Source organism: Thiohalocapsa sp. (genome assembly GCF_022340605.1).
Taxonomy (GTDB): domain Bacteria; phylum Pseudomonadota; class Gammaproteobacteria; order Chromatiales; family Chromatiaceae; genus Thiohalocapsa.
Genome location: NZ_JAJDNQ010000074.1, coordinates 1 through 47,914, shown reverse-complemented (window position 1 = coordinate 47,914; position 47,914 = coordinate 1). Strand labels below are relative to the sequence as shown.

The 47,914-nt window shown below is 65.8% G+C and carries 42 protein-coding genes, 2 tRNA genes and 1 pseudogene; 18 read left to right on the top strand and 27 right to left on the bottom strand.

Annotation, left to right across the window (positions count from 1 at the left end; genetic code table 11):
- Nucleotides 1–390, bottom strand: a 390-nt coding sequence (locus LJE69_RS09525; protein ID WP_296924268.1) for a DUF6538 domain-containing protein, incomplete at its 3' end; no start/stop codon positions are given.
- Nucleotides 391–755: 365 nt separating this feature from the next.
- The gene (locus LJE69_RS09520) at nt 756–2,321 is read right to left on the bottom strand and encodes a hydantoinase B/oxoprolinase family protein (protein WP_296924266.1); all 1,566 of its coding nucleotides are present in this window, start codon (nt 2,319–2,321) and stop codon (nt 756–758) included.
- Nucleotides 2,322–2,595: 274 nt separating this feature from the next.
- Here LJE69_RS09520 and LJE69_RS09515 point away from each other — a divergent pair, with 274 nt between their 5' ends.
- The 5 genes and pseudogenes from LJE69_RS09515 (at nt 2,596) to LJE69_RS09500 (ending at nt 4,664) form a co-directional block, all read left to right on the top strand.
- Nucleotides 2,596–3,177: a Fe-Mn family superoxide dismutase gene (locus LJE69_RS09515; protein WP_296924265.1), complete on the top strand. Its 582-nt coding sequence runs from the start codon at nt 2,596–2,598 to the stop codon at nt 3,175–3,177.
- Nucleotides 3,178–3,282: 105 nt separating this feature from the next.
- Nucleotides 3,283–3,645, top strand: a complete 363-nt coding sequence (locus LJE69_RS09510; protein WP_296924263.1) for a hypothetical protein — start codon at nt 3,283–3,285, stop codon at nt 3,643–3,645.
- Between the two features lie 333 nt (nt 3,646–3,978).
- A pseudogene (locus LJE69_RS20975) lies at nt 3,979–4,172 on the top strand (type I restriction-modification system subunit M N-terminal domain-containing protein); the annotation flags it as partial.
- Nucleotides 4,173–4,188: 16 nt separating this feature from the next.
- Nucleotides 4,189–4,323: a hypothetical protein gene (locus LJE69_RS09505; protein ID WP_296924260.1), complete on the top strand. Its 135-nt coding sequence runs from the start codon at nt 4,189–4,191 to the stop codon at nt 4,321–4,323.
- Between the two features lie 23 nt (nt 4,324–4,346).
- Nucleotides 4,347–4,664, top strand: a complete 318-nt coding sequence (locus tag LJE69_RS09500; RefSeq protein ID WP_296924258.1) for a hypothetical protein — start codon at nt 4,347–4,349, stop codon at nt 4,662–4,664.
- 84 nt (nt 4,665–4,748) lie between these two features.
- On the opposite strand, the gene LJE69_RS09495 is transcribed toward LJE69_RS09500, so the two are convergent.
- Together LJE69_RS09495 and LJE69_RS09490 are read right to left on the bottom strand one after the other, a co-directional pair.
- A tRNA-Glu gene (locus LJE69_RS09495) sits at nt 4,749–4,824 on the bottom strand.
- Nucleotides 4,825–4,923: 99 nt separating this feature from the next.
- A tRNA-Ala gene (locus LJE69_RS09490) sits at nt 4,924–4,999 on the bottom strand.
- A gap of 178 nt (nt 5,000–5,177) precedes the next feature.
- Here LJE69_RS09490 and htpX point away from each other — a divergent pair.
- From htpX to uvrA, 3 genes are all read left to right on the top strand, one after another.
- Nucleotides 5,178–6,050 (top strand): protease HtpX, encoded by an 873-nt coding sequence (htpX, locus tag LJE69_RS09485; RefSeq protein ID WP_296924256.1) that lies wholly within the window; start codon nt 5,178–5,180, stop codon nt 6,048–6,050.
- 385 nt (nt 6,051–6,435) lie between these two features.
- Nucleotides 6,436–9,210, top strand: a complete 2,775-nt coding sequence (gene prsT, locus LJE69_RS09480; protein WP_296924254.1) for an XrtA/PEP-CTERM system TPR-repeat protein PrsT — start codon at nt 6,436–6,438, stop codon at nt 9,208–9,210.
- Between the two features lie 17 nt (nt 9,211–9,227).
- On the top strand, nt 9,228–12,065 hold the full coding sequence (gene uvrA, locus LJE69_RS09475; RefSeq protein ID WP_296924252.1) for an excinuclease ABC subunit UvrA: 2,838 nt from the start codon (nt 9,228–9,230) through the stop codon (nt 12,063–12,065).
- Nucleotides 12,066–12,661: 596 nt separating this feature from the next.
- Here the strand turns inward: uvrA and cowN are convergent.
- From cowN to LJE69_RS09455, 4 genes are all read right to left on the bottom strand, one after another.
- Entirely contained in the window at nt 12,662–12,958 is a 297-nt protein-coding gene (gene cowN / locus LJE69_RS09470; protein ID WP_296924250.1) for a N(2)-fixation sustaining protein CowN, read from the bottom strand.
- Nucleotides 12,959–13,184: 226 nt separating this feature from the next.
- The gene (locus LJE69_RS09465) at nt 13,185–14,135 is read right to left on the bottom strand and encodes a metallophosphoesterase (RefSeq protein WP_296924248.1); all 951 of its coding nucleotides are present in this window, start codon (nt 14,133–14,135) and stop codon (nt 13,185–13,187) included.
- Between the two features lie 156 nt (nt 14,136–14,291).
- The gene (locus LJE69_RS09460; protein WP_296924246.1) at nt 14,292–14,771 is read right to left on the bottom strand and encodes a hypothetical protein; all 480 of its coding nucleotides are present in this window, start codon (nt 14,769–14,771) and stop codon (nt 14,292–14,294) included.
- Between the two features lie 331 nt (nt 14,772–15,102).
- Nucleotides 15,103–15,864, bottom strand: coding sequence for a hypothetical protein (locus LJE69_RS09455; RefSeq protein WP_296924244.1), 762 nt, complete (start codon nt 15,862–15,864; stop codon nt 15,103–15,105).
- A 282-nt stretch (nt 15,865–16,146) separates the two neighbouring features.
- Between LJE69_RS09455 and cysZ the strand changes: the two genes are divergently transcribed.
- Both cysZ and LJE69_RS09445 read left to right on the top strand, forming a co-directional pair.
- Complete coding sequence (gene cysZ, locus LJE69_RS09450) at nt 16,147–16,887, top strand: sulfate transporter CysZ (protein WP_296924242.1); 741 nt, start codon at nt 16,147–16,149, stop codon at nt 16,885–16,887.
- Nucleotides 16,888–17,174: 287 nt separating this feature from the next.
- The gene (locus LJE69_RS09445; RefSeq protein ID WP_296924240.1) at nt 17,175–17,738 is read left to right on the top strand and encodes a hypothetical protein; all 564 of its coding nucleotides are present in this window, start codon (nt 17,175–17,177) and stop codon (nt 17,736–17,738) included.
- Nucleotides 17,739–17,945: 207 nt separating this feature from the next.
- Here the strand turns inward: LJE69_RS09445 and LJE69_RS09440 are convergent, their stop codons facing one another.
- The 3 genes from LJE69_RS09440 to pta form a co-directional block, all read right to left on the bottom strand.
- Nucleotides 17,946–18,305: a tetratricopeptide repeat protein gene (locus tag LJE69_RS09440; RefSeq protein ID WP_296924238.1), complete on the bottom strand. Its 360-nt coding sequence runs from the start codon at nt 18,303–18,305 to the stop codon at nt 17,946–17,948.
- A gap of 466 nt (nt 18,306–18,771) precedes the next feature.
- The gene (locus LJE69_RS09435; RefSeq protein WP_296924236.1) at nt 18,772–19,995 is read right to left on the bottom strand and encodes an acetate/propionate family kinase; all 1,224 of its coding nucleotides are present in this window, start codon (nt 19,993–19,995) and stop codon (nt 18,772–18,774) included.
- Between the two features lie 38 nt (nt 19,996–20,033).
- The gene (gene pta / locus LJE69_RS09430) at nt 20,034–22,127 is read right to left on the bottom strand and encodes a phosphate acetyltransferase (RefSeq protein WP_296924234.1); all 2,094 of its coding nucleotides are present in this window, start codon (nt 22,125–22,127) and stop codon (nt 20,034–20,036) included.
- 314 nt (nt 22,128–22,441) lie between these two features.
- Here pta and LJE69_RS09425 point away from each other — a divergent pair, with 314 nt between their 5' ends.
- Nucleotides 22,442–22,807, top strand: a complete 366-nt coding sequence (locus LJE69_RS09425) for a DUF4124 domain-containing protein (RefSeq protein WP_296924232.1) — start codon at nt 22,442–22,444, stop codon at nt 22,805–22,807.
- 42 nt (nt 22,808–22,849) lie between these two features.
- On the opposite strand, the gene LJE69_RS09420 is transcribed toward LJE69_RS09425, so the two are convergent.
- Nucleotides 22,850–23,371: a zinc ribbon domain-containing protein gene (locus LJE69_RS09420; RefSeq protein WP_296924230.1), complete on the bottom strand. Its 522-nt coding sequence runs from the start codon at nt 23,369–23,371 to the stop codon at nt 22,850–22,852.
- A 343-nt stretch (nt 23,372–23,714) separates the two neighbouring features.
- Here LJE69_RS09420 and LJE69_RS09415 point away from each other — a divergent pair, with 343 nt between their 5' ends.
- The 3 genes from LJE69_RS09415 (at nt 23,715) to LJE69_RS09405 (ending at nt 27,284) form a co-directional block, all read left to right on the top strand.
- Nucleotides 23,715–25,613: an asparagine synthase-related protein gene (locus LJE69_RS09415; protein WP_296924228.1), complete on the top strand. Its 1,899-nt coding sequence runs from the start codon at nt 23,715–23,717 to the stop codon at nt 25,611–25,613.
- A 53-nt stretch (nt 25,614–25,666) separates the two neighbouring features.
- The gene (locus LJE69_RS09410) at nt 25,667–26,848 is read left to right on the top strand and encodes a sugar-transfer associated ATP-grasp domain-containing protein (protein WP_296924226.1); all 1,182 of its coding nucleotides are present in this window, start codon (nt 25,667–25,669) and stop codon (nt 26,846–26,848) included.
- A gap of 250 nt (nt 26,849–27,098) precedes the next feature.
- Nucleotides 27,099–27,284: a hypothetical protein gene (locus LJE69_RS09405; protein ID WP_296924224.1), complete on the top strand. Its 186-nt coding sequence runs from the start codon at nt 27,099–27,101 to the stop codon at nt 27,282–27,284.
- A 224-nt stretch (nt 27,285–27,508) separates the two neighbouring features.
- Here the strand turns inward: LJE69_RS09405 and LJE69_RS09400 are convergent, their stop codons facing one another.
- From LJE69_RS09400 to LJE69_RS09380, 5 genes are all read right to left on the bottom strand, one after another.
- Complete coding sequence (locus LJE69_RS09400) at nt 27,509–28,630, bottom strand: hypothetical protein (RefSeq protein ID WP_296924221.1); 1,122 nt, start codon at nt 28,628–28,630, stop codon at nt 27,509–27,511.
- A 25-nt stretch (nt 28,631–28,655) separates the two neighbouring features.
- Nucleotides 28,656–29,183 carry a lasso peptide biosynthesis B2 protein gene (locus tag LJE69_RS09395; RefSeq protein ID WP_296924219.1) on the bottom strand — a complete coding sequence of 176 codons (528 nt, stop codon included), beginning with the start codon at nt 29,181–29,183 and terminating at the stop codon, nt 28,656–28,658.
- The gene (locus LJE69_RS09390; RefSeq protein ID WP_296924217.1) at nt 29,180–30,988 is read right to left on the bottom strand and encodes an ABC transporter ATP-binding protein; all 1,809 of its coding nucleotides are present in this window, start codon (nt 30,986–30,988) and stop codon (nt 29,180–29,182) included. Before LJE69_RS09390 ends, LJE69_RS09395 begins: the two co-directional genes overlap by 4 nt.
- Nucleotides 30,981–32,264, bottom strand: coding sequence for a nucleotidyltransferase family protein (locus LJE69_RS09385; RefSeq protein ID WP_296924216.1), 1,284 nt, complete (start codon nt 32,262–32,264; stop codon nt 30,981–30,983). The genes LJE69_RS09390 and LJE69_RS09385 overlap by 8 nt, the downstream gene beginning before the upstream one ends.
- 83 nt (nt 32,265–32,347) lie before the next feature.
- On the bottom strand, nt 32,348–32,686 hold the full coding sequence (locus LJE69_RS09380; protein WP_296924214.1) for a PqqD family peptide modification chaperone: 339 nt from the start codon (nt 32,684–32,686) through the stop codon (nt 32,348–32,350).
- A 126-nt stretch (nt 32,687–32,812) separates the two neighbouring features.
- Here LJE69_RS09380 and LJE69_RS09375 point away from each other — a divergent pair, with 126 nt between their 5' ends.
- On the top strand, nt 32,813–33,715 hold the full coding sequence (locus LJE69_RS09375; RefSeq protein WP_296924212.1) for a hypothetical protein: 903 nt from the start codon (nt 32,813–32,815) through the stop codon (nt 33,713–33,715).
- Nucleotides 33,716–34,121: 406 nt separating this feature from the next.
- Here the strand turns inward: LJE69_RS09375 and LJE69_RS09370 are convergent, their stop codons facing one another.
- Nucleotides 34,122–34,493, bottom strand: a complete 372-nt coding sequence (locus tag LJE69_RS09370) for a hypothetical protein (RefSeq protein ID WP_296924210.1) — start codon at nt 34,491–34,493, stop codon at nt 34,122–34,124.
- A gap of 408 nt (nt 34,494–34,901) precedes the next feature.
- Between LJE69_RS09370 and LJE69_RS09365 the strand changes: the two genes are divergently transcribed.
- Complete coding sequence (locus tag LJE69_RS09365; RefSeq protein WP_296924207.1) at nt 34,902–35,054, top strand: hypothetical protein; 153 nt, start codon at nt 34,902–34,904, stop codon at nt 35,052–35,054.
- A 623-nt stretch (nt 35,055–35,677) separates the two neighbouring features.
- On the opposite strand, the gene cobD is transcribed toward LJE69_RS09365, so the two are convergent.
- Nucleotides 35,678–36,862 carry a threonine-phosphate decarboxylase CobD gene (gene cobD / locus LJE69_RS09360; RefSeq protein WP_296924205.1) on the bottom strand — a complete coding sequence of 395 codons (1,185 nt, stop codon included), beginning with the start codon at nt 36,860–36,862 and terminating at the stop codon, nt 35,678–35,680.
- Between the two features lie 240 nt (nt 36,863–37,102).
- Between cobD and hemP the strand changes: the two genes are divergently transcribed.
- The gene (gene hemP, locus LJE69_RS09355; protein WP_296924203.1) at nt 37,103–37,273 is read left to right on the top strand and encodes a hemin uptake protein HemP; all 171 of its coding nucleotides are present in this window, start codon (nt 37,103–37,105) and stop codon (nt 37,271–37,273) included.
- Nucleotides 37,274–37,333: 60 nt separating this feature from the next.
- Here hemP and LJE69_RS09350 read toward each other — a convergent pair whose 3' ends face one another.
- The 8 genes from LJE69_RS09350 to LJE69_RS09315 all read right to left on the bottom strand — a co-directional run bounded on the left by LJE69_RS09350 (nt 37,334) and on the right by LJE69_RS09315 (nt 47,063).
- Nucleotides 37,334–39,070 carry a hypothetical protein gene (locus LJE69_RS09350; RefSeq protein WP_296924202.1) on the bottom strand — a complete coding sequence of 579 codons (1,737 nt, stop codon included), beginning with the start codon at nt 39,068–39,070 and terminating at the stop codon, nt 37,334–37,336.
- 8 nt (nt 39,071–39,078) lie between these two features.
- The gene (locus LJE69_RS09345) at nt 39,079–39,813 is read right to left on the bottom strand and encodes a polyprenol monophosphomannose synthase (RefSeq protein ID WP_296924200.1); all 735 of its coding nucleotides are present in this window, start codon (nt 39,811–39,813) and stop codon (nt 39,079–39,081) included.
- 19 nt (nt 39,814–39,832) lie between these two features.
- Nucleotides 39,833–40,855, bottom strand: a complete 1,023-nt coding sequence (locus LJE69_RS09340) for a lysylphosphatidylglycerol synthase transmembrane domain-containing protein (protein ID WP_296924198.1) — start codon at nt 40,853–40,855, stop codon at nt 39,833–39,835.
- A gap of 95 nt (nt 40,856–40,950) precedes the next feature.
- The gene (locus LJE69_RS09335; protein ID WP_296924196.1) at nt 40,951–41,901 is read right to left on the bottom strand and encodes an NAD-dependent epimerase/dehydratase family protein; all 951 of its coding nucleotides are present in this window, start codon (nt 41,899–41,901) and stop codon (nt 40,951–40,953) included.
- A complete protein-coding gene (locus tag LJE69_RS09330) occupies nt 41,898–42,989 on the bottom strand; it encodes a DegT/DnrJ/EryC1/StrS aminotransferase family protein (protein WP_296924194.1) in 1,092 nt (363 codons plus the stop codon). The genes LJE69_RS09335 and LJE69_RS09330 overlap by 4 nt, the downstream gene beginning before the upstream one ends.
- 94 nt (nt 42,990–43,083) lie before the next feature.
- Complete coding sequence (locus LJE69_RS09325) at nt 43,084–44,091, bottom strand: glycosyltransferase family 2 protein (protein ID WP_296924192.1); 1,008 nt, start codon at nt 44,089–44,091, stop codon at nt 43,084–43,086.
- 297 nt (nt 44,092–44,388) lie between these two features.
- Entirely contained in the window at nt 44,389–45,321 is a 933-nt protein-coding gene (locus tag LJE69_RS09320; protein ID WP_296924190.1) for a hypothetical protein, read from the bottom strand.
- 1,253 nt (nt 45,322–46,574) lie between these two features.
- Nucleotides 46,575–47,063, bottom strand: coding sequence for a hypothetical protein (locus LJE69_RS09315; RefSeq protein WP_296924188.1), 489 nt, complete (start codon nt 47,061–47,063; stop codon nt 46,575–46,577).
- 308 nt (nt 47,064–47,371) lie between these two features.
- On the opposite strand from LJE69_RS09315, the gene LJE69_RS09310 reads away from it, so the two are divergent.
- Nucleotides 47,372–47,668: a hypothetical protein gene (locus tag LJE69_RS09310; protein ID WP_296924186.1), complete on the top strand. Its 297-nt coding sequence runs from the start codon at nt 47,372–47,374 to the stop codon at nt 47,666–47,668.
- Nucleotides 47,669–47,914 lie beyond the last annotated feature (246 nt).

Below are 47,914 nucleotides of genomic sequence, written 5' to 3'. Positions count from 1 at the left end.
GGCCTCGGCAAGGGCCGGCTCGTCGACCTGCATGGGCGTCGGCTGGTGGGCGGCGACGCGGGCGGCTTCCTGCTCGAAGGTCTCGGCAGCCTCCCCGGGAGCGTGCAGCCGGACATAGCTCGCCGTCATGGTCAGGCCGCGCGGGCTCCAGCTCTCGACCTGGGGGGCGAGGGAGGCCAGCATCGACTCGAATTCCCGATTGAGCAGGTCGCGACGTTGCCGGGCGATCTTGAGATCACTGGTGCCGAGGGAGCGCGAGAACAGCTTGGTGCCGAGGGCCGCTTGGTGCTCGCGAGGGATGCCGCGCTGGAAATACCAGAGGTTGCGGCGGCGGACGATGTGGCGGGTGTCGGTCCCGCCAGTGGGATTGCTACGATTGCGCTTAGCCACTGCTGATGCTCCTGACATCGGTGGTGGTTAGGTCGCCGTCGGGAGTACCAGTCCCGCCGGCGGCTGCCCTGCGTTCAGGGCCAGGCGCAACCATAGCACTGCGCCGGTCCGTTATGCACGGTATTTATGCACGCAACAGCCCTCTAGACTGAGTGTTCATTAGAATCAGCCACCTGGCGCGCAAAACCGTCGCGGCTCGATGCCGCATCGGTGGCGTCTGCGACACGCGGGTACGAGGCTCAATGCTCGGCAGCGTCGGCAGACGGCGTACAGCGCCCGCCGCGGGCATCGAGCCCGCGGCGGGCGCGGCCGACTGAAAGTCGGTGGCCCCGGGATTACGCCGGCATGCCCACCGTTGTGCGCGGCTATGGCTTGCGGCCGTAACCGCCGCCGCCCGCGCTCTCGATGCGCAGCCGATCGCCCGGCGCCAGGTTCAGCGCGACCTTGCCGGGGAGCGGTTGGTCATTGCGCCACTGGCCGCCCGGCTGGCCGTCGCCACCACCGGCAAGCCCCCAGGGGGCGTAGCGGCGGCGCTCGCCAATGAGGGTGACGTGGGCCGGGGCCAGGCATTGAATCTCGCGGATCAGACCGTCGCCGCCGCACCTGGCCCCGGCGCCGCCGGAGCCGCGGCGAATGGCGTAGCGGATGACCCGCAGCGGAAAGCGCGACTCGATGACCTCGACGGGCGTGTTGAGCGTGTTGGTCATGTGCGTCTGCACGGCGCTGAGCCCGCCGCCGGTTGCCCCTGCACCCATGCCGCCGCCGATGGTCTCGTAGTAATCCCAGGGCTGGCCGTTCAACTCGCCGCCGATGGCGAGGTTGTTCATGCTGCCGTGACTCGCCGCGGGAATATGGCCGTGCCACGTGGCGTTCTCGGCCTGAGCCAGGGCACCGAGCACCACGTCGACGATGCGGGTGCTGGTCTCTACGTTGCCCGCCGCCACCGCGGCCGGCCGCCGGGCGTTGACCAGGCAGCCCGGTGGTGCCGCGAGCGCGATGGGCCGCAGCGCGCCGGCGCAGGCTGGCGTCTCCGCCGGCATCAGGCAGCGGAAGCAGTAGAACACCGCTGCGGCGGCGACGGCGAGCGGGCAGTTGACGTTGCCGGACACCTGCGCCGCGGTCCCGGCAAAGTCGCAATGCGCGCGGTCGCCATCGATGGTCAGCGTGGCGCGGATCGGGATGTCCTCGAGGCCCCTGCCGTCGTCGTCCAGCACATCCTGAAAAGCGTAGCGCCCGTCCGGAATGGCGCCGATGGCGCCGCGGGCGAGCCGCTCGCCGTAATCGTTCATGGCCGCAAGCCCGACGCGGAAGGCGACAAGCCCACTGCTGGCGATAAGCTCGGCCACGCGGGCGGCGCCGGCGCGGTTAGCCGCCATCTGGGCGAAGAAATCGCCGCGGGCATGATCCGGGTTGCGGGTGGCGCCGGTGATCTCTGCCAGCGCTGCCTCGTCGAGGCTGCCCGCGCGCAACAGGAGCCGCGGCGGGATCACGACGCCCTCCTCGTCCAGCCGCGCCGAGATGGGCATGGAGCCCGGGGTGCTGGCGCCGATGTCGGCGTGATGGGCGCGGTTGGCGACGAAGCCGGCCAAAGCCCGCTCACCCGCGCCGCCATCGCTGAACACGGGCGCGATCAGCGTCACGTCCGGCAGGTGGGTGCCGCCGAGGAAGGGGTCATTGACGATGACCATGTCGCCGTCGGCCCAGTCGAAGCGGGCCACCAGGTCCGCCATCGCGAAGGCCATGCTGCCGAGGTGCACCGGGATGTGCGCGGCCTGGGCGCACAGCGCGCCGCCGGCGTCGAACACGGCGCAGGAGAAGTCGAGCCGGTCGCGGATGTTGGGCGACAGCGCGGCGTTGCGCAGCACCGCCGCCATCTCGTCGCAAACGGCCGTCAGACGGCTGACGAAGAGGCTGAGCTGGATGGCGTCCACTGTGCAGGCAAGCGGTTGCGGCTGGATAGAAACCGTATCGTCACACGCCGCCGGAGGCCCCGCAAAGTGAGACGCGACGGGCAGCATGCTAAGGGCATATCGGGGTGAGATGGGGCTTGAGGGTCACCGATTTCACCCCCGGCAGGCACGCTCCGCCGCGGCCGGCATTTGCCTTGAGATACCCCGGGGCGGGCACAAGATTGCCGCAGCGAGACGTTCCAACGGCCAAGCAGCCGCTCCTCCAACCACAATCAAGCCAATCGGGAGACACCACATGGTCCATGAGCTACCCCCTCTGCCCTACGAGAAAAATGCGCTGGAGCCCGTGATCTCCGCCGAGACCATCGAATACCACTACGGCAAGCACCACCAGGCCTACGTCAACAACCTGAACAATCTGATTCCAGGCACCGAGTTCGAGAACATGTCCCTGGAAGACATCATCAAGAACGCCTCCGGCGGCATCTTCAACAACGCCGCACAGGTCTGGAACCACACCTTCTACTGGAACTGCCTGAGCCCGAACGGCGGTGGCGAGCCCGGCGGCGCGCTGGCCGATGCCATCAGCGCCAAGTTCGGCTCTTTCGACGAATTCAAGAAGGCCTTCAGCCAATCCGCCGCCACCAACTTCGGCTCCGGCTGGACCTGGCTGGTGAAAGCCACCGACGGCAGCGTGGACATCGTCAACACCTCCAACGCCGCCACCCCGCTCACCGATGGCCTCACGCCCCTGCTGACCATCGACGTCTGGGAGCACGCCTACTACATCGACTACCGCAACGCCCGCCCGAAGTACCTCGAATCGATCTGGGAGAAGATCAACTGGGACTTCGTCGCCGGCAACTTCAGCGGCTGATCCGACCTCGCGCGTCGGCGGCGGAGCCCGCCGGCGCGGACCACGGCAGCGGACATGCCCTAGCGCACTCATGCGGAAGTATCGAGACCACTCTCAAGGCCGCCCATGCCGCTGATCCGTGTCGACCTGGAGGCCGACACTCCGGACGCGGGTCGCGATGGCCGGAATGTCGCCCTCCAGGGCGAAACTCGCTCGCGCCAAACAGCGAAAGGTATCGACAATTCCAAGGGCGTGCACCAGTCCGACGCCGACGAATCCGTGATTAACGTCAAGCGCCCAATCGCGCCTAACGAATTCGGCGCGACGGTCCCCGACCAAGACCTCAGCGACTGTGGCTTGTGCCTTACCAACGCCCCAGCGACCCGCCAGCAACCGGCCCTAGGCCGCAGGCGCGGCATAGCGGCCGCAACTGTGGCCCAGACAATGATCGCTGAGGCTGCTGCTGCAACTGCCGGCCGCTTCCGCTGACACCGCTGCGTGCCGATGCTCCAGCCGTCTCCTGAAGATCCTGGTGCGCGGGGGCGGACCGCTACGCCCGACATCACCATCCCGGACACCATCCCCCGATGCCCGCGGATGGGGGCGCACCTGTGACGGATGCGTGCGTGCGCGTGCAGCCAAGGCTGGCCCCAGGGGACTAGCTCAATTCAGTGACACTTTGCGGTTTCGGGACATCCCCTATGCTGGCCCATACGCTCGTTATCGGGATAGGTCCCAGACGGTCTCAGGTTGCTCGCTGACGCTGACACTGACGCAGAAACGATACCAGCCGAGACACCAAGCAGAAGGAACCGTGTACGGATGAACATGCAGCTCCATGAGCAGCTCAAGGGGCACATCTGGGACATCGCCAACCGACTGCGTGGACCGTACCGGCCGCCGCAGTACCGCCTGGTCATGCTGCCGATGGTGGTGCTGGCCGGCTCGACTGCGTGCTGGCGCCCACCAAGGACCAGGTCTTGGGCGAGTACGAGCGGCTCCAAGCAATGGGGATAACCGCACGAGTACAGTATGCGCCAGGCCATCGAGGAGGGCTTCATCCTCGACGTGCTCGCCAACTACACCACCTACAAGCGCTTCTTCGGCCTGATCAAGCAGGTGGAGCATGACCCACAGGTACCGCGAAGCAGGCGGGGAAGGCGCTGACCCGCTACCTGGAGCTGCATCCGGTGAACATCGAGCAGGTGGTGTCGGTGATCATCGAGCACCTCCGGATGACCGTCATGCACGAGCTTGGCGGACGCGCCAAGGCGATGGTCGTCACCGGCTCCCGGCTCGCCGCGGTGCGGTACAAGCTGGCCTTCGACCACTACCTGGACAACTTCTCTTCTTTCCTGGAGAGGATGCTCGATGAGCTGTTCATCGAGCGCATGGAGGGGAATGAGGAAATCTTTTCGCGGGTTATGTCAGATCCAGCTTTCAGGACCGAAACGCAGCAGCACTTGGCGCTGGAGATCTTCGGACGGGTCCGAACGCTGGATGAGTAGGTGTGCTGGGACCCAACTGGGATCCAAGTGGGACCCAAGAAAAAAAGGGGTTGCCCCAGAATCGGCGCAACCCCTTGATCGTATTGGCGTCCCCACGGGGATTCGAACCCCGGTTGCCGCCGTGAAAGGGCGGTGTCCTAGGCCTCTAGACGATGGGGACCTAGATGGTTGCCGGCCCGGACTCTTGGCCCCAAAAGCCGACCGGCCGCGGTTGCGGCCGGCCGAGTCCAAGGAGCCTTGCGGGCGCGTGCTTATGTTTTGGTGGAGCCAGGCGGGATCGAACCGCCGACCTCAACACTGCCAGTGTTGCGCTCTCCCAGCTGAGCTATGGCCCCAGTAAGCCGCGCAGTATAGTGCCCGCGGATCGGCCTGTCCAGCCCCAGATGCATCGCCGGGCGCGATCCGGCTTCTGGCACCGCTGCCAACGACTTGCGGACGCCGCGACCGGCATCCACTTATGCAGCGCGGAAATCCCATGCCCGAACCGAATCATTCACTGGGAGATAACCAACAATGTTGAGAGTGTTGCTGTTCGTCGCGACCAACTTCGCGATCGTTACCGTGCTGTGGGTCGTGCTGAGCCTCCTGGGCCTGTCGGCCCAGACCGGCCCCGGCCTCGTGATCATGGCGCTGGTGTTCGGCTTCGGCGGCTCGATCATCTCGCTGTTCCTGTCCAAATGGATGGCGAAGCGCTCCATGGGGGTACAGATCATCGAGCAACCGCAAACGCCCTTCGAGCAGTGGCTGTTCGAGGTGGTGCGCCGCCAGTCTGAGCAGCGCGGCATCCGCATGCCCGAGGTCGGTATCTTCGACCAACCGGACCCCAACGCCTTCGCCACCGGCTGGAACCGCAACGACGCCCTGGTGGCCGTCAGCACCGGCCTGCTTCAGCACATGAACCGCGACGAAGTGGAGGCCGTCGTCGGCCACGAGATCAGCCACGTGGCCAATGGCGACATGGTGACCCTGACTTTGATCCAGGGCGTGCTGAACACCTTCGTCATCATCCTCGCCCGCGTTATCGGCGGCATCGTGGACTCGGCGCTGCGCGGCAACAACGACAGCGGCGGCGTCGGCATCGGCTACTTCGTCGTGTCCATCCTCGCGGAGATCGTGCTGGGCTTCCTCGCCTCCATCATCGTCATGTGGTTCTCACGCTTCCGCGAGTTCCGCGCCGACGCTGGCGGCGCCCGACTCGCCGGCCGCGAGAACATGATCGCCGCCCTGCGCGCCCTGCAGCGGGTGCACGAGCCGCAGGACCTGCCGGCGAGCGAGTTCGCCGCCTTCGGCATTTCGGGCGGCATCGGCGATGGTCTGAAGAAGCTCTTCGCGAGCCACCCGCCGCTCGAGGAGCGTATCGCGGCCCTGCAGAACGCCCGCGGCTAAGCGTCGTTGCGCGCCCCGGCTGCGTGCACGCCTCGGCACCTCCGCGGCCGTGGCGCCGTCGCACACGCGGGACGCGTGCGGCGGCGGCGCCGAGCTCGGGCCGGACCAGGCCGAGGTTTGCCGTTCCCGTTGAGGCAGTGCACCTGGTCTTGATCGTAACTCCGTCCAGAGCCATGGCCCCGTGGGAGCGGCGTCCCCGCCGCTATGGGACACCCGTCGCGCCGAGGACGGAGCTCCCACGGCGGCGGACGAGCTCATGATTAACGGACTGTGCCGTTGCGCGTGGCGGAACCGACAGATCTCCCCGGGGTTCCGCGCCAGCTTCCTGAAGCGGCCCATTGGTATCATTGGGCGTCTGCCTACAAGCCAAGCCGGAAGTCCCCTGATGCTCGAGAGCTCCGCCCATCGCACCCCACGCCGACGCATCCTGGCCTTCGTGCTCCTGATTGCAATACCGTTGTCGGCCCTGGCATCGCTCGAGGACGCGCGGCAGGACTGGCAGCAGGGCAAGATCCAGAGCGCCCTCGTCCGCCTCAAGAACATTCTGCAACAGAAGCCGGACGACGCCGGCGCACGGCTTCTGCTCGGCCAGATCTACCTGCAATCCGGGCAGCCAGGGGCGGCGGAGCAGCAATTGACGCATGCGCGCGATGCCGGTGCCAGCGACGCCGACACCCGCGCCGGGCTGATCGAGGCGCTGCTGCTCCAGGGCGAGGCCGCGCGTGCGCTGGAATGGGCCGAACCGCCGGCTGATGCGACGCCGGCACAGCAAGCCGAGATCCTGGCCCTGCGTGGCAGCGTGTTGCTGACGCTGGGCCGGGAGAAGGACGCCGAGCAGGCCTTCAGGGCCGCCATGGATGCCGACCCGCAGGCGCTGCGCGCGATGCTGGGCACGGCCACGCTCGACATTCGCCGTGGCGACGCCGAGGCCGCACGCGCCCGCATCGAGCAGGCGGTCGAGGCACATCCTGAAGCCGCCGACGGGTGGCAGGCGCTGGCCCAACTGGAGCGCGCAGAAGAGCACAACGAGGCCGCCGTTAACGCACTGACCAAGGCCATCGAGCACGCGCACATCCCTTGGGCGTACCAGATCCAACGCGCCGAGATCTACCTGGACCTGGGCAAGGCGGCGTCGGCGGCGGCCGACATCCAGGCACTGCGCAACATGCCGCGGCGCCTGCCGGCAATGGACTTGCTGCAGGGTCGCCTCGCCTTGCTCCGAGAAGACAACGCGACGGCGGTGGAGCGGCTACAGGCCTATCTGCGTGCAGTGCCCGACGACGCGCGCGGCCTCTACTTCGCCGCGCTGGCACTGAACCGGACCGGGCGCCACGCACAGGCCGAGGAAGACCTGCTCCGGCTGACGGCAGCGGTGCCCGACAACGCCGCGGCCCTGACCCTGCTGGCGCGCACCCGACTCGCCGAGGGCAATGCCGCCGGCGCCGAAGAGGCCATCAGACCGGTGGCCGAGGGAGCCGACGCAACCCTGCAGGCGATGGAAATGCTGCGTCAGGCATTGATCCGGCAAGGCCGGCGCGACGAAGCGGCGACGCTCGTGAAGCGCGCCGCCGAACGCTTCCCAAAGCTCAGCTCCGCACAACTGGCCTACGCGGAGCAATTGCAACGTGACGGCGATGCAGCCGGTTCCTTGGCGGCGCTGCAACCGGTCATCGCGGCCGAGTCGGACAACGCGCGCGCCCGCGTCCTGCTGATTCGCGCCCATCTGTTGGCAGGCGACACCGACGCGGCCACCGCGGCGGCGGATCAGTACCTGGCAATGGCACCCGATTCACCGATGGCGCATACCGTCAAGGGCGCCATCCTGGCGCAGCAGCAGGATCTCGCCGGTGCCCGCGCCGCCTTCGCCAAGGCGCTGGAACTGGACCCGACCTTCGAGCGCGCGGCACTGGCACTCGCCGCGCTGGACGTGCGCACCGACCAACCGGACCAGGCGCGTCAGACCCTGGACAAGCTGCTTCAGGCCGATCCGGACAATACCCAGGTCACCCTCGCCCGTGCCGCGATGGCGCTGCGCGACAAGGACCGCGAAGCCTTCAACACCCGGCTTCAGGACGCGCTGAAGGCCAATCCGGCGGCGCTCCAGGTGCGTATCGCCCTGGCCCGGAGCTTCCTCGCGACCAAGCGCGCCGCCGACGCCCGCAAGCTGCTCGAGGATGCCCCGCCGGAGCAACAGCGGCTTCCCCGGGTCCAATTGCTGATCGCCCAGGCGGAGCTGGCCGCTAGCGACGCGCCCGCGGCCACGGCGACGCTCACCACGCTGGCCGAGCGCAACCCCACCATGGCGCGCTATCGCTACATGCTCGCCTCGGTATTCGCCCAGCAGGGCGATCTGCGAGCAGCCGCCACCAACCTCGAAGACGGACTGGAGGTGGACCGAGGAGAGGAACTGGAGCATGACCGCCTGGCACGCATCCTTGCGGCACAGCCCACGGCACAAGCGCGCCAGGCCATGCTCCAGCGCCTGTTGTCGGTGGCGCCGCAGCATCCCACGCTGCGAGCGGCGAAAGCCAGGTTCCTCGCCAAGCAGGGCGATTACGGCGAGGCCATCGCCATGCTGCGCGCGCTGGCCGATGCGCATCCGGATACGGGCGCCTACGTCCTTTGGCTTGCCCGGGCCACCGACAGGTCCGGCCATCACGCGGCCGCCCAGGGCCTGGTGCGCGACTGGCTGGACAAGCACCCGAGCTACGTCCCCGTGCGCCTGGAGCTCGCGCAGCTCGCCATCGCGGGCGGCGACCACGACCTCGCCATCGAGCAGTACCAGCGCGTACTCGACCGCGATGCCAACAACGGCGTGGCGCTCAACAACCTGGCCATGCTGCTGGCGGACAAAGACCCGGGCCGAGCGCTGGGCTATGCAGACCGCGCGCTGAAGCTGCACCCGGACGACGCCGCCTTCATCGACACCAAGGGCACCATCCTGATGGCACAGGGCGACTACGCCGACGCCCTGCCCTTGCTCGCCAAGGCCCACGCCGGCAGCGCCGACCCGGGCATCGCCTTCCGCTACGCCAAGGCCCTGGCCGACACCGGCGACGCGGGCGCCGCGCGCCGCGTGCTGCTGAACATCCAGGCTAGATCCTTCCCGGAGCGTGCCCGGGCCGATGCCCTGCTGAAGCAGCTCGCCGGCGGCAACTGAGCGGGGCGCGGGCAGGAATGGACTCGATCCGCATCCGTGGTGCGCGCACGCACAACCTCAAGGACCTGAGCCTCGACCTGCCGCGGGACCGGCTCGTGGTGATCACCGGTCTGTCCGGCTCCGGCAAGTCGTCGCTGGCCTTCGACACGATCTACGCCGAGGGCCAGCGGCGCTACGTGGAGTCCCTGTCCGCCTACGCGCGGCAGTTCCTGTCCATGATGGACAAGCCGGACGTGGACCTCATCGAGGGCCTGTCACCGGCCATCGCCATCGAGCAGAAGACCACCTCCCACAACCCCCGCTCCACCGTCGGCACCATCACCGAGATCCACGACTACCTGCGCCTGTTGTTCGCGCGGGTGGGCACGCCGCACTGCCCGGAGCACGGCGAGCCGCTGGCGGCGCAGACCGTGCAGCAGATGGTGGACCAGATCCTCGGCCACGCCGAGGGCGAGCGGCTGATGCTGCTGGCGCCCCTGGTGGCCGCACGCAAGGGCGAGTATCAGCACCTGCTCAGTGAGCTGAACGCGCAGGGCTTCGTGCGCGCGCGCATCGACGGCACGCTGCACGAGCTGGACGACCCGCCGACGCTGGACGCCAGGAAAAAACACGACATCGAGGTGGTCGTCGACCGCTTCCGCGTGCGGCCCGACCTGCAACTGCGGCTCGCCGAGTCCATCGAGACGGCGCTCAAGCTCTCCGGCGGCATCCTGCGGGTCGCGTCCATGGACGACGCGGAGGCCGAGCCCGAGACCTTCTCCGCCAACTTCGCCTGCCCCGTATGCGGCTGGAGCCTGGCGGAGCTGGAGCCGCGGCTGTTCTCCTTCAACAACCCCGCGGGCGCCTGCCCCGCCTGCGACGGGCTCGGCGTGGAGCAGTACTTCGACCCCGCCAAGGTCGTCGCCGAGCCCGCGCTCAGCCTCGCCGATGGCGCCATCCGCGGCTGGGACCGCCGCAACGGCTACTACCACCAGATGCTCATAGCCCTGGCGGCGCACTTCGGCTTCGAAGTGGATACCCCCTGGCAGGACCTGGAACCCCTCGCCCGCGAGCGGGTGCTCTACGGCAGCGGCAACGAGAAGCTCAAGCTCAAGCTCCCGCACGAGCACGGCGCTGGCAAGCAACGCACCTTCGAGGGCGTGCTCGGCAACATGCAGCGCCGCTACCGCGAGACGGATTCTTCCACGGTGCGCGAGGAGCTCGCGCGCTTCATCTCCACCCGCCCCTGCCCCGCCTGCGGCGGCGCCCGGCTCAACCCGGCCGCGCGCAACGTGCTGGTGGCGGGCCTGGGCCTGAGCGCCATCTCGGCGATGCCGGTGGGCGAGTCGCTGGCGTGGTTCGAGGCGCTCAAGAGTGATGGCCGGCTCACCGGCCAGCGCGCGGAGATCGCCGCCAAGGTGCTGCACGAGATCGCGCAACGGCTGCGCTTTCTCGCCGACGTGGGGCTCGGGTACCTGACCCTGGAGCGCAGCGCCGAGACCCTGTCCGGCGGCGAGGCGCAGCGCATCCGGCTCGCGAGCCAGATCGGCGCCGGGCTGGTCGGCGTCATGTACGTGCTCGACGAGCCCTCCATTGGCCTGCACCAGCGCGACAACGCGCGCCTGCTGGGCACGCTGACCCGGCTGCGCGACATCGGCAACACCGTCATCGTGGTGGAGCACGACGCCGACGCCATCCGCGCCGCCGACCACGTGGTGGACTTGGGGCCAGGCGCCGGCGCCCACGGCGGCGAGCTGGTGGCGCAGGGCACGGCGGAGGAGATCGCGGCCGATCCCGGGTCGCTAACCGGACAGTACCTCTGCGGCGCGCTGCGCATCGAGATCCCGGCCGAGCGCGTGGCGGCGAAGGACGGCCGGGAGATCCGCATCCACGGCGCCACCGGCAACAACCTGCGCCGCATCGATGCCGCCATCCCGGTGGGCACCTTCTGCTGCGTCACCGGTGTGTCCGGCTCCGGCAAGTCCACGCTCATCAACGACACCCTGTACCCGGCCGCGGCGCACCGCCTCAATGGCGCCAGCCTGCGCGCCGCCGCGCACGCCGCCATCGAGGGGCTGACGTACTTCGACAAGGTGGTGGACATCGACCAAAGCCCCATCGGCCGCACGCCCCGCTCCAACCCGGCCACCTACACCGGCGTGTTCAACCTGATCCGCGACCTGTTCGCCAACGTGCCGGAGGCGCGCTCGCGCGGCTACGGGCCGGGCCGGTTCAGCTTCAACGTCAAGGGCGGGCGCTGCGAGGCCTGCAAAGGGGACGGACTCATCCGGGTGGAGATGCACTTTCTGCCCGACGTCTATGTCCAGTGCGACGTCTGCCACGGCCGCCGCTACAACCGCGAGACCCTGGAGATCCGCTACAAGGGCAAGACCATCGACGAGGTGCTGGACCTGACGGTGGAGGACGCGCTGAGCTTCTTCCTGCCCGTGCAGGTGATCTACCGCAAGCTCAAGACCCTGGTGGACGTGGGCCTGGGCTATCTACGGCTCGGCCAGAACGCCGTGACGCTCTCCGGCGGTGAGGCGCAGCGGGTCAAGCTCTCCCGCGAGCTCTCCAAGCGCGACACCGGCCGCACCCTGTACATCCTCGACGAGCCCACCACTGGGCTGCACTTCCACGACGTCAAGCACCTGCTGGAGGTCCTGCACCGCCTGCGCGACGCCGGCAACACCGTGGTGGTCATCGAGCACAACCTCGACGTCATCAAGACCGCCGACTGGATCATCGACCTAGGCCCCGAGGGCGGCGACAAGGGCGGGCAGATCGTCGCCACCGGCACGCCGGAGGACATCGCCGCCTGCGCCGAATCCTACACCGGCCGCTTCCTCGCGCCCCTGCTGGCACGCGGCTGGTAACCCCAACCAGAAACGCCGGCACCGGGACCGCCGGCGCCTGGGACCGCCGGCGTCTCGCCGGCATCTGGGATGGCCGGCGTCTCGCCGGCACCTGGGACCGCCGGCGTCTCGCCGGCCAGCCGCCGCCAGGCGGCCTTCTGCCCCGTCGCGATGCTCCGAAGACTGGCCAAGCATGCGCGCTCGCCGCCATCCAGAACGTGCCCCCGTAGGTCGGGCCGACGCAGGAGGCCCGACATTCCGGCGGTGATAACGCGCAGCCTGTCGGGCTTCGTGCCCCAGCCCGAGCTACGGACGATTTCGTGCCCCGCGTCTACTGATTGGCGATGCCGGCGGCGAAGGGCTGCTCCGCGCGGGATGCAGGCCATGAGGGGGGAACTTCGCGGCGAGGAGGTGGCATTTCTTGCGTGGCAGGGATGGACGTGGGATGGCTGGAGGTCCAGTTGGCCGGGAGGATGCTGGTGGTCCCAGTTAGCCGGCAAGATGCCGGCGGTCCCAGTTAGCCGGCAAGATGCCGGCGGTCCCAGTTGCCGGCAGGATGCCGGCGCTCCTGGATGGCGGCGCGCCGGGTGGCGGCGGGGCGGGGTGGTGGCGGTCGGTCAGCAGCACTCGTGCTCCAGGGTCTCCAGGAGTTGGATCAGGTCGGGTTGGTCGGCGCGGGTGAGCAGGTCGCGCAGGTCGTTGAGGTGGCAGTGGATGTGATAGAGGGCGTCGTGCGCGGGGCCGCGCTGGCCGTCGAGCTTGGCGCGGAAGTAGGTCCAGAAGGGGTCGGCGGCGTCGCCGTCGGGCAGGTTCTCGCGCAGGGCGACGGCGAAGCGCTCGGCCTTGCCGTCGCAGTCGAGGCCGATGAAACTGACATAGCGGTCGAGCCCTTGGGGGTTGTCCGGATCGGTCATGGGTCGTTCGGGGATGGTTGGCGGATGTCGGGCGGCGGCCGCACGGCGCGCATTCGCCGCCGTAGGCGCTCCTGGAAACTCGTGCAACAGTGCGCAAGTCCAGAGACTATCTCAGGTCGTTGTCGTTGTCGTTGTCGTTGTCGTGATCTTGACCGTGCGGAAATTCGATGACGACTCCGACAACGACAACGAGGAAGCCCGGTCTCGGAATTTCCGCAGCGAAGCACTAGTGGTGCAACCAGCTCTCGGTCGCGTTGGGGAAAAGGGTGTGAACGCTGAACACGTCGGCGGCGTCCGGGTCCACGCTGACCTGGACGCCGCCGACGAAGGGCGAGCCCGGCACCTCCAGGCGTTGCACGCGGGCGATGGGCTGGCCGGTTGCGGGGTCGGTCACCGGGTGATCGAAGCGGTAGCGATGCGTGTCGCCGTGGATCAGCAGCACGGGTCCGTCGAAGCGGGCCAGCAGGCGGCGCAGATCCTGCTTGAAGGGTAGGTAGCCAGCATGCCTGGGCCTGTCGAACAGGGGGTTGGCGTGGAAGGCCAGCACGACGGCACGCACGCCGGCGCGCTCGCCGGCTGCAAGCGCCTGGTCGAGCAGTTGCCGATTGGCCTTGTCGCGGGCCTTGAAGGCCGCCTGCGCGACGGGGTTGCGCGGCTGCCAGGCATTGCCACTGCCGACGATGTGCAGCAGCACGAAGAGCACTCGGTCGCGGATGAACCAGGCGTCCTCCGGAAACTCAGGGTCCGGTACGGTCAGGCCGAGCGCGGCGTTGTGCAGCACCGTCTGGTCTGCGAAGAACATGCGGCGCAGGCTGTCGAGACGTGCCAGGGGGTCGACGCCGCCGGCGCGCTCGCGGTGGCAGTCGGTCCACTCGTTGTCGCCCGGCGTGTAGATCACGGGCACCGGCTGGGCGCGGAAGAGCTGCGCGACGATACGGTTGCGGGCATCGGTGCAGGTCTGGCCGCCACCCTTGATGTCGCCGATATGGACCATGAAGGCCGGCCGCTGCGCCGCGGCCTGCTCCAGCAGTAGCGGGAGCAGGGCCGCCTCGGCGTCGGAATACGGCACGTCCCCGAGGGCAAAGAAGCGCAGCGGCGCGGCGGCGGGCGCCATGCTCGCGGCAAGCAGCAGCAGGCCGAGGCCGATTGCGGCGGGACGGATCGGGGGACGAGGCATGAAGTGGGTCGGGAAGGCGCGGATACGGCAGGCGTCTGAGATGGCAGTCTCGCCCGCCGGCGGCGCTGATGCAACCGCGATGATGCTGCCAGGCGCGCCGTCGTTGCGCCGCCCCGGTGGCGAAGCGCCGAGCTGAAACGACCGGCCCGGTGCCGGTCAGCGGAAATACCCGCGCAGCTGCGGCCGCGGCGGCAGAGTGCCGAGGTGCCCGCGCCGGCGGCACGACTCGCCTTTTCGGTGCGCGTGGGTGCCCGCCCGCTCGCCGTAGCTCCGATAGCCGTCAGGCACCACCATCGGCGCCGGACCGTAGTAGCCGCCCGAATAGGCCGGGTGGTTGCAGTCGCCGGTGTAGCCCCAACCGCGGGCGCGCTGCTGCACGCACTTGTCGGACCAGTACTGGCGCACGGCCGGGTCGATATCCTCCAACAGCGTCCGATCGTGCGCCGGCGAGCTCGGGCTCTGAAAACGCAGGCTCGGCGCAGGTGAAGGCATGCTCGGTGCGGGCGCGGGCATACTCGGCAGAGCGCGCGACGTTGGATGGCGCGCGGTGTCTTCCCCGGAAAGTCGGCGCTCGTCTGCCTGTCCGGTTGCGAGCAGCAGGCAGGCCAGCAGGGGGATGACCAGGCTCGGCTTCATGGTGTATCTCTCGCGCCGGCTTCGGCTCGGGGATCGAGGTTGGGATTCGATTTGATGGTGATACCGGTCCCGATTTCGATATCGATGCGATTGGCGGATGGCGGGGCAAAGCGCATCAGACGGCCCGCATCCGCGGCGATCTCGCGTGAGCACGCTAGTGCTTCGCTGCGGAAATTCCGAGACCGGGCTCCCTCGTTGCCGTTGTCGTAATCGGAGTCGTAATCGAATGTCCGCACGACAACGACAACGACAACGACAACGACAACGACAACGACAACGACAACGACAACGACAACGACCTGAGATGGTGTCGAAAACTTGCGCCGTTGCGCTAGCCCACGCGATGGCCGGTCGCGGCGCGCACGTCCAGGGTAATCAGCGGCATGGGCATGCCGTCGCGGATCACGGCTCGGTTCCAGGGGATCAGGGCCGTGCTCAAGGCGTCGCGCGCACGGGCGCGGGCGTAGGGGTCCAGGTTCACCTCCACCGCGCAGCGCCAGCGCCTGAGCCCGAAGCCGTCCTCGCACCGGGAGATGAGCCGATAGCGGGCCGGCGGCACCAGACCCTCGGCGATGCAGGCGTCCAGCGCCTGGCGCAGCAGCGCCACGGCGGCTTCGGCATCGGCGGGGCACTGGTGCCGCGAGCCCCGCCAGGCGCGGGCGTGCTCCGAGAGCGCGCGCTCCGGCTGCGCGAGCAGGCGCTGGCGGCGCTCACCGATCCAGTCGCCGGCCACCAGCTGCAGTGCAACGGAGGCCACCTGCTCGGAGGGAAAGCGCTGGCCGGAGAGGGCCACAACGGCGGGCGGCACGTAGACGCCGAGCAGGCGCATGGCGCGGCGTTGCTCGGCGGCGGTGAGCGGCCGGCGCCGGCTGCTGCCGCCGGCACGCCCGGCCATCTCGAACCAGCGCCTCGCCTCGGCCATGGCATGGGTGTCGACGACCCGCACGGCACCATCCGGCTCCAACACCCAGCCGTCCGGCCACAGCGCGACCCGATAGGCCGGCAGCGCCTTGATGGCCGCCACGGCGGCGCGCCGGGCGGCGCCGCTCGTACGCAGCGACTGGGTGCGCAGGATGGATCGACTCGCCAGCATGCCGCGGTGCCCTCGGGGACTCGATGACGGGACTATACCGGAGCCGCGCGGCGGCCACGAAGGGGGCGGTGTGCTGCGGCAAGCGAGCCGCGCTGCGCCGGCCACCGAGCCGTCGCGCGGGCGCCCTGCCGCGCGGCGGCGGTCACCCTGGGTCTTATCCGCGCTGCGGGCCGGGCGACAGGCACCCGCAGCGGCCCGATCGCTTGCCGCGGCGGTCAGGGTCATGGCGTCGTGCCGCTATACTTGCGCGCCTTGCCAACGAACGAAACCCGCAACTCCGCCATGCCTTCGAATCCCGCCACCGGGGCGCTTTACATGCTCCGCGGCATCGGTTTGCTCACCCGCCCCGGGCTGAAGCGCTACGTGATCGTCCCGCTCCTCGTGAACATCATCGTGTTCTCGGTCGGCATCTGGCTCGGCGCCGCCGGCTTCGAGCGGCTGATGGAGCGCATGGAGGCAAATATTCCGACCTGGCTCGACTGGCTGGAATGGCTCTTGTGGCCCCTGTTCGTGATCGCGCTGCTGGTGATCGTCTTCTACAGCTTCACGCTGGTGGCCAACCTGATCGCGGCGCCCTTCAACGGATTGCTGGCGGAGCAGGCCGAGCGCGTGGCCACCGGCCGATCACCAGCCACCGACACCGACTGGGGGCGCATGCTGCGCGAGCTGCCGGGCACGCTCTGGGACGAAGTGCGCAAAATCCTGTACGCGGTGTTCTGGAGCCTGCCCTTTCTGATCATCGCCCTGCTGGTGCCCCTGCTCGGCCCGCTGCTGTGGTTTCTGTTCAGTGCCTGGCTGCTGACGTTGCAATACGTCGACTATCCGATGGGGAATCACGGTCTCAAGTTCCGCGAGATGCGCGCGACGCTGCACCGCCGCCGCTTGGTGAGCCTCGGCTTCGGCGCCGCGGCCGCGGGATTGACCATGATTCCAGTGGTGAACTTCGTCGTTATGCCCGCGGCCGTCGCCGGCGCAACCTTGATGTGGACGCGGGAGCTTGCCGCGGTCGCCGAGCGGCGATAGGCCGGGCCGGCCGAACTCGGCGTCTGCCGGCCCCGCCGTCGCCGGGAGCCGGCTCGCCTGGTGGAGCGTCGACGGCAATCGATTGTTGCAGATCACCGTGCGCAAAATCTTGTAACGTCGCGGCTCGCCGCAACCTCCTGACCGACATCACGCGCGTCCTCGTACGAGCGGCGCGATTTTTGTGACCCACGGTCTCGATAATGCCGCGTGCCGCTTTGACACCCATGCGGTTTGCTGCTGAAATTTCCGTTAAGAAAAAACTCTAGGTTTAAACGAGGGAAGATCCCATGCTCAAGCAAGCAGTCGCAATCGTCGCCGGCCTCGGCACCGCAAGCGCGATGCAGATCTGCTCGGCCGACCCCGGGCAGGCTGCGGCCCCGAGCGCAGTGGTGACAGCGGTCGACGGTTCTGCGCTGGTGTCAAGCGGCGACGATATCGTGCCTGCCAAGGTGGGCATGGACTTGGAGCCGCTGACTCGCGTGTTCGTCCTGGAAGACAGCGAGACCACCCTCCAGTTCGCTGACGGTTGTGAGGAGCAACTGCCCGAGAACGCCGTCCTGACGATCGGCGAAGGCGGTTCCTGCAACGCCGGCACCGTACTGGAGCGTGCGGCTCTGGGTCAGGCTGATCCGGCGCCGCCCGCTGCCGGAGCGCCCGGCCGTAGGCGCGCTGCGGCGGGGCTCTTTCCTGGCGCCAGCGGCAAGACCGGGCTGTGGATACTCGGGGGTCTTGGCGCCGCCGGCGTCGTCTGGGCGGCCTCCGAAAGTGGTGGTAGCGGCGGCGGCGGTGGTGGCGGCGGTGGCACAACTACCACTAGCGGTGGCACCGCACTTCCTATCAGTCCGCAATAGCATTCCAGCTCGACGCTTGATTCAGACAGGGGCTGAATGGGACGTTCCCGCGGGCAGTGCCAGCCAATGAGCAAGTCCAGCTAACGACCGAAAGTCGTCTTGTATCGGAGTAATGCGACCCTCCGCCGAGCTACCGCGCGGGCACCGCGGTGACCTTTCACGCCGCCGCTTCGGTTAATGACGGCGGCGGCGGGAAGGCAACTAGACTCAAAGCTGGCTTAGATTGCGCTCCGCAAGCTGCGTAACGCTTCGCCCTTGTTCGCCCGCCACGTTCGATTCAACTGCGACCGCGCCTGTACCTGATTCCACGGCGCGCTGGTACATGTCGCGCGCCTCATCTTCCCGCTCGGTCTGCTGGTAGACCACTCCAAGGTTCAGCAAGGCGTAGGGATTGTTGGCATCGCGCTGCAAGACTTGCTGAAAATCCGCTTCCGCTTGCGCCCACTGCTGCCGCAGAAGGTGATCGTAGCCGATCTCCAAAAGCTGATCTTCTTTGGCCGGTTGGTCGGCGCAGCCGACAAATGCGGTGAGAGTCGCTGCGGTGAGTGCAATACGCGCGATGTTCATGGCTTTCTCCGCAAGAGGTCGGCCCAATGGCCGCGGCGTGAGTGTTTCGGGCTCCCGACTTCAAGGATACCCCAATCACCTACCAGCAGCTCAGGCAATCCCCTTCGTGGGCCCCAAGCAATCGAGATTGCTGCTTCCCCAAGGATTAGGAGGCTGGGCAAGCACTCATGTTCCGCGCGGAAATACGGTCTGCAGTAGCAACTCTTGTGGGAGCAGCGCGCTTGGTGCCGCGGCCGACGGCAAGCCAGCACACCACGCCCCGAGTAACTGCCGAGCGGCAGGCAGCCACACAGCCGTCATCGCGCCACAAAAGACAGTGGCGCTCCCACACTGTCGACGCGCCTGGTGGAGATCGTAGGTCGGGTTACGCTATCGCTAACCCGACCTACGCCGAGTACTTTCACGGTCTCGCTCGGCCAAGGACCCGGGTCACCCGGGGGTGCCGGGACGACGCAGTGCGGCGCACTCAACTGAGCGCCTCCAGCGCCTGGCGGGCGATTTCCAGTTCCTCGTCCGTGGGCACAACGAGAACCTTTACGCGGCTGTCCGCCGCCGAGACGGCGCGGGCATGTGTCGCGACGGCGCGGTTCGCCGCCGCATCCAGCGCGATGCCGAGCGCTTCCAGCTCGGCGCAGGCGCAGCCACGCATCTCCGCGTCGTTCTCGCCGATACCGCCGGTGAATACCAGCGCATCGACCCGGCCAAGGAGCGCCAGGTAGGCACCGATATACTTTTTGAGCCGGTGGCAAGTGACGCCCAGGGCGAGCTCCGCGTCCTCGTCGCCCCCCTCCGCCAGGCGATGCACCTCACGCATATCATTCACGCCGCACAGTCCCAGCAGGCCGCTCTGACGATTCAGCAGATCGTCCAGCGTGTCGTTGTCGAAGCCGAGGTGCCGGCACAGGTAGAAGTGCACCGCGGGATCGATGTCGCCGCAGCGCGAGCCCATGACGAGGCCCTCCAGCGGCGTCATGCCCATGGACGTGTCCACGCTGGCACCGCCGCGGATAGCGGTGGCGCTGGCGCCGTTGCCGAGGTGCAGCGTGATCAGGTTGCATTGGGACAGCGGCTTGCCCAGCATCCGCGCCGCTTCCTTGGCCACATAGTGGTGCGAGGTGCCATGGAAGCCGTAGCGGCGCACGTGGTGCTCGCGGTAAAGGTAGCCGGGGATGGCATAGCGGTACGCGGGGCGCGGCATGGTCTGGTGGAAGGCCGTGTCGAACACCGCCACCTGCGGCACGCTCGGAAACAGCTCGCGCGCCACCAGAATGCCGTCCAGGTTCGCCGGGTTGTGCAGGGGCGCCAGCGGGATCACCCGCCGGATGGCGGCGATGACATCGTCGTCCACCACCGTCGGGGCATGGAAGGCTTCGCCGCCGTGCACGACCCGGTGGCCGACGGCCGCGAGCTCCTCGTGTCCGCCGAGGCCGCCGGTCTCGCGCAACAGATCGACGATGCGCTCCATCCCGGCGTGATGGGAGTCGATGTGCGCTTCGTCCTTGCGGCTTCGAGACTCACCGCCGGCGTCGGTCCAGCTGAGCTTCACTTGGGCCGCGTCCTCGCCGATGCGCGTGACCGCGCCGCTGGCGGCGACCTGCCAGTCACCGCTGCCGCTCTCATCCCCCGCGGGGGCCAGGAACAGCCGGAACTTGATGGACGAGCTGCCGGAGTTCAGCACCAGTATCTTCATGCTCTACCTCGCGCGAATTCGGGAAACCCGCCGCGGCCTCATTCCTGGGCCGCCGTCTGTGCCTGGATGGCGGTGATGGTGACGGTGTTGACGATGTCGGTGACGGTGCAGCCGCGGCTCAGGTCGTTGACGGGCTTGTTCAGGCCTTGCAGCACGGGACCGATGGCCACGGCACCAGCGCTGCGTTGCACCGCCTTGTAGGTGTTGTTGCCGGTGTTGAGGTCCGGAAAGATGAATACAGTGGCGTGGCCGGCCACCTCGCTGTCCGGCAGCTTGGAGCGGGCGACGCTGGCGTCCACCGCCGCATCGTACTGGATCGGCCCCTCCAGCTTCAGGTCCGGGCGCCGGGCGCGGGCGATGCGCACCGCCTCGCGCACCCGCTCCACGTCTTCGCCCTTGCCGGACTCGCCGGTGGAATAGGACAGCATCGCCACCCGCGGCTCGATGCCGAAGGCTGCCGCGGTGCCGGCGGACGTAATGGCGATGTCGGCGAGCTGCTCGGCGTCCGGATTGGGGTTCACCGCGCAGTCGCCGTACACCAGCACCCGGTCCGCCAGACACATGAAGAAAACGCTCGAGACCAGCCTGGTGCCGGGCTTGGTCTTGATGGTCTCGAAGGACGGGCGGATGGTGTGCTGGGTGGTGTGGGCGGCGCCGGAGACCATGCCGTCCGCATCGCCGGTGTGAACCATCAGGGTGCCGAAGTAGCTCACGTCCTCCAGCGCGTCGTGTGCCATCTGCTCGGAGATGCCCTTGTGCTTGCGCAGCTCGTAGTAAATGGCCGCGTACTCGTCGCGCTTCGGCGAGGTGACCGGGTCGATGATGGGGATGTCGGCAAGCTGCAGGCCGAGCTCGCCGATGCGGCGGCGGATTTTGTCCGGATCGCCCAGCAGGGTCAAGTCCGCGACGCCACGCAGCGTCAGAATCTCCGCGGCGCGCAGGATGCGCTCGTCGCTGCCCTCGGGCAGCACGATATGCTTGCGCTCCGCCTTGGCGCGGTGCACCAGCTGATACTCGAACATCAGCGGCGTCATGCGCTCGCTGTGGTGCACGGCGATGCGCTGCTGCAGGTCTTTGATCTCGACATTTTGCTCGAACAGCCCGAGCGCCGCGGCGATCTTGCGCTCGTCTCCGGGCAGGATGGTGGACTCCACGCGATTCACCGCCAGCGCCGTTTGGAAGGTATCCCACGGCACGCTCAAGATGGCCACCTTGTTGCGGCGCAGGCCCATCAGCAGGCGCTGCACGTTCTCCGCCGGCTGTAGGCCGCCGGTGAGGAGCAGCCCCGCCACGCGCGGATAGGCCGCCGACACGTCGGCGGCCAGGCTCGCCAGGATGATGTCGCTGCGGTCGCCGGGGGTGATGATCAGGCTGCCGTCCTCGATGTAGTTGAGGAAGTCCGGGATCTCCATGGCCGCCACCCGATAGTTGGTGACCACCTGGTTCAGTGCGTCATCCTCACCGCACAGGCAATCGCCGCCCAGCATCTTGTTGATCTCGCCGATGGTGGGCTTGGCCAGCGCCTCGGTCTCGGGCAGCACGTAGAGGGTCTCGTTGGCGGGCAGCACGGCGCGGGCACGGCGCTTGATCAGCTCCACGAAGTCCGGGTCCACGCCGTTGACGATGGTGGCGAGCAGGTCGCCGCAACGGTCGAGCATGGACTCGTGCGCCATGTGCACCGCGTGCAGGGCCTCGTCCGGGCTGCGGCCGAACCCCTTCACCACCACGACCGTGGTGCAGCCGAAGTTGTTGGCGAGATCCGCGTTGAAGTCGAACTCCAGCGACGGCACCAGCCCATCGAAGTCCGTGCCCGCGCAAAGCACGATGTCGCACTGCTCGTCCAGCAGCATGTACTTGTCCAGAATGCGCTTGAGCAACTGGTCATAGCGGCCCGCCGCCACCAGCTCGCTGGCTTGCTCCGCGGTGGCCCCGTAGAGGGCATCCGCCGGGAACGGCAGGTCGTAGCGCCGCCGGATCAGGGTGGTCAGGTTGTCCTCGTGCACATCGCGGCTGACCACAGGCCGAAAGAAGCCCACCCGCCGGTTGATGGCGGACAAGAGCTCCATGAACCCCAGCACAACGACGGACTTGCCGCTGCCGGAGCCGGCACCGGCGATGTAGATGCTCTGCATATGGCTTGAACTCCAAGTTGAAAACTGAACCTCGCATCCTGACCGGAACGCGGCAACGAACGACTCCGCGGCACGCGTCCCGATGATGCCGAATTTGGGCTGCCGGCGATGTTACGCACTGTTTACAGACACGCCTCTGCGAGTACACTCTGCGTGCGCACACGCACGTTTGGAGGGCATCCTCGCGCCGCGTCACGAGGCCAGGCAAGATGCATACATCCCGCTACATGGGGCTCGCAAATCCGACCACGCCGCGCCGCGGCGCACTGTTGATCGCGACAGGCCTGACTGCACTTCTGAGCGCCCTTCCGACCGTGCCTCAGACCGTCCTGGCACAAGCCACCGTGTACCGCTGCACCGCCCCGGACGGCGGCATCGAGTTCCGCCAGCACCCCTGCGCTGGGCAAGACCGAGAGCGGGAAATCGAAATCCGGGACAACACCACCGGCTGGGTGCCGCCCGCGCCTGCACCGCGGGCGGCCGAGAAGACCAAGCGCAAGCCCAGGTCGCGCTCCGCCACCGACCACGCCGACCGCAACGCGGACCGCTGCTGGCAGAAGCGCCAGCAGCTCCAGCGCGTCGACAACGAGCTCCGCGCGGGTTACAAGCCAGCCCGCGGCGAGCGGCTCAAACGCCGCCGTCGTGAGTACGAGGCCTATCTGAACCACTACTGCCGCTGAGCCCCCTTGGCCCATCCACCGCAGCGCCGACGCGACGCGCCTTCAGGTCAACGGGTACCACTTGTCGTCGCGGCGCGGCGGCAGCAGCTTCCGCCGCAGGCCGCGGAGACCGCCGCCCCCGCCCCCGCCAAGTCCGGCCAGCGGGTCCTCCGCATCCAGCACGTCCGCATACTCGGCCTCGAGCTGGTCCGGGTCCTCGCCAGCCTCCATGCGCGCCATCATGTCCGCCATGGCGTCGCCCAACTTGAGGCCGGCGCTGTCGAACAGCCGCCGCATCACCCGTGCGGCCTGCTTCGGGTCGTCGTCGTCCACGTGCTCCAACTCGTCCGCCATGGCGGCCATGGCCTTCATCATGGCGGCCTCGTCGACACCCTCCGGCAGCGCCGCGTCGGCGTCGTCCTCGCGCTCACCCCGCCCTCTCGAGATGGCGAACATGGATACCTGGCGCTCCAGGTCCGGCCGCCCGCAGCTCGGGCAGCCGGGGCGCGTCTCGGTATCCGGTCGACGGGAGAAAAAGTTGTAGATGGCGTGACAATCGGGGCAATAGAACTCGTACACCGGCATGGCCAGGAAACTCCACGGGGTTGGCGACGGACGCCGTGCGCGTCGGACGGCACACTGGGGATTTAAGCCGCACGAGGCACCGCTCGCAAGTGCGGATGCACACGCGCTGCCGTTGCGTGACGAGGTAGGGCGAATGGGCGGTGCCTCATTAGGCAGCAGTTCGTCGGCACGATTGACCGGATGCGCGGCGATGCGCGCGCGGCTAATGGAGTTGGAGAATTGACGTTGTGTTTTGCATCCCGCATGCGCCGCATATCGCGCCAAACAAGCGGCGCGGGCGTGGATAGCTTCGCCGTCCGACGCCGCATGCGGCCGCCCCTAGCCCGTTTCTGCTCCCCTGCCGATGTTCATTGGTCGCGTCCTCCAGCGCCACGACAACGCTCCCGCGGGGCCCGATCGGGAGCGCCTCAACGCGGCGCTTGCCGCCGACTGCCGCTCCGATCTGGACGGCCTGTTTGCCGGCACGGGCGCCTGGCTCTACGAGCAGCGCGTGTTCAACCATGCTGCGAATCGTGACACCGAGCTGCCGCGGCGCTGCCCGGCCACCGGCGTTGTCCTCACGTTCTGGGGCAGACTGGACAACCGGGACGACCTGATCGCCCGCCTCGGCCGGGACGCGACGGCGGCACCCCACCCGCCCACCGACGCAGACCTCGTGCTGGCAGCCTGGCGGCGCTGGGGCGAGGCACTGCCCGAGCACTTGCTTGGCGACTTCGCGTTGGCCGTCCTGAACCCGCTGCGGCGCAGTGTGTTCCTCGCCCGGGACCCACTCGGGGTCAAGCCGCTCTATTACGTGCAGCATGCGGGCGGCTTCACGTTCGCCACCAGCGTCGCCGCGTTGCGTTTCCTCGGCGACCTCGACCTCACGCCCGACACGGATTGGATGGCGCGGTACTTGTTGCAGCTGTCTTATAGCGACCGGCAGACCGCATATCGAGAAATTCTCAAGCTGTTGCCGGGCCACTGTCTGATCCTGGACGCCGCCGGCCACCAGCGCCTGCGGGCGTATCATGCGTGGCGCGACGATGCGCCCGCCGCGCGCCGCAGAGATCCGCGCTGGGTCGCGGCCTACCGGTCGGTACTCGAAGAAGCGATTCGCTGCCGCATGCCGAGCGATTTCCCGCTGGGCGCAGAGAACAGTGGCGGCATCGACTCCGCCACGGTAACCGCCTTTCTGGCCCATTTTCTCGGTGAGCCGGGAGACCGTCTGCACAGCTTCGGCTTCGCGACCTGCGAGCAGGAGCCCGGGTTTATCCTGGAGACGAGCCGGGCCAAAGGCGTAACGCACAATTACGTCATCACGGCCCACGGCGCCTCCGAGCATACGAGTGAGCGCATCGACCGCGCACTCCGGAGCATCGGCTATCCAGAAGAGGGCGGCATCGCCACGGATCACCTGCTGTTCTATGCCGAATGTGCGAAGCGCGGAATTCGGACGCTGTTCTCAGGGTTCGGCGGCGACGAGGTCGTCACGAATCCGGGCAACCTGCTCCGCTACGAGCTACTCGACAGCCGCGACTACGCGAGCCTCTGGGACATCCTGCCCGGCAACCCGCTACGCCGGGCGCTGCGCCTGGTCAAGGCAAGCACTATCGGTCGGCGCTCCCCCGCCTACAATCGCTTCGTTCTGGACGCCTGGGAGGCGCGATGGCCATACCAATTGCTGCGTCCTGAGGTGATTGCGCACCTCGACCTGCATCGCGCCTATATCGAGTTCGCGCGGTACGACGCCCCCTACCGGCGCATCAACGCCTTCATTCTGGATGGGCTGCTGCGTATGTCCTACATGGCGTGCCGATTCGAGGCCTGCTCCCTACTAGCGCGCAGCTTCGGCGTTGAATATCGCTGGCCGCTCTGTGACGCCAGACTGGTGCAGCAGTACCTGTCCACCCCCAGCCTGGAGAAGTTTGGCCCCGAGGGTATCGGACGCTATTTGCACCGACGTGCAATCGATGGCGTCGTACCACCAATGGTCGCGTGGAAGCCGACCAAGGACATGGGTCAGGACGCGCGCCACGATCAGCTCAGGCTGCCGAGAATGGCGGCGGCGGCCGAGCGGTTGCGCGAGTTGGAGGCGGACCTGCATCCGACACTCGCCGGCATCATCGACCGCGCCAAGCTGCGGCGGCAAATCAAGGCCGCTGTCCAGGGCGACGGTGCCGAATACTTCGGATACATGTTCGACAATAACGTGCGTGCAATACGTTGGCTGGATGCATGGCTGAAGGGCGAGGCCCACTAGATCGCCTCGGGCGATTGGGACGGATCGCACAGCGGGAGCTTTGGTGGCGGCGGTTGCCACACGGACTCCTCGGCTGGCGCTATCTCTTGTGGCAGCCGCCGGCACCTGTCCGCCGGCATCGCGCGCTATGGTGGCACAATGGCGCCCGCTGGCCGCGCTCGGCCTGGCTGGTCGTGCAGGGATGGCTCTGGCTGCGATGGATCTTCTGCCTCGCCTGGACAGACGCCGTCCGCACGGTGGCTCGACTCGGCCCCGACGCCGCCGGCTTTTGGGGGATCGGTCAGTCGCGCCAACTGCTACGTGTGCTGCGCTTGGCGCTCGGGTCGTGCATTCCACCGATCGACTGCTATCGCTTCGGCCTGGTCCGGCACCCGGAGCGCGCACTCGACTACGTCTACGAGCACGAGTTACCCGCCTACCATCATTGGCGAAGCGCGCCACCTGGGCCGAGCGCCGCGTCCCTCGCCCTGTTGCAAGACAAGCTCGCACTGGCAGCCGAGCTCGCGGGATTACAGGTGCCGGTGGTCGAAACGCTTCAATGCGTGCCGAAAACCGAGCCCCTAGACAGCCTGCTGGAGCGGCTGCAAGGTCCAGGTCGGGTGTTTTGCAAGTCGCGGTCGGGCCATGCGGGGATTGGTGCCTTCAGCGCCTGGCGGACTCCGGCGGGGCTCGCGGGACGCTGTCTCGACGGCCGCATGCTGCCGGACACCGACGCGGTGAACGACGCCTGGCAGCACCTGCACGCCTTGGGCGACACCCTGATACAGCCCTGTCTGACCAATCATCGCGCCCTTCAGCCATTGACTGACGACGATGCGGCGATCGGCGTCCGTTACATCAGTCAGTGGCGAGGGACCGAGGCCACATGCCTCTGTGCCTTGCTTGAAATCCCAAGTGGCGTGGCCCCGGGGAGCGACCGCACGCGCTACTGCATCCTGCCCATCGACCCGCGTGTCGGCAGAGTGCTGGAGTGGCCAAGGGATGCGTATTTGTTCTCCCGCGACCGCCAGAGCAGCGCAAAGATCAGGTTGCGGGTGCCTGATGACTTTTCGCTCCCGGACTGGTCGGCGCTGGTCGCCGCCAGTCATCGGGCACATGCGCGCTTCCCGGATCTCTGGGCCATCGCCTGGGACTGGATTCTGACCCCGACCGGCCCCTTCCTGTTGGAGGGCAATAGCGGCTGGGGGACAACGATACCCCAGATCATTCATGGCGCCTTCCTGGCCGCCGCCTGATGTCGCCAGTGCTCCGGCGCCACGCGTGGGTCGCGCCGAACAGCTCTGGAATACGCCCCGCGGCCTCCCGGTCGCCTGGTCTCGCGTAATTTCACACGGCTGAGCAACGCTCCCCTAAAGCCTGCCATTGCGCGACCATAAAGGATCTACCGATCACCTAATCAGAGGAATACTGTTAGAGCTCTGTTGTGCTCTCGGATAAACTCTCTTTCGAAAATGGGTTTGTCAACCACCTGCCTGGGATTCGGAAATGGGAAAGATCTCCACGCAACACGACCAGAACGCGGTGACGCAGGCGACGGGGGCCGCCCGAATTTGCAAGCGCCAGTACCGCACGCCGAAGCATCAGCGCATCGCGGTCGCCGCTTCGACACAGGCCGGCAAGAACAATGCTGGCTTTGAAGCGGGCGTGGGTATGTCTTTGGTGCGTTCATAAGCCGAGGCTACAGATCAGTGTTCGGCGGTCGCAGGTGATGAGGTGATGGGTTCAGTGCGCTAGCAGGCAGTGAACCTTCTGTCACATCCGCCACGTAGCGAATCGTCGAGCACATCGTGCCTTCTTGGCATTCGCAGATGCATCGCTTGCGACGGCGCACCCGCCCGGCGCTGTAATGCTTTCGCTAACGTGGCATAAAGATTCACTCCTGCGCCAATTCGTAATCATGGAGTGGAATCTCTTACCAGCACGGATTGGATAATTTGCGCTTGTCGTGCGGCGGCTGCTGCCAACACGTCCGTCGCTGCCTTCGTCGAGCTGGCGCTCAGACACGCGCGCGCCAGGTTCGCCAGTAGGTCCAGGTTGCCTACCGCTATCTCACCGATGGCCCGGTTGACGGCATGTTCGGCTTTGTCCCCAGCCAGGCCGGCAACACGCGCGGCGCGCAACAGCGCCAAACGCAACGCGGCACGGGCCCGCGCCGGGTGTTCCAGATCGCAATAGAGATGACTGATCTCGAGGCGATGCTGCCCAAGGGTCACCTCGGGCGGGTCTGTCGGGTGCGCCGGCTTGCGTGTCTGCGCCAACACTGCGATCTCACCGAGCTCAGGCATTCGCAGACGCAAAGCCGCGCTGCGTGCAAATGGCGTGGTACGGTCGACATAGCCATGATGCAGGGCCAGGCCCAGAACATCGCGGCGGCCCCCGTAATCAACGAAGCATTCGGCGCCAAGCCCCGGCTGGGAGACCGCCACGCACAGCGTCGACGCGTCGAGGTCGATCGTGCTGCCGCAATGGTGGTGATTGAGCAAATCGCTCAACGGCATCAGAACTCCCCGGGAAGCGTCGCCTTTGTGCCGAACCCAGAACGCCCTGGTTTGCAGGAATCCGGCCGCGGCGGTTACCGGTTCCTGCTGAGCGAGATCCGGGCGAATCTCGGCGAGTGCCTGCCGAACCCTGCTGTCCTCGATCACTACGCGTCGCGGATGCCGGCAACTCCACCAGTCCAGCTTGTTCGCCGCGTTGTAGAGATCGACATGCATTTCCAGTAGCTGCTGCTGCGTTGACGAAAGCCCCTGCGGTGTTCCGGTCAGCACGATCCGATCCGTGCGCTCGCTCCAGACAAGACCCTCCAGGGGAATCAGCAGGCCTCGAGGAATTGCGAATAGGGGCTGCCCGACGGCACCCGCCGTGGGGTCACAATGAACGCTGAAGTTCCCGGCCGTCTCGACCAACCGCACGCCTGGATGCACGCTGCCCCCTTCACCGCGCACAATGCGGGCGATCTCGATGAGGAGTTGCCTGATGATCCGTGAGCCGGACCGGACCAAATGGGAATCCGTCAAGTGACCGCCTCCGCGAGAATCTTCATCACCCGGGCATGCGTGGCACCGGCAACCCCATGCGCTTGGCCAGTACCGGTGCAACGAAACACCCCACCACCGTGAAGCGCTCAAAGTCGGCGCCGCCGCCGGCGACATGCATCGGACCGGCAGTCACCCAGGCGTGTGCGCTGAGATCATTGTTGTCACGATCTCTCGCCAGACCGAGGTAGAGAGCGAAAGGAATTCGATAGAGTCCGAGCAGCAGCCGCGCAGTAATCGCCTGCGGAAAGCAGTTGGACTCCCAGGGCGTATAGCGGGCCGCAATCTGGACGGACCGACCGATCAACCGCGCACGCACGGCCTGGACAGCACTCACCAGCGGCACCCAAGGCTCCACGCCGACGTTCGTACCGAGCAACGGCGCAAGCCGCCGGAAAGGCACCAGGGCAATCAGGCCGCGGCTCAAGCCTAACAGGGCCCAGGTCGGGCCCAACCAGAGCCAAACGAATCCGGGCTCCCGGCGCAATTTGCGCAACTTATTCGGCAGCACCGCTGGACCTGCCGGCGAAGTCATGCCACGACATGATCGATGCTGACCGCCGCCGTGCGCATTTCCTCCCACGTCCCGGCGCGGGCGACCCGCCCCGCATCCAAGACCACGACCTGGTCGGCATGCGCCAGTGTCGCCATCCGGTGCGCGATCATGACCACGGTGGTACTGCCGTGCAGTTGTCGGAGTGCGCGGCGCACCTGGGCCTCCGTCGATAGATCGAGCGCACTGGTGGCCTCGTCCAGCAGGATCAACGCAGGGCGCTTGAGCAGCGCCCGGGCGAGCGCGATGCGCTGGCGCTCGCCACCGGATAGGCGCAGTCCGGCATCACCCACCACCGTATCGAGCCCATCGGGCAGTTCCAGGACGAATTCCGCCGCGGCCTCCCGCAACGCCGCAATCAACGCCCCGTCGGTCGCGTTCGGGTCCCCCCAAAGCAGATTGCCACGGATGCTGTCGTTGAATAGGAAGGTCTCCTGGGGCACGTAGGCGACCGCGGAGCGCCAACGCAAGCGCTGCGACTCCGACAGGGAAACACCATCGATCCGCAGCGCGCCAGCGTCGGGCTTGAGCAACCCCATGAGCACATCGGCCAATGTGCTCTTGCCAGCCCCCGACGTACCGATGATCGCCGTTGTGGTACGCACCGGAAAGCAAATGGAAACCTCATCCAGGGCCGGCCGGCTCCGCCCCTCGTACCGCACCGAGACCCGGTCGAGACAGATGTGCCGTCGTGGCGACGGCGCCGGTGCCGGTGCCGGGTCCACCAAGGCTGGCTCGGCGTGCCGCTCGGCAGCAGCCATCAATTGCGCGGTCTCGGTGGCCGCCGGCAAGGCGTGCAGAACATGCGCCGACTGCTGCAATGCGCCGGACAGGATCGGAATGAGCCGCGCGGCGATCAGGACCAAGACCATCAGTTCCGCAACGGGTGTCTGCAGCATCGCCAGGCCGACGTAGAGATATCCCGCCACGAGCACCGCGCCGATCACCTGCAACAAGGCGCGCGTCCGACTCGTGTTTGCGATGAAGCGCAATTCCTGCTCGCGCAGGTGCATCAACACGCTCACAAAGACATCCAATTGCCGCCGCTCGGTGCCGAGGATCTTTGCCAGCTTGAGGTTGCTCAAGCTGCCCTCCAGCACACCGGTCATGTCCCGATGCGCATCGCTCAACTGCCACCCCAGACGCACTGCAGTGCGCTGGTGCCCAAGCACGGCGACCAGCAGCACCCCGCCACCGATGACGGCGATCAGGGTCAGTCCGGCGTCCAGTGTGAATGCCGCGACCAGGTACACCAGCATCGTAACCAACGCCACTAGGACCTGAAAGCCGAAATGCAGCCCGACGCCAATGCGCTCGATATCATTCAACAATGTGCTGATGATGTCGGCACGACGGCGGCGCGCCACCCAACGCCACTCCGCCCCGAGCAACACCTGGAAGACACGTCCACGCAATCCGTCCACCAGCTGATGCTGAATTCGCGCAGCAAGCAACGCCTGTGTGTACTGCACGGCCGCCCGCGCGATGACCAGAACCAGAAACAGCAGCAACAGGATTTCAATACCCAGCGGCAGGCCGAGGGAGCCGAGCACCGACTTAAGCCACACCGCAAAGTGGCCATCATCGGCGCCGCCTCCCACACCCTGCACGAGTTGCAGCAGCGGCACGAGCAGTAACAGGCCAACGCCCTCCGTGATACTCGCGGCCGCCGTCACGAGCCCGAACAGCAACCACGTCCGGGAAGGCACACCGACGAATAGGCTGCGCGCTCCCGCCAACGCGACGAGCGAATGCCGATCGCCACGCGTCAGCGCCGGCTCAGCCATGGTCGGTGGAATCAAGCCACTCGATAAGCACACGTTGGCTCGTGAGCTCGGCCAGACGAGCCGAATCGCCCCGCCATATGTTCCACACCTTGGGGCCGTGGCGCCGAAATAACCGCCCTATCCTGCGCACGTGCAGCCAGAATGCCGGCGGCAATGCCTGCGCTTCGGTCAGGCCGAATTCCTCGACCAGTTCGATGCGGGGCGGAAACAGGCGATGCGCCAACAAACCAAGCCGTTCACGATTGGAGCCACTTGTCCACACCCGCAGGACATTGCGCCCGACCCGGTCGCGCGATGCCATATCGAGAAAAATGGATGCCAGAGCGGCGGCGTGCATCTGTTCCAGATCTGCTGGGGCATCGGCGATCCCGCCCAGTGCCTGCTCAGGAATCGCGGCGCCAAGGTATCGCCGCACCATCGACAGGGTGAGATAGACGCCGCGCCCCCAGCCCCACGCCCGTGTCCGTTCGGCAAGGATCGCCCAATCCGGTGGAGATGGCCCTGCGCAGAGCCGAGCAACGTCAACGAAAGGCCGCAGCCCGACGGTGCCGAAGTAGTGATGATGGCTGGCGTGAAAGCACAGGTACGCGATCAAGTCCTCCCGTGCCAGGCCCAATGCGGACTCTGCACCGATCGTCACCGCACAGGCGCGGTGCCAAAATGCGGCCTCGTCGATGGCTGCCTCCATCCGCGGATCAGTCAAAGCCCAGTGCACATCGACAGTGGCGCCAAAGCGGGGATGCAGCAACGCATATTCATGGTTCGCCGGCGCCAGATCGATCAGATTGCTGGCGTCATGCGGGACGTGGTAACCGAGCGACTTGAACACCGCGGTCGCCCGCGCCATGTCGCTCCGCCTGAACAGCAGGTCGATGTCCGCCATGCCCCGCGCCGATGCGCTGTTGTAGACGGTATGGGCCAGATGCATGCCCTTCAGCGTCATCACGGGCAGGCTTGCTATTGCACACGCGCGCAGTATCTCGACGAGGGTGGCTCGCAAACCGAGTTCCTTCAATGCCTGCGCCTGTGCCGACGCGCGCAAGCGGTCCAACAGCGGGGGCGCCACCGACGGCCTCAGCCTCGGCTGCATCAATCGCTCATAGAGTTGGAACTCGACCTTGCCTTGCGCCGCCAGATCTCCGAGCCGCTCCCAATCTGTTGCGCCCAGGCAAGCAAGGGCCACAGCGTCCGGCCGACCGGCATCGGTGTGGAGGCAGCCGAGCAGAATCGACACGAGGTCGTCTTGATCGGGCGTCGCTCGTGCGGCTGGCAGCATTGCTCTGATCGGAACGGAAACGAGTCGGCTTCTCAGCATCTGGTGCCGGGAATGTCAGTGCTCGACACCAGCGCCATGACGGGTCAGTCTTGCGTCGCGGCGCTTTGATCCTCTGAAGAAACGACTTCGACCAGCCCGTCGGCGATGCTATCCCGCAGGTGCGCCAACAAATCCATGATGCACCGCTCCTCCTCGACATCGAATTCCAATCGGATGCGGGAGCACAAATCACCGACTGTCCGAGGCAACTCAAGCTGGTACCAGACGAAACTGGCGACTTCGTTAAGGCCGAAATAGTTGCCGGAATCAACGTGCATCATCAGCACCTCACCGTCGGCGTCGGCGGCGACCAAATCCGGATGCTGCCGAACCACGGTCTCGAGCGTCAAATTCGCGATCGGGGTGGAGCCGCTGGTGTTCATACCTGTATCCCCTGATTGAGCACATTCGCAAATTGCTGTCTATTGCGCCGGCATAGCCCGTAACATGATGGCATAGGCGACGCAGGATCCCTGTTGTCCCTGCTGCCTGGCCTAAGGCATTCCCCGATGACCTATCGCTACAGGGTGTTTGGTCTCACCGTCGCATCCGCGCTCGCACTGCCCGAACTGGTCGCTATATCGGGCGCCGATCCCGCGGACATTGAGATCGAACTCGCAACCCTCACCCCCGAGCTCGAAAACGCGAACCTCTCCGAGCCCCACCTGCAGATCACGCCCGGGGTCGTTCAGTTCTCAATCGAGGGTGTTGGCCATTACCGCATCCTACGGGGGAGCCGCATTCTCGTCGATCCTTGTCCCGACGCGCGGCATGGTGATGTGCGCGTCTGGCTTCTCGCCCTGGGACTAGCCGTCGCAGTCCACCAGCGGGGGTTGCTGCCGCTCCACGTGAGCGCCGTCGCAATTGGCAGCGGCGCGTACGCATTCTGCGGCGAATCGGGCGCCGGCAAGTCCACCCTCGCCGCCGCGCTGCACCGGCGCGGTCTGCCGGTACTGACCGATGATGTGGGGTTGGTGGTGCCCGAAGCCCAACAGGTTCTGCTGCATCCTGGTTTTCCGCGCATCAAGCTCTGGCGGGATGCCCTGGAGCACTTCGGCATGGATCACCAAGAACTGACCCGGGATTTCAGCCGCGCCGATAAGTACCATATCCGCTTGACCGAAGGCTTTCACGGCAGGCCACTTCCCTTGCGCGGTATCTATCTGCTGGAGCGCGCCTCGGCGGAACAGCCGTTGATCGAGCGGGTAAGGGGTTACACCGCGATCGACCTCATCCGTGCGCAGACCTACCGATGGGAGTTGCTGCGCGAGTTGGAACTGTCCGCGGAGCACCTGCAAGCGTGCAGCGTGATCGCGAAACGGGTCCGCATCTTCTCCTTCCGCCGGCCTTGGGGATTGGAGCGTCTGGAGAATGACCTCGACAACCTCTTGGAGCACATGGATCAAGCCTGAGAAACCCCGGTCTCCGCTGCGCCAAGCGCAGATCCTCCGGGGGAGAGCTCGGGTCCGAAGCGGAAGACCGCGTCTTCCAGTTGCGTGACGAGCTTGGCACCGATTCCAAGCGGGATATGGGCAACAACCGGCGGCGGCCAAGGGCACTGGCACCTTGAACCGCGGGCGTATATTTTTGACGTCGCCGGCTGGGAACTGCCGGGATCAACAGGGGGCCGCGCAACCCGCCGGGCTGGAAGCGCCGACCAGTTCGGCGCTTCTTTCGCCCGGCCAAGGCATCAAGTCCAGAATCTGTCCGCGCCATCCCGGGCGATGCCACGAGCGCGCTTGCGGTCATTCCTACACTCGACGTAGCCCATGAGAACACCGCAGCCGTAAGAGATCAGACAGATCAGCACATAGTCCATTACGACGCCTCCCGAAATGGGCTGGCTTCAGCCGCCTTGACCCCGGGCGGCAGCTCAGGACCTTGTTGACAACTGTTCACTGCGCCGAAATACGCCGGGCGCCAAAGCAATGCCATGGTCCCGAGCGCCAGAAGCCCCGCCCCCCCCGTCGAGACACCGGCCAGCATTGCCAGATTCCAACCCGCGGCACCAAAGCCGGCCAGGGACAGCCCCTGTGTCGCCTCCCGGCACTCCTCCGGATCGTCCATCCTACGCGCCATACCCGTCATTGCGACCTTCGCCGGGATCAGCGGCAGAGCGGCAGGATTGGCTTCTGCCAAACCCTGCGACAAACCCACGGCCGTGGTCGCCACATCAGCGGTCTGTCCCATTGTTCCGATGTTTGCACAAGCGGGAAGTATGAGCAGCAGAGCGCACCAAGCTATCCGTGACATCAGGCGCTCCGGAACGGGCTGTCGCGCATGTCTTGTCGCGTCTGGTTCATTCCCGCGACGTCCGTCACGAGCTGCCCCCGACTGGCAAAGGTGCCAGAGCCGCTCACCCCCCTGACCTTGCGGTGCCTAGATCGCTCTCGGCAGACCGCTTGCGCGCTGCCGGTGTGTGTCAGCAGACTGCAGGTGCCGATGTGGATGGCCTCGCCAGCAACGACTCGGCCCGCGATAGTACCGACGCCGCTCCACCTTTTGCGCAACGCCAGCGAGCCGGCGTGAATCCCATAGCCCAACAGGAAACTACTGTGTCTCGTCTGTGCGTGCGCCGCGTGGGACCACATCATTGCCATGACGAGGCTCAAAGCGGCTCCCGTCGCGGCAACGACCAACGGCCATAACCCACTCGCATTCATCATTATTCGCCTCTTCTTCATCCAGAAACGCCGGTCGTTACCGGCTGCAACTGCGGTGAGCGGCAAGCAGTCTTTCCAGATCGAGTGATGCTTTGGCGCCACGCAAACCGGCTCAATCCCGGTTCGCGCAGGCACCAACGCCCAACACGATGTCGAAGAGTAAAGCCCTAGTCGTGCCAATGCGCTCACGGCCCCAACAGCCCGATGAGCACGAGCCTATCGGTCGCCAGGCGACCTTCCCGCGCTGTCAGCATCCTGTGCTCTAAGAAGTCGTTCTCGACTGATCCGGGCGCGCTCGGTGGCAATCGCCTCTTCTCTTTAGGAAAGACGGTTTCGGTGCTAGCCATTTCGCCGTCTACGCCATCGTGCAAGATGGCCAAGGCGGGCGCCATCGGTGGACAAAAGGGATTATGCAATGGACGGCCAGTAACGCCGCCTCAGCAAAGCTCGTTGCACCGGGAGGTGTGACTGCGCAGAAGGCCGCAAGGCGAACACTCAACGAGCACAACAGCGGATCGCCCGCAGGGTAGCAGGGCGAAGCCCATAGGGGGTAAATAACCTAGGGGAAACGCCGATACATCGGCGCTTCCCTAGCTCAGATTGCCATGAGTCCCAGCCGCTATATCGCGGACGGCAGATGGTCGCCGGTCTGTAAGGCTGAGAAGTGACACACAGGACCAAAAAATGCATACTTTATGTGTATGCGCAAGGTCATCGGCCGGCACGCTCAGGGGCTACCGCCGCCGTCTCCCCCCCACGGCGGTGCAGCACATCGGCCAACCCGGCAATCAATCGCGCGTTGTCCGCCGCGCCTCGCACCGCGACTCGCAAATACCGCGCATCAAGCCCGACATAGTCGTTACAGGTCCGCACGGCAATGCCGAACCGGCAGAGCAGTCGCTCGGCCACTGCGGCACCCGTCGGTGCGGTATCCGGCAGGCGCAGCAGCAGGTAGTTGGCCGCCCCGTCCACCACGCTCGCCCCCAGCACGCGCAACGCTGCGGCGAGTGCCTGGCGCTCGCACCGAATCAACCCGCGGGTGCGCTCGGCGAAGGCGCTAAGCTCCGGGTCTGTCAGTACAGCGACGCCCGCGCGCTGCGCCAGGGTGTTGACCGACCAGTCCGGCAACAGCCGGCGCCCGGCAACGGCGAGATCGCCTCGCAGCACCGCATAGCCGAGGCGCAACCCGGCCAGCCCATAGAATTTGGTCATGGAGCGAACCAGGATGACATTCTCGAGCGGCAGCCCCGCGACGGACACCTCGCCCTCGACGAATTCGATGAACGCCTCATCCACCGCCCACCAGACGCCGGGCCGCGCCTTGGCGAACGCCGCGATGGCGGCGACATCGACGAGTCGGCCAGTCGGGTTGTTCGGCCGGCCGATCCAAACGAGGTCGCCGTCACTGACGCCGGCGGTGAGCGCGCCGGAATCAAGGGCGAAATCTCTGCGCGCATCGAGCGGCACCTCCTGCACGTCGAGCCCCCAGACAGCGCCGCCGCGGCGATAATCCAGGTAGCACGGCGCGGTCACCACCACGCGGCGCGCACGCACCAGCCTTGGTAGCCACCAAATCAGCTGTTCCGCGCCGTTACCCGGTAGCACCAACTCCGGCGGCACGCCGAGGTGAGCGCCAATGGCTTGGCGCAACTCGGTGCAGTCAGGGTCAGGATAGTCCCCCAGCTCGGCCAGCGCGCCCCCCAGCGCGGTCCGTACGGATGCCGGCATACCGAGCGGATTGATGTTGGCGCTGAAGTCGATGATCTCGGTCGCAGGCCGCCGCGCGCGCGCAGCGAGTGCAGCCAGATTGCCGCCATGAGCACCGACCGGGATGCGCGAAACGCTCCGACTCACTGGCCCGCGCCCGGTCTCGCGAGGCACGGGGTCCCAGCCCATGGCCGCATCCGACACCCGGGCGGCACGTACCGCCTCACAGCGGGTCCCTGCGCGCGCCGCGGGTCGAGCTCGCGGCTATTGCGAACCGTTCGCATTGGCGTTATCTTCCTGCCACGTGCGGAGGCGATGCGAGGGAACGTGGCGATGTGACTTCCGCCCCTTCACCGGCCCATGCGTGCCGCATCCGCATGATGCGATTGCGGCACGCCGGCATCGATCATCGAGAATGGAGCAACTCGCGTGCACTATTCAGACAAATCCCCTTCCCATAATCCGGTTTCCGATCCCGAGCCTCCGCGGCTGCAGAGCAGCCAATTGCTCCGCGGCCGGCGCCGTGTGGTCATCGAGCACGGGCAGGCGCAGTACACGCTGCTGCTGACCCGAAACGACAAGCTCATCCTGGTGAAATAGCCGCATTCGCCTGTAGTACCGAGTTTGCAGACCGCCAGCCATCACCAGCATGACCGCCGGTCAATCCACGTGATAAACCCAGATCGAGGAGCCTGCGCGAGCCACCGGCTCGTAATCCAGCAGCCAGGCATATTGATCATAGGGTGGCTCGCGCGTTCCCAGCTTGAGATTGAACACGCTGATGCCCACCCAACCCGTGACCCGCTGATTGGGTGGCAAGACATCAAAGGCCGGCAGACCGAAACGCTCCAAGGGCGTACCGAGGCTCCCGTTGTACTGCATCCAGACGTGATCCACCCCGAGCGACTCCAGGAGCGGCCCCAGACGGGCCAAGTCCTGCCCCCAATCCAGATCACTGTCCACCGCGATCTCCTCGGGATGCTCCCCGGCCAGTGGATTGAACCAGGCCAGGTAGTCCGGGTGGGCCATGACCGATACCCCGCCCAACCAAGCGAACAGCGCGACCACGCCCGTCCGCGCCGCCCGACGCCATCCGCCTCGGACTCGCAGCAGGCGCGCAGCACCATATCCGGCAACAACGGCCAATAGCGGCATGATGGATAACAGCTGCCGCAGGCCATTGGTGACACCCGCGGCCATGCCGACGGCCAGGATGCCAAGCGCCGCCGCCAACGCAAGGGCCGCTTCGCACCCGCCGTCCGTGCGGTCGCTCACCAAGTCGGCCGCCACATACACCGAGCCGATGAGCAGCAACAGCAGAAAGGCCAGCGGCAACTTGACGGCCAACATGACCGGGAAATAAAGGGCGGAGCCATGCCAGGACACCGCACCCAGAAAATATGACTCATGCCCCTTCTTGCCCTTGCCGAACGCCGCCTGCATGGCGCGAAAGAAGTTTGGCATCGGCACCGGCACTGCTTCAACCAACTGATAGGCCGCATGATGCAGAATGCCGGATGAGCCCAGCACTGCGTCGATATCTTGATGCGGCCTCATGTCCGGGCCGAACCGCTCCGTGTCGAACCCATAACCGGCCCAGACCACCAATAACCCGCTCAGTCCCGCAACGGCCAGCCAGCGCAACCAAAACCGCGCAGCAGGCACGGGGCCGCCCGCAGCGCCCCGTTTGCGCCACGCCAGGATGCCGTGCAACAGCAGCATCAGGCCCCCACCCGCAACGATGAAGGGGAGTGCCGACGACTTCGTCAGAAGTGCGAGACCAGCCGAGGCTCCGAACAGCAATGCGCGCAAGACGCTCGGTGCTCGCAGAAAATACGCGAAGGCCAATAGTGCCGCGCCGACTGTCGCCGCGCACCCCATATCCACGGTCGCAAAACCTGCATGCGCGAGAACCGGTGGTAACAGGCTCAAGGCCAGCGACGCCAACAGTGCCGCCGGCCAGCCGGCAGTGCGCCAAGCCCAGATTGCTGTGACAAGCAAGGCCAGCAGCAGGAACGGCAAAGTGCCGGCACGCGCAGCCGCCAGCGTCCGCCAGTAGTCGCCTTTGGCGAACAGCAACTGGACACCCGATTTGTACCCGAAGAACTTGCTACCGTCGTACGCTATGTTATCGATGCCCAAGGCGTTGACGCCGACGGCGTTCATCGTTTCCGCGAGCGGTGGGTGGATGGGAACGAATCTTCCATCGTGCCCCCATCCGTCGTGCAGCCATTGCATGCCGGCGCCGATATGAAACGGCTCGTCCCAGGTGTGAGAGAACACCGGGTAGGTCGCGGCCACACGCAAGCAGGCAACCAACACGATCACCGCGAGGGCCAACAGGGGAGCGTGGCTCCAGCGTGCCGCCGCCGCGAGCCTGACCCAAAAAAATGCCATTGGCCCCTTCATGCCCGCTGGCCCATTAGAACCGACTTGAACAGGAAGCGCAGATACCGAAGCGACTCTTTGCCAACCCGCAGCTTGGTCTCGCCGTAGGTGCGCTCGCCGTAAACGATGGGCACCTCGGAGACGCCGGCACCATTGCGCTTGGCGCGGAGCAGGAACTCGATCAGAAACACATTGCCTTCGCTGCGCATCTGCCCTTTGATCGCGTCGAAAACCGACTTCCTGAACATGCGGAAGCTGTGCGAACTGTCCGTCTCACTCATGCCGAGGAAGATGCGATTGGCGTATTGCCCCAGCTTGCTCGCCAGCTTTGCAGCGATCGACTTGCCCTCTCCACTGGTGGCGTCCGCGAGGTAGCGCGAGCCGATCACGACATCGCAGGAGTTCAGCCTTTCCAGCATCAGCGGGAAGAGCTTCGGGTCGTGGCAAAGGTCGGCGTCGATGCAGACGATGTTCGCCTTGGACGCCGCCTCAAACCCCTCGAGCCACGCGCGCGACAGGCTGGCTGGCCCTTCTCGGAGCAGCAAATGCACCGCGGAGTGCTCACGTTCCAAGGCGCGCACAACCGCGATGGTGCCATCGTTGCTGTTGTCATCCACCACGACGATCTCGCCGTCGATGTCGTGGTCGGCGAACACCGCCAGCACCGCGGGTACAAGAGTTTGGATGTTGTCACGCTCGTTGAAGGTGGGAATGACGACTGAGAGTTCCTGCATGTGGACAACCTTGGCCAAGGGGCTGGGTCTGAGATTGCTATTGACGGTCCGACGGCGGCTCCTGCAATACGCCGCCGACACTGAGATGCTGTTGCCAGAGCGCAAGCGGCCCCAGCGCAATGATCGGCAGCGTGCTGACGGCGTGCAGGAGGATGGCGTAGCCCAGCGCGCCGGAAGAATCGATTCCATACGCCTCGAGCGCGAGCACGACCGCGAAGTGAAAAGTGCCGACGAATCCGGGACCCGACGGCACGCTGACGCCCAACGCCAGCGCAACCAGCACGAAAGACGCCTGCTCCAGAGACAGCGGCATGCCCAGCCCGGCAGCAAGCACCCGGACCGCACCCACGGAGAGACCCCAAATGACAACCGAGTGCAAGCCCAGGCGCAGGTAGCCGCCGCGGTCCCGTAACGGCGCAAATCCGACTGCCAATAGCTCCAGGCGCCAGCGCACCTCGCCTGCAAGTCGCTTCGAGGCCAGCCCGAGGACCGAGGACACCACCGCCATTAGCCGATCCGTGTGCCGCACCAGCACCCAAAGGCCCCCCATCACGATCACCACCAGCAACGCCAGTCCCAGCATCGCGGCGGTGACGGTGCTGGACAATTGCGCACCATCACCGGGTAGCGCACCCAGCATGAACCACAGCAGTGCGATGAGCAGAATCGCCAGGGCATCCAGCACCCGCTCGGCAACCACCGTGCCGAATATGCTCATTCTGCTCAAGCCCGTCTCTTTGCCCAATACTTGCGCGCGCGCAACTTCACCCACTCTGATCGGCATCACGAAGTTGATCATGTAACCGATGAGCGTGGCGCGAAACAGCGGACCGACCGAGATGGTGCCGAGGTTGCCGAGGAGAATTCCCCATTGCATGGCGCGAAACCAAAGGGCCAGAATCTCGAACAGGGCCGCCAACACGACCGCGCTCAGGTCGGCATGGGTCAGAACGTCCAGCAGCCCGGCTGGATCAACACCACGAAAAGCCAACCACAGGAACACGGCGCTGGCCAGCAAGCCAAGCCCGGTCTGAAATGCCTTGCGCGAGTCCACGCTCATGCTGGCCGCCTACCCTGCCGACATTACTTGCTGGTGCATACGGCTAGCCAAGACCCGCCAGAAGCGCTGGCTCTGCCCGGTCTCGCACTGGGGTCTCAATGTCCTGCGGTGCGATGATCGCTGTCAACAAACCAACGCACCGTTTGAGCCATGCCCTCGTCCAGGCTGCGCATTTGCCATGAGGGCAACTCCGCGCGCATCCGCGCATTGTCCAGACAGACGCGCGCGCGCCCATCCGGCTTCGACGTATCCCAGGTCACCTTTCCGGCATATCCCGCTCGCCGCGCGACCACCTCCGTTAGCTCTCTGATGGACACCTCAACGCCGGTGCCGATATTGAGTGGCTCCGCGGATTCGTAGTAAATCGCGGCGGCCAAGATGCCATGCACCGCATCATCCACGTAGATCAGTTCGCGGGTCGGCCGGCCACTTCCCCAACAAACGACCTGCTCGCGGTCCTCGCGTGCCGCGGTGACAAAGCGGTTGATCATCGAAGCCGCGACCTGCGCAGTTGCGGGGTCGAAATTGTCGTGCGGACCAAAGACGCTGGCCAACACCAGTGAGGCTGTCTGCATGCCGAATTGCTGAGCATACGCACCGGCCTGCACCAGCGACAACCGCCGCGCCATGGCGTGGGGTATCAAACTCTCCTCAGGCAATCCCGTCCAGATGTCCTCCTCCCGGTGCGGGATCGGCGCATTGAACGGATAGACACAGTTGGACATGACATTGACGACCTTACGCACTCCAGCCTTGCGCGCGGCTTCCAGCAGGTGGGAGCAAACGATCATGCTGTCGTAATAGACCGTGCCTGGATAGCGCCGGTGCACGGCAATACCGTGGCGATCGGACGGGATGAAGAACACCACGTCGGGGCGAAAGTGCTCAATCTGGTTGTCCAGGTAGCGCAAGGAGCCCAGATCGCTGCCCAACTCGCCGATGCCCAAGACCTTGGCGCCTCTCCGCTTCAGCGCGGTCAGGACGTGCAGACCGATCATGTCATTGACGCCGGTGATGAGCACCTTCGACGTGGAGAGGTCGATCATCGCGCCCGCCGCTCCAGGAACTGCCGTACGGCTGAAGAGACCCGCGCCAGGTCCTCCTCGTCCTTACCGGCGCCCGATGGAAACCATACGCCGTGCTGCGCCATGCGTGCAGCAACCGAACAGGGCCCGGCGCTGCGGTATCCCGGCTGGGTATGAATGGCTGGCCAAAACGGGCGGCAATCGATGCCCCGTTCGGCCAAGTGAGCGATCAGCCCCGGGGCGTCGTCGACCACGGCATCGACCCACAGCGGCACATGGCCGGCATCGAAATCGGTTTCGATGAAGCGGATGCCCGGCAACCCGGCGAGTTCCTGCTCATAGAACCGAAATTGCTGCTGCGCGCGTCGCAGACGGTGGTCCAGTCGGTGCATCTGCTCGCTCGCGATAGCGGCACAGACGTCAGAGTACTTGAAGTTGAAGCCGTGCTCGGGGTGGTGGTTCCATGAGCGCTTCAACCTACCATGGTCTTTGAGCCGAACCACGCGCTCATAGACCGCCTCGTCGTCGGTTATCACCAGCCCCCCCTGCCCGGAGGTGATGATCTTCGTCGGCGCCAGCGAAATCGCCGCCGCGTCACCTATCGACCCCAACGCCGCACCGCCATCGCGCGAGCCAAGGGCCTGCGCGGCATCTTCGATCAGCCCAAGTTCGTAGTGCGCGGCGATCGCCCGCAGCGCAACCATATCGGCCGGACGCCCATTGACATGCACCGGCACGATCGCCTTGGTGGCCGGACCGACCGTCTGTTCGACAAGATCCGGGTCGATGTTGAGATCCTGCTCGCGGACGTCCACACACACCGGCTCCGCGCCGGCCAAAACGACCGCGTTAGCCGTCGCGACGAAGGTCAGATCCGGCACCAGCACTTCATCACCGGGGCCCACTCCGCATGCGCGCAATGCCAGGAAAAGCGCCACCGTCCCGCTGTTCGTCGCCACTGCGAAGCGGCTGCCGAGGAACTCACTCACCTGAGTGGTAAAGCGGGCCGTTTGCGGCCCTTCATTGACGTAGCCGGAACGAACGACTTCCGCGACAGCGGTCGCCTCTTTCTCGCCGAAGCTCGGCTCCCACCAAGACAGTCTACTCACGGAAGTCCCCACCTCTGTTATGCGACCCTTGCGACAGCGCCGATTTGAGCAACCACGAGAATCGGCGTTTGCATAGCGCAGAGATTGTCATTGCTCAGGGTTGACCTAGCCACGAGCCCGGCTTCCACAGCGTGGTCTTCAATCTTCGCGCCAACATCCGCAGCGGACGCGGCTGATTGAGCAACCAACAAAGCAGCCAAGTTCTCTGATCCAGCGCTTTTCCATTCAGAGAACGGGCTAGCCGGCGCGCTTCATCATCCCGCTGTTCGTAAAACAGCGTCCACAGGAGATCTACTTCTGTCTCGTCGATTACCTGCAGCGCCGCTTCAACAAATCGCGGGGGCGTTTCCCCCAAATCAATCTCCCGTCGCAACATGGCGCTCTTGCCGACAAGGTTCTTCACCACATCCGCGGACAGATTGTCCTCACCCTTGCGTACCAACACCGTAACTGTTGTGTCAAGCACGGTCACCGCGCCTCGTCCGAGCGCACGCCGGGTCAGATTGGCATCAGCGGCTGGCGCCCGACTCAGAGCGGGGTTGATGCCGCCAATCGCATCGTAGAACGAACGGCGAAAGGCACTCGCGGATGGAAAACAGAGGTTGCAATGCATGAAGCCAGCCAGTGCGTCGGCACCTAGACGAAGGAATGGCGGCTTAGCCACCTCCGCATAGCGCGTATACCATTCGCGCGGCCAGCGCGCGAAGTGATCTGATACCGAACTGCGTGAATCACCGAAGGTGCGAAAATTACTAATCAGGAAGTCCGCGTCCGGAAAAGTTCGAACAGCCCGGGCAAAGTTCGCCAAGTGGTTCGGCAGCCAGCAATCATCCGAGTCACATAGCGCAAGCCAAGGGGCGGATGTCAACTCGATGGCATGCCGACGCGCCCCTTCAGCACCTCGGTTCTCGATCCTTTCGAAAATGATCTTGTCCCTAAAGGGCGCAATCGCGTCACTCAGCCCATCCGTGGAGCCGTCATCAACCACCACAACCTCGATCGGTGGCAATTCCTGCGCGAAAACGGCATCGAGCGTCTCTGCGATGACAGCCGCACGATTGTAGGCTGGAATCGCCACCGCAAATCGAGGCTTCTGCGACATGCAGCACCCTCAATACGACGGCAATCCAAATAAGACCTGCGTGCGACACTCCCCGAAGGGCACGGTCTCCGCAATCCGGCTTGACATGCGCAGTGGGCGATGCCCCATGCCCTGACGCCGAAGTTCCATTCAATGCAACCCGCTAACGAAGCGGTCCCGCTCGCGGCAGCGCAGGTAGCATGACGCTGACTTTGACATTGCGGCTACGCGAGCAAAGACCATGCAATGCAGCTCGTCCCAATGGCGGCACGACGAACACAATCACCTATCGCTGTTGATCGTGTTATCGTTCTGTCATTACAGGATGGACGCGAAGATATCCAGAGTCTGTTCAACATAGCGCTTGGACCAGGCCAGCCGCTCTGGGATGGGACGATCGCGACCCCGCCGCACGTAGTCTGCAACCCGTTGCCGCAGGCGGGCTTCGCCGCCGTCGAGTTTGCCGACGCGTGCAATGACCCCGGCGGAACAAGGATGCTTATTGGTTACGCTTAGATAGAGCCGTGGCCGGCTCTGGACCCGCAAGCGGCTGATTATCGCGAGTCTGGTCGCGTCGGTGTGATCCATGACACAAGCAAAATCATTGAAATAACGGAGATAACGCTCGGTCACCGCATAATTGTTCGTATAAAGCACATGGTCCGCGGGCACGAGCGGGCACGCCGGATCCTGCGGCAACAATCCGACCAATCGTCGGTAGACCGCCTCTAGCACGGGACGGGAGTTTGCGTAGCGGTATAGCTTGACCAGCAGCCGGGCGCCTATTGCGGGCTGGATGCGGACAGTCCATTCGCCATTGAAACTCGGGGCGGCCCAACGCACAATCGCGGCGCCAGCGGTAATTTCCCGTTCCAGCAGGGCGGGAAGGCCCGGCGCGAACCAGTCGTCGTCGTCGACGAAGAGAAATCGCTTGCGTGCATCGACCGCTGCGATGGCCTCCTGATGTAGCGCAACGTTGCTCGGCAACAGCGTCGCGCCGTCTACCGCCGCCCAAGACTCCTTCGCAATCTCCGCGAGTCGCGCCCGGCAACTGAAGAAATCCAAGTTGAAGGTGTTGTTCCAGAGATCAACGCGTGCACGCAGGTCACCTGGAAAGCCCGTAGGCAAGATCTCGGGAATGAAGGCGCTGGGCTCACAGGTCCCGTCGCGCTGGAAGCGCTCGGACAGGCTGGACCAGTCCGGCGTGCGTCGCGGCACGATGAAGTACTGCGCGGGGCTTCGTCGGGACATCTTGGGCAGTGCGTCAGTCTTGCTGCGCGCCCACGAAGGGCGTGGGGTCGCCGCCTCACAGAGCCGGTGGCACCTTCTGTGGACGGACGTCTGTTATGCGGCGCACGGACCGCTGGCTGGGGCTCAGGGGCGCACTGGGGCGCTCATAGGGCCTTACGCAAGCGCGCCGGTAAGCCTGGCGCGCGCGGCGCACTGTGCGACTGCCGCCAGCGGAACTGGCGATGGCGCGCCATACTACAGTCGTGTGCTCGTGGCGTACATCGAAAACTTTGCGTTTCGTGGACCACATGCGCCCTGTGGCTTCACCAGGAGAGGCAGCAGGGGAGCGCGTACTGCGCAGCGGAACGGCGAGCGGGGCCGGGGCGTCTCTTGGCCGCCGCGCGCGTCGGTGGGCGCTGCACACCCTCATCCACGCGCGTCACGACACGTCTCGTGAAAGTCGGCTGGGCCTTGCACCGAACCAACGCACGGTACCGGCGCGCACGCCGACGCCCGAAGTACACGCAACCTGACTGTCATGCCGTAGCGCGGACATCCGGTTGCGCATCCAGACCAATGCACCGCTTCAGATTGTGATCGCGCGCCTGGGCGCCACCCGCGGCCGGCGCCCGACCTAATGCCGTCGACGTAGCGTTAACTAAACTGACTTAGCAACAACATCGGCTCAGCACTCGACGCGCAGGCATGAAGAAGCAAGCAGCAACGCCGATCATGGCTGCAGAAGCCAAGAAGCTCGCGGCGATTTGAATCTGTTTATGCCGCCATAAGGCAGGCTTTGTCCTGCCGTAGGTGTCGCTGCCCGCGTCCGCCTGTATCCGAAGGCGTTCACGGGATAGCGCGGCCTCTCTTTCCACCGCTCGGTTGCGTTGATGCTCGACTTGCGCAATGGCAGCACCGCCCCGGCGCCGACACACTTGCTCGCGATTGACGCCCGGCCGACTTTCGCGGAGGTCTGTAACCCGCCTTGGCGGAGCTTGGATGACTAGACGTGAGGTAATGCCGCCCGCCCGCAGACGTGGCCGGGACCACTCGCAGCGTTTGGCGCAGCGGGCCGGTGGCGCCCGCCCCCGCGACGGACCCGGCCCCTCTTGCCCAAACCACGCGGTGTTCGTTCTCGGCCGCCCCGGACGGCCACAGCGACAGCGACAGCCACTTGGCTGGCATCGTAAGAGCGCTCGCCGCGCCCGACTGGATCATAACGGAGAGATCAGCCCCGGCAAAGCCGGGACCAGACACCTCCGCCCAAAGCACGCCTACTGGAAAGGGTTCCCGAAAAGGTCTATAAGGTCCCCGTTTCCGGAGGCTGATCCGGAACCCCCAAGCTCCATATCCAGGGGGCAGTCGATCTTCTGCACCGTCGATGTATTGGCAAAGTCGCTGCGCGAGTTATACAGCTCCAACGTACCTTCATAACTTGCCGAATCCATCACCATCATCGTGTCCACAGCACCACAGCCGAGCGCATCCACTGTCATAGCACGAAAGGCCACCGCAACGGTGTCTCCCAAGAGCAACCAACTACCCTCAAAGGGCCATGCGCCAAGCCCCGCACAGGGGGCCAAATTACCCGAAACGCGGCCGGTGATTGACGGTCCGATGTCGGTGTCCGCAATATTTTCGCCAACATTGATCTCGTAGAGAACATCTCCATCAAACGCGCTAAGGCACACAGGTTCCGCGTGCAGACTAGCCATGCCGAACATCGTCATTAGTGCGATGACGGGACGCGTCGCCTTCTTCATCGATGCCGATCTCATGCGTCTTCTCCTAAAGCGGGTTGAGGTGAACAGAGCCATATTCCCTAGCCGAGCAAGTGGAACGTCATTTGAACTTCATCAACGGCGACACCGATGTTGGCCAGGATGGCCGACAACTCGGGGTCTAGCAAGGAAATCGCGGACACTGGTCGTCCCCAGCCAAGATCGGCGGAGATTCTCAGCGAAGGCGGCGAACGGCCCCAACTGCTCAATGCTGCCGCCCAAACCCCGGCCAGTCAACGTCTCCTCATGACCAAGAGCAGTCGGACGGCGTAACGTAGCCGACTGGCTGCATGCAGGAAGAACTCGCCCGTCGCGATAAAGCGGTCAATGTAAGCTTTTCACCGATATCGGCAGACCTGCTCCAAGAACTGCTCCACGAGTTGGTCAAAGCTTCAGAGCACTGTACAGACGCGGGCTGGCTGCTCGAAGCACTCGCGGATAACCAAGGCGGTGACAATGACGCGGCGGCCGCGCCTGGTCGAGAAGCACCTGTCGGTGTGCACGACGCTCTTGAGCAGGCCGTGCATGCGCGATCCCTTGGCGAGTTAGTAGGCGCACTCGGAGAAGGGCCCCGCGGCGTGCTGTAAAACGACGCCACAGCGGAAGCCGTAGATAGATCACTGGCCGCGGGTGAGGGTGAGGGTGGGCAAAAACCAATCCCCGTCCTGGTTTCGGCGGCTAGTCCTCGCAGCTTTTCACGTCCAAATGGATCACATAGCAAGGGTATGCATCAACCGTCGGCTCGAGGGAGTTTCCTTTGTAGGTAGTAAATTGTCCGGCTGCCGGCTCGCTTTTGGGTAGCGCATCGCACTGGTATCCCTGAATCTTTACAG

Bases quoted from the DNA above. Each gene is read 5' to 3' on its own strand.
- LJE69_RS09375 (WP_296924212.1), top strand. From the start codon at position 32,813: ATGACCTATCGCTACAGGGTGTTTGGTCTCACCGTCGCATCCGCGCTC.
- LJE69_RS09505 (WP_296924260.1), top strand. From the start codon at position 4,189: ATGCGCCAGGCCATCGAGGAGGGCTTCATCCTCGACGTGCTCGCCAAC.
- LJE69_RS09465 (WP_296924248.1), bottom strand. From the start codon at position 14,135: ATGCCTCGTCCCCCGATCCGTCCCGCCGCAATCGGCCTCGGCCTGCTG.
- prsT (WP_296924254.1), top strand. From the start codon at position 6,436: ATGCTCGAGAGCTCCGCCCATCGCACCCCACGCCGACGCATCCTGGCC.
- cysZ (WP_296924242.1), top strand. From the start codon at position 16,147: ATGCCTTCGAATCCCGCCACCGGGGCGCTTTACATGCTCCGCGGCATC.
- uvrA (WP_296924252.1), top strand. From the start codon at position 9,228: ATGGACTCGATCCGCATCCGTGGTGCGCGCACGCACAACCTCAAGGAC.
- LJE69_RS09315 (WP_296924188.1), bottom strand. From the start codon at position 47,063: ATGAAGAAGGCGACGCGTCCCGTCATCGCACTAATGACGATGTTCGGC.
- LJE69_RS09440 (WP_296924238.1), bottom strand. From the start codon at position 18,305: ATGAACATCGCGCGTATTGCACTCACCGCAGCGACTCTCACCGCATTT.
- LJE69_RS09365 (WP_296924207.1), top strand. From the start codon at position 34,902: ATGACGAGGCTCAAAGCGGCTCCCGTCGCGGCAACGACCAACGGCCAT.
- LJE69_RS09340 (WP_296924198.1), bottom strand. From the start codon at position 40,855: ATGAGCGTGGACTCGCGCAAGGCATTTCAGACCGGGCTTGGCTTGCTG.
- LJE69_RS09445 (WP_296924240.1), top strand. From the start codon at position 17,175: ATGCTCAAGCAAGCAGTCGCAATCGTCGCCGGCCTCGGCACCGCAAGC.
- LJE69_RS09405 (WP_296924224.1), top strand. From the start codon at position 27,099: ATGGGAAAGATCTCCACGCAACACGACCAGAACGCGGTGACGCAGGCG.
- LJE69_RS09435 (WP_296924236.1), bottom strand. From the start codon at position 19,995: ATGAAGATACTGGTGCTGAACTCCGGCAGCTCGTCCATCAAGTTCCGG.
- LJE69_RS09420 (WP_296924230.1), bottom strand. From the start codon at position 23,371: ATGCCGGTGTACGAGTTCTATTGCCCCGATTGTCACGCCATCTACAAC.
- LJE69_RS09335 (WP_296924196.1), bottom strand. From the start codon at position 41,901: ATGATCGACCTCTCCACGTCGAAGGTGCTCATCACCGGCGTCAATGAC.
- LJE69_RS09370 (WP_296924210.1), bottom strand. From the start codon at position 34,493: ATGGGACAGACCGCTGATGTGGCGACCACGGCCGTGGGTTTGTCGCAG.
- LJE69_RS09325 (WP_296924192.1), bottom strand. From the start codon at position 44,091: ATGTCGCAGAAGCCTCGATTTGCGGTGGCGATTCCAGCCTACAATCGT.
- LJE69_RS09460 (WP_296924246.1), bottom strand. From the start codon at position 14,771: ATGAAGCCGAGCCTGGTCATCCCCCTGCTGGCCTGCCTGCTGCTCGCA.
- LJE69_RS09385 (WP_296924216.1), bottom strand. From the start codon at position 32,264: ATGCTGCCAGCCGCACGAGCGACGCCCGATCAAGACGACCTCGTGTCG.
- cowN (WP_296924250.1), bottom strand. From the start codon at position 12,958: ATGACCGATCCGGACAACCCCCAAGGGCTCGACCGCTATGTCAGTTTC.
- htpX (WP_296924256.1), top strand. From the start codon at position 5,178: ATGTTGAGAGTGTTGCTGTTCGTCGCGACCAACTTCGCGATCGTTACC.
- LJE69_RS09510 (WP_296924263.1), top strand. From the start codon at position 3,283: ATGCCGCTGATCCGTGTCGACCTGGAGGCCGACACTCCGGACGCGGGT.
- LJE69_RS09350 (WP_296924202.1), bottom strand. From the start codon at position 39,070: ATGGCATTTTTTTGGGTCAGGCTCGCGGCGGCGGCACGCTGGAGCCAC.
- LJE69_RS09415 (WP_296924228.1), top strand. From the start codon at position 23,715: ATGTTCATTGGTCGCGTCCTCCAGCGCCACGACAACGCTCCCGCGGGG.
- LJE69_RS09390 (WP_296924217.1), bottom strand. From the start codon at position 30,988: ATGGCTGAGCCGGCGCTGACGCGTGGCGATCGGCATTCGCTCGTCGCG.
- cobD (WP_296924205.1), bottom strand. From the start codon at position 36,862: ATGGGCTGGGACCCCGTGCCTCGCGAGACCGGGCGCGGGCCAGTGAGT.
- LJE69_RS09455 (WP_296924244.1), bottom strand. From the start codon at position 15,864: ATGCTGGCGAGTCGATCCATCCTGCGCACCCAGTCGCTGCGTACGAGC.
- pta (WP_296924234.1), bottom strand. From the start codon at position 22,127: ATGCAGAGCATCTACATCGCCGGTGCCGGCTCCGGCAGCGGCAAGTCC.
- LJE69_RS09310 (WP_296924186.1), top strand. From the start codon at position 47,372: ATGCAGGAAGAACTCGCCCGTCGCGATAAAGCGGTCAATGTAAGCTTT.
- LJE69_RS09515 (WP_296924265.1), top strand. From the start codon at position 2,596: ATGGTCCATGAGCTACCCCCTCTGCCCTACGAGAAAAATGCGCTGGAG.
- LJE69_RS09380 (WP_296924214.1), bottom strand. From the start codon at position 32,686: ATGAACACCAGCGGCTCCACCCCGATCGCGAATTTGACGCTCGAGACC.
- LJE69_RS09395 (WP_296924219.1), bottom strand. From the start codon at position 29,183: ATGACTTCGCCGGCAGGTCCAGCGGTGCTGCCGAATAAGTTGCGCAAA.
- LJE69_RS09320 (WP_296924190.1), bottom strand. From the start codon at position 45,321: ATGTCCCGACGAAGCCCCGCGCAGTACTTCATCGTGCCGCGACGCACG.